This window comes from Agrobacterium larrymoorei (assembly GCF_037722385.1).
GTDB classification, from domain to species: domain Bacteria; phylum Pseudomonadota; class Alphaproteobacteria; order Rhizobiales; family Rhizobiaceae; genus Agrobacterium; species Agrobacterium larrymoorei_C.
In genome coordinates this window covers 1-56,473 of sequence record NZ_JBBKAQ010000020.1, presented here as the reverse complement: position 1 = coordinate 56,473, position 56,473 = coordinate 1, and the positions used below count along the sequence as shown (strand labels likewise).

Genomic DNA, 56,473 nt, shown 5'->3' with positions numbered 1-56,473 from the left:
AAAGCGCGGCCTGAAGATCATCACCGAAGCCAAGGTTTCGAAGGTCGAGAAAGGTTCGAACTCGATTACCGCCCATGTCGAGACGAAAGACGGCAAGGTCCAGCAGATCACCGCGGATCGTCTGATTTCGGCTGTCGGCGTTCAGGGCAATATAGAGAACCTCGGTCTTGAAGCGCTCGGCGTAAAGACGGATCGCGGCTGCGTCGTCATCGATGGCTACGGCAAGACCAACGTTCCAGGTGTTTACGCGATCGGCGATGTCGCCGGTCCTCCAATGCTTGCTCACAAGGCAGAGCACGAAGGCGTTATCTGCATCGAAAAGATTGCCGGCGTTCCGGGCGTACACCCGATGGATAAGGCCAAGATCCCGGGCTGCACCTACTGCAATCCGCAGGTCGCTTCGGTCGGTCTGACGGAAGCCAAGGCGAAAGAGCAGGGACGTGAAATCCGCGTCGGCCGCTATTCTTTCGCTGCCAATGGTAAGGCGATCGCGCTTGGTGAAGACCAGGGCATGGTCAAGACCATCTTCGACAAGAAGACCGGCGAGTTGATCGGGGCGCATATGGTGGGTGCGGAAGTGACCGAGCTCATTCAGGGCTTCGTCGTGGCGATGAACCTTGAGACGACGGAAGAAGAGTTGATGCACACCATCTTCCCGCATCCGACGCTGTCTGAAATGATGAAGGAAAGCGTGCTGGACGCTTACGGGCGTGTTTTGAACGCTTGATAATTGCTCTCGTCGCTCCCACTCTCTGGGGGAGCGATATCAAGGGAGAATGATCATGTCGATTGTTACGGAAGCCTGGGTTGTCTTTCTGCTGATCGGCCTGGTGGCCGGTTTTCTCGCCAGCCTCATTGTTGGCGGTGGCGGGTTGATCGGTTGCCTCTTGAGCGGCGTCATCGGCGCATTTGTCGGCGGCTATCTTTTCAACGCTTTCGGCATTTCGCTTGGTATTGAAAACGCTCTGGTGGTGCAGATCATTCATGCGACGGTGGGTGCAATCATCGTCACGCTCATTGCAAGGCTGATTGCCTAGACAGGCTTTTGCGAAGCGGCGGGTTAAAGAAAGGGATTGCGGATGGAAAGTGTGGGCTGGATTGCTGCCATCATTATCGGCGGCCTCGCGGGCTGGCTTGCGGGCAAGCTCATGGATATGCGTTTTGGCATCTTCATGAACATTGTGCTGGGCATTGTCGGCTCCGTCGTCGCCGTTGCGGTGTTGCGCACATTCGACGTGTTTGTGGAAGACAGCCGCCTCGGCTACTTCGTCACGTCTTTCCTGGGCGCAAGCCTTCTGTTATTCCTCGCCAAGCTCGTCAGGCGTTAAAGCCGCTTTAGAAGCGGCAGAAGCAGGTCTCTCTTATGGTCACTATTCTCGACAGGATGTCCCAGCCGGACGAAAAGCGTATCCGTCATCCGGAAAAGGCGCATAAGCCCGACACGGAAGTGGCGCGCAAGCCGGAATGGATCCGCGTCAAGGCGCCGACGTCCAAGGGCTACCACGAGACGCGCGAACTGGTGCGCAGCCACAAGCTGGTGACGGTGTGCGAGGAGGCCGGCTGTCCAAATATTGGCGAATGCTGGGACAAGAAGCACGCAACCTTCATGATCATGGGCGAGATCTGCACGCGCGCCTGCGCCTTCTGCAATGTCTCGACCGGTAAGCCGAACCCTCTCGATCTCAGTGAGCCGGAAAACGTTGCCAAGGCCGTCAAGCAGATGGGCCTCAGCCACGTCGTCATCACCTCGGTTGACCGCGACGATCTCGCGGACGGTGGCGCCGAGCATTTCGAAAAGGTGATCTGGGCAATCCGTGCGGCTTCCCCCAATACGACGATTGAGATTCTGACCCCTGACTTCCTGAAGAAGCCGGGCGCTCTGGAGCGTGTCGTTGCGGCAAAGCCTGATGTGTTCAACCACAACATGGAAACCGTTCCCGGCAACTACCTGACCGTTCGCCCAGGCGCGCGCTACTTCCATTCCGTGCGCCTGTTGCAGCGCGTCAAGGAACTGGACCCCACAATGTTCACCAAGTCCGGGATCATGGTTGGTCTTGGTGAAGAGCGTAACGAAGTGCTGCAGTTGATGGACGATCTTCGCAGCGCCGATGTCGATTTCCTCACCATCGGCCAGTATCTACAGCCAACGCGCAAGCACCATAAGGTCGAACGTTTCGTCACCCCGGAAGAGTTCAAGTCCTATGAGACCGTTGCCTATACAAAAGGCTTCCTGATGGTCTCTTCCAGCCCGCTGACGCGCTCGTCGCATCACGCCGGCGATGACTTTGAACGTCTGCGTGCCAATCGCGAGAAGAAGCTGCTGGCCGCTGCTGAGTGACTGGGCAGCGCCTCGCAGCGCTGGACTGAGAGCTTTCAGGGGATCTTAGGCGTCTGGGGGTGTCGGAGCTGCACCACCTAAATCCGCATCCCGCGCTTGGATAGCGAGATTATGCCCGATTGAGTATTTGGTCTCGAAACGCCCATTTGGTCTTTGAGACACAAGGCGGCTGGATACCGGCTCAAGGCCGGTATGAAGGATGATTAAGCTCGCGGCTAAAACAAATGTTTGAAACTAACCCGGACAGCATCGTGTCAGGCCCGAGCATGACAAACAAGGGTCATCGGCCCTCTCCCAAGGTTGTCCGTCCATTTCAATTGCGTACCAGGTTGGTCAAACCAATCCGGCAATCCATCAAATATCCAGGTTTTCCGCAAAGGCCGCACGGTCCTGAATGAAGCGGAAGCGGGCGTCTGCCTTGGTTCCCATCAGGTTATCGACCGCCTCGCGCGTGCCTTCGAAATCCACATCGTCGATTTCCACGCGCAGCAGCGTACGCTTGGAAGGATCCATGGTGGTTTCTTTCAGCTGCGCGGGCAGCATTTCGCCCAGGCCTTTGAAGCGGCTGATTTCGATCTTGCCGCGGCCCTTGAACTCGGTCTCCATCAGTTCAGCACGGTGGACGTCGTCGCGCGCATAGGCGGACTTCGATCCTTGCGTGATCTTGTAGAGGGGCGGAACGGCCAGATAGAGGTGGCTGCCGCGGATCAGTTCGGGCATTTCCTGATAGAAGAAGGTGATCAGCAGCGAGGCGATATGCGCGCCGTCCACGTCGGCATCGGTCATGATGATGATGCGCTCGTAGCGCAGATCCTCATCACGATATTTGGTGCGCGTGCCGCAGCCCAGCGCCTGGATCAGATCGGCGATCTGCTGGTTGGCGGAAAGCTTTTCACGGCTGGCGCTGCCGACGTTCAGGATCTTGCCGCGCAGCGGCAGGATGGCTTGGTTGGCGCGGTTGCGCGCCTGCTTGGCGGAGCCACCAGCCGAGTCACCCTCGACGATGAAGAGTTCAGCGCCTTCGGCTGTGTTCTGCGAGCAGTCGGCCAACTTGCCGGGCAAGCGCAGTTTGCGCACTGCAGTCTTGCGGTTGACTTCCTTTTCCTTGCGACGGCGCAGGCGCTCTTCGCAACGCTCGATCACCCAGTCCAGAAGCTTGGCGGCTTCGTTCGGATTGCCGGCAAGATAATGATCGAACGGATCGCGCAGCGCGTTCTCGACGATGCGCTGGGCTTCGACGGTGGCGAGTTTGTCTTTGGTCTGGCCGACGAATTCCGGCTCACGAATGAAGACGGACAGCATGCCGACCGCCGAAATCATCACGTCATCGGTGGTGATTTCACGGGCACGCTTGTTCTGCGTCAGTTCGGCATAATTCTTCAGCCCCTTGGTCAGCGCAATGCGAAGGCCAGCTTCGTGTGTGCCGCCTTCAGGTGTCGGGATGGTGTTGCAATAGGAATGGATCTGGCTGTCGCCGCCATACCAGGTGACTGCCCATTCCAGCGCGCCGTGACCGCCGGTCTTTTCCGTTCTCCCTGAAAAGATTTCGCGGGTGACCGTAAAGTCCTTGCCCAATGTGGCGGAGAGATAATCCTTCAAGCCGCCTGGGAAATGGAAGACGGCCTTTTCCGGAATTTCACCGCCTGCCGGCACGACACCCGGATCGCAGCTCCAGCGGATTTCGACGCCGCCGAAGAGATAGGCCTTGGAGCGTGCCATCCGGAAGATGCGGGCGGCTTCGAACTTGGCGTGTTCGCCGAAGATCTGCGCATCCGGATGGAAGCGCACGCGGGTTCCGCGGCGGTTATGGACATCGCCCAACTCTTCCAGCGGGCCTTGCGGAATGCCGCGTGAAAAACGCTGGCGGTAGAGCTTGCGATTACGTGCGACTTCTACTTCCAACACGTCGGACAGAGCGTTGACGACGGATACGCCGACACCGTGCAGACCGCCGGAGGTCTCGTAGGCCTTGCCATCAAACTTGCCGCCGGCATGCAGCTTGGTCATGATGACTTCGAGCGTGGACTTGCCCGGCACTTGTGGATGGTTTTCGACGGGGATACCGCGACCGTTATCGCTGACCGTCAGGAAGCCTTCGGCATCCAGATGCACCTCGATGAAGTTGGCGTGGCCGGCAACCGCTTCGTCCATCGAGTTATCGATGACTTCGGCAAAAAGGTGGTGCAGCGCCTTCTCGTCGGTCCCACCAATATACATGCCCGGACGCATGCGTACCGGCTCCAGACCCTCCAGAACGCGGATGGACGAGGCGCCGTAATCATCGCCCGATGACGTGACTGGTGCAGGCGCGGCTTTTGGCTGCGCGACCGCCTTTGCAGCCGGTGCTACAGCGGGTGCAGCTTCCCGCGTTTCTGCTTCAGCGCGGCTGGCTGCGGGAAGGCCGGAGAAAAGATCGTTGCTATCGTCCATAGGTCCAGTTCAATCAGATTTTGCCCGGATTTTGTCCATGCGAGCATGCAGGATACAGACACCGGTTGACGTGTCGGGCTACTCTAGCAGGGTACAAAGGGCTGATGCTCTACCGTAAAGGATTGCGTTGCGGCAGCCCGGATGGCAAGACTTGTGGCGCAAATGAAACGGTTCCTCAAGGCATGTCCACAGCTCTTTTCACCTTTTGTACTCTTTTCTGCCTCTCTGTTGCAGCGATACCCACCAGCGCTCAAACCAATGGTGGGCCGCTAAAACCCTTCAAGGACGATCTGTTTTCTGCCCAGACCGTGTTGTCCACGTCGGATAACGGTTCGTCCCAGGTTATCGAGTACCAGGAGATGCGCGATATCAACGGGCGGGACGAAATCCCAGAGCAGCGAGTAAAACGGCAATATGTCGATCTCGCGCCGAAAAGCCTTCAGGAGCTGGAAACGATTTCCGTCGGAGGACGCTCTATCGATGTGGGACGCGTCGGACGGGCGAGCGGCCAGGCGTTTACTGTGATCTTTATACACGGCCGGGGTGGGGATCGTCGGCTTGGCATGAAAGATTATACTTTCGGCGGCAATTTCAATCGACTGAAGAACTTAGCTGTCGAAAATGGCGGCACCTATTATGCGCCGAGCGTCAAGAGCTTCGATCAGAATGGCGTAGCCGACGTTGCGGCTCTGATCAGTGATGCGAAAGCGAAATCAGGCGGGAAGCCCGTCATTCTTGCCTGCGCGTCCATGGGAAGCTTCATCTGCTACGGCATCAGCCGCGACGCGGCCGCGGTTGCCGATCTGAAGGGTATGGCGATTCTCGGCGGCGCGGTCGATCCCGATTTCGCCAAAAGTGCATTCATCAAGGCGAAGAAGCCTGTCTACTTCACCCATGGGAGCCTCGACAAAGTCTATTCGGCCGATCAGCAGGCCGTGACGTTCCGGGCGCTTTTGAAGGCCGGTGTGCCGACACGCTTCACGCTCTTCCAGACAGGAACCCATGGAACGCCGGTTCGGATGACCGACTGGCGCGCCGTGCTCAACTGGATTCTCGTTCATTAGGCCGGATTAACGATTGCTCACGATAGGTCTTGTACGAAATTCACCAAATTTCGAACCGAAACCTTGCTTTTTCATCCAATTTCCTGTCGCTGTTCTCTGAGAAGAACCTGCAAACAATCAAGAGGAATGACTGCTCGATGACCCCAGATATTCGCCCGCTCGTCGCTGGAAATTGGAAGATGAACGGAACGCGCGCCTCGCTCGATCAAATCAAGGCGATGGCCGAAGGGGTAAAGGGTCCTCTTGCGGAAAAAATCGAGTCGCTGATCTGCCCGCCTTCGACGCTGCTCTATGTCGCGACGGCGCTTTGCGAGGACAGTCCACTTAAAATTGGCGCGCAGGATTGCCATCAGAATGCATCAGGCGCGCATACGGGCGATATCTCCGCTGAGATGATTTCGGACTGCTTCGGCACACATGTAATCGTGGGACACTCCGAGCGCCGCACCGACCATGCTGAGACGGACCATCTGGTGCGCGCTAAGGCCAGTTCTGCCTACGCGGCCGACCTCATTGCCATCATCTGCATTGGCGAGACGGCGGAGCAACGCAAATCAGGCCAGACGCTCGACGTGCTTAAGCGCCAGCTTGACGGGTCCTTGCCCGATGAGGCGACCGCCGCCAACACGGTCATCGCCTATGAGCCGGTTTGGGCGATCGGAACAGGCCTGACGCCAACTGTCGATGACGTGCGGGAAGCGCATGCTTTCATGCGCGATGAGCTCGTCAAGCGCTTCGCCGGCGAGGGAAGGGGCATGCGCATTCTCTATGGCGGCTCGGTCAAGCCTTCCAACGCCTTGGAACTGATGGGGATCGACAATGTCGATGGCGCGCTCATCGGTGGCGCGAGCTTGAAAGCCTCCGACTTCCTGTCCATCTATGCAGCTTACGAGCAGTTGACGGCCTGATTTTTTCGGAAAAGCAGCCAGGCTTTCGGTTCCCAGGGGCTTGGAATACGCATTCGCCTCATGTAAAGAGCCGCAAACTTCTTCATTGTGCTCCTGATGGGGCATGGAATGGATTGTCATGCAGAACGTACTGATTGTTATTCACCTCATGATCGTGCTGGCGCTTGTCGGCGTGGTGCTGATCCAGCGTTCCGAAGGCGGTGGCCTCGGTATCGGCGGCGGTTCGGGCTTCATGTCTGCCCGCGGAACCGCTAACGCGCTGACACGCACGACGGCGATCCTCGCCGCTTTGTTCTTCGCGACATCTCTCGGCCTTGGCCTTCTGACCCGCTACGAATCGCGCCCGACCGACATTCTGGACCGTATTCCAGCGCAGCAGGGACAGGGTAACGGCATTCTCGACACGCTCGGACCGTCGACGACGACGCCTTCGGCACCTTCTCAGGCTCCAGCGAATAACGGTGTACCGTCCACCACCAATGGTGCGTCGAACCAGGCACCGGCTCAGCAGACCCCTGCAACGACGACGCCAGCCGCACCAGCTGAAGGTGGCTCTGCGGCTCCGGCTGCACCGGCGCAGCAACAGGCTCCCGCCAACACCAATGGCGTTCCGACCGGCCAATAAGGCTCAGTCGACGATTAACACTCCGGCAGGCTGCAAAGCCTGCCGGTTTTCTTTTGTTTAGATTCCAGCTCAGCTTCCACGCGTCATCAACAGATGATTTCGCGATCAATGAATTTGGGACTGGCGGAATCATCTATTAAAAGGTAAGCGGTGACTCCCATGGCGCGATATGTATTCATCACAGGCGGCGTGGTATCCTCCCTTGGGAAGGGCATTGCGGCCGCGGCACTCGGAGCGTTGTTGCAGTCCCGTGGATATCGGGTGCGGCTTCGCAAACTCGACCCCTACCTCAATGTCGATCCCGGCACCATGAGCCCCACCCAGCACGGTGAGGTTTTCGTGACCGATGACGGCGCGGAGACGGATCTCGATCTTGGCCATTACGAACGCTTTACGGGGCGCTCGGCAACCAAGACCGACAACATCACCACGGGTCGCATTTACAAGAACATCATCGATAAGGAACGCCGCGGCGATTATCTTGGCGCGACGGTTCAGGTCATTCCGCATGTAACCAACGAGATCAAGGATTTCGTCACTGAAGGCAATGACGACTATGATTTCGTCATTTGCGAAATCGGCGGCACGGTCGGCGACATCGAGGCGATGCCTTTCATGGAGGCCATCCGCCAGCTTGGCAACGATCTGCCACGCGGCACGGCGATTTATCTTCACCTGACGTTGATGCCGTACATTCCGGCAGCCGGCGAGTTGAAAACCAAGCCGACGCAGCATTCGGTCAAGGAATTGCAGGCACTTGGTATTCACCCAGACATCCTGCTGGTTCGTGCCGATCGCGAAATTCCGGAAGCAGAGCGTCGCAAGCTTTCACTCTTCTGCAACGTGCGTCAGTCCGCCGTCATTCAGGCGCTTGATGTCGCGAATATCTATGACGTACCGACGGCCTATCATAAGGAAGGCCTCGATAACGAGGTTCTGGCCGCCTTTGGTATCGAACCCGCACCCAAGCCGCGTCTTGAGCTGTGGGAAGAAGTCTGCAATCGCATCCACACCCCTGAAGGCGAAGTGACGATTGCGATCGTTGGCAAGTACACCGGCCTTAAGGACGCCTATAAGTCGCTCATTGAAGCACTGCACCATGGCGGTATCGCCAACCGTGTGAAGGTGAAGCTCGAATGGATCGAGTCGGAAGTCTTCGAAAAGGAAGACCCGGCGCCTTACCTTGAAAAGGTCAATGCCATCCTCGTTCCCGGTGGCTTTGGTGAACGCGGTTCTGAAGGCAAGATCCGTGCAGCTCAGTTTGCTCGCGAACGTCAGGTTCCGTATTTTGGTATCTGCTTCGGCATGCAGATGGCGGTTGTGGAAGCAGCACGTCACCTCGCGGGCATCGAGAAGGCCTCTTCGACCGAATTCGGTCCAACCCAGGAACCTGTCGTTGGTCTTATGACCGAATGGGTCAAGGGCAATGAGCTCGAGAAGCGCAATGCCAAGGGTGATCTTGGCGGCACGATGCGCCTCGGCGCCTACAAAGCGTCGCTGAAGAAGGATACCAAGATCGCCGACATCTATGGCTCGACCGACATTTCCGAGCGCCACCGCCATCGTTACGAGGTCAACGTGGAGTACAAGGATCGTCTCGAAAGCTGCGGTCTTGTGTTCTCCGGTATGTCTCCGGACGGTCTTCTGCCGGAAACTGTCGAGTATCCGGATCATCCTTGGTTCATCGGTGTGCAGTATCATCCGGAACTGAAGAGCCGGCCGCTCGATCCGCATCCGCTTTTTGCAAGCTTCATCGAAGCAGCACTGGTTCGGAGCCGTCTGGTTTGATTGTTAAGACGTGACGAAATTAAAGATCGAAAGGCCGCAGCGATGCGGTCTTTTGCTTTTATGGACAGGAATTGCGCGAATGTTGAAGCTGGATCATCTGGCTATCATTGCTCCGTCACTGGAAGCCGGCGCCGAGTACGTGCGCGAGACGCTTGGCGTCGAGATGCCGAAAGGCGGTAAGCACCCGCAGATGGGCACGCATAATCTTCTATTGCGTCTTGGCGAGGATGTTTTTCTGGAAGTTATCGCGGTCGATCCGGCTGCAGAGCCGCCGAAGCGACGGCGCTGGTTCGGGCTTGATGATAGGGCAGCGGTCCAAGCCGCGTGGGACGAGGGGCGGCGACTTCGCGCATGGGTGGCGAGGACCAGCGACTTGACTGGCGTACTCGCGAGGCACGGTGATCTGCTGGGGCGTCAGGTAAAGGTGTCACGTGGAGATCGTGAGTGGCTGTTTGCGGTGGCCGAGGATGGATATCTTCCCTACGACGGTATAGCGCCTTCGGTCATGGATTGGGGCGCGCGCGGAAATCCCGCATCATCGATGCCGGATCTCGGATTCCGCCTGAAGAGCTTCCAGATCGAGCATCCCGAGGTGAGCCGAGTTCAGAAACTTTACGCGGACCTCAATATCACTGATCTCCCAGTGGTGGTGGAGGGAAAACGATTCCGCTATATGGCCGAGATAGACACGCCAAACGGCGTCAAGCTCTTGAGTTAGGATTGTGTCGGCTTCGCCGCTCCAAAAAGTATTTCCTAATATTAATATCACGTCAGAACAAAAATTCGTGATCCGAGTTTACTGCTGAATTTGAACGCCAGCGCGCGAGATCAGCAGCATGCTCACCAAAATCCTTCCCGTTTACGCGCTTCCAGCACTCTATCTGGGAGGTGTAGCATTGGCATTGCCCGACGTTGCACGAGCGCAGGACGCACCTTCCGTTCCTGTCACGGTTTACAAAGCCAAGGTGGAGGAGATCGACAAGGTCATCAACGGAATCGGTACAGTGGATCCGTTGCAAAGCGTCACCGTCAGACCGCGGATCGACGGGCAGGTGACTGGCATTCGTTTCTCTGAAGGCCAGATAGTGGAGAAGGGCAGCGTCCTGCTGACGCTCGACGATCGCGAGCTTTCATCTGCTCTCACGTCCGCCCAAGCAAAGAAGGCGCAGGACGAAGCGCAGTACAACAGCGCAAAAACCGAAGCACAGCGTTATGCATCACTGGCGGAAAAAGGGGTCGCGTCTGCCTCCACGCTTGAGCAGAAGAATGCGCTGAGCCAGGAATATGCGGCGGCTGTTCAATATGACGACGCCATGATCAAGAGTGCCGAGACCCAGCTTGGCTTTGCAACGGTGATCGCCCCCATTTCCGGACGTACAGGTTTCAAGCAGGTCGATGTGGGAAGCGTCATCAGCGCAAGTTCGACCGATGGAATTGTGACCATCACCCAAATGGATCCGATTGCCGTGTCCTTTGTCGCGCCTGGCGACAGGTTCGGCGAGATCCGTCAAGCGCTGAGCGAAAAGATCGCGTCGGTCACATTGATCACCACCGATGGAAGCCGCGTGTTGGCGAAGGGCCAGTTGACCACGATGGACAATTCTGTCGATGCCTCCAACGGCTCCATCCATCTCAAGGCGATCTTCGACAACGGCAACGGTGCCCTATGGCCGGGGCTTCCCGTCGCGACAACCCTGACAGTCATGCACAAGAGCGGTGTGGTCGTGCCCGACAAAGCTTTGGCAAGAGGACGCGATGGGCTCTACGCCTACGTCGTCTCTAACGGTAACACTGTCGAAAAACGTAACGTGAAGACCGCTTTCGTGACTGGGGCTAGAGCGCTGGTGACAGACGGCATCAAGGAGGGCGAAGATGTCGTCATGGATGGACAGTCGCGGATCGGTAACGGCGCAAGCGTAACCACAACGCCCTGGACCGGATCGCCTACGGGCGAACTCGCCGGGAAGGCGAATTGACGATGAAGAACGATCAGAACCAAAGCCGCACCTCCAGCTTCTTCGATTTTTTTATCCTGCATCCGGTGGCGACCGGTTTGCTGATGACCGGCATCTTTCTCGTCGGCGCGATCTGCTATCCCTTCATGCCGGTATCAGCCCTTCCGCAAATCGATTTTCCGACGATCCAGATTGGTGCCAATCTTCCCGGTGCATCGCCGGAGACGATGGCTTCGAGTGTCGCGCAACCGATCGAACAAGCGCTCTCGCGCGTGAGCGGCATCACCGAGATGACGTCGAACAGTTCGCTTGGTACCACGTCTATTACGGTGCAGTTCGATCTCGATAAGAATATCGAGACGGCAGCAAGCGATGTTCAAACCGCAATCAGCGAAGCGGCGGGCGAGCTTCCGAAGGATATGACCTCGCTTCCAACGGTGCATAAGGCAAACCCCGCCGATGCTCCGATCATGCAGCTTTCCGCGACGTCCGATACGCTGACACTGCCGCAACTCGACGAATACATCGAGCGCAACGTCGCTTCCAAAATCGGGCAGGTTTCAGGAGTGGCTTTCGTCAATATTGGCGGAAAGCAGAAGCCAGCCATTCGCATCGCTGTCGACCCCGGTCGCCTGGCGCAGGCCGATGTGACAATGGAAGATGTGCGCACTGCTATCAGCAATCTCAGTCTCAGCGCACCAAAGGGGAATATCGACGACCCCACACGCACTTTTCCGATCTACACCAACGACCAGATTTCCAGCAGCGCGGAATGGAACGATGCCGTCATCGCTTACCGAAACGGCGGACCAGTGCGCATTCGCGATATCGGGCAAGCGACCGATGGTGCGGAAGACAGCAAGATGGCGCACTGGACCAATGGAGAGCGAGGGATTGCGCTTGACGTTTTTCGTCAGCCCGGCGCCAATGTGATCGCGGTCGTCAATGCTGTAAAGGAGCAACTACCCGCACTTCAGGCCTCGTTGCCGCGCTCGGTGAAGCTCGAGCTCGTCACCGACCGAACAACGACGATCAGAGCATCCGTCACGGACATTCAGTTCACGCTGATGCTGACCATCGGTCTCGTGGTTGTCGTCATCTTCCTTTTCCTGCGAAATCTGCGCGCGACACTCATTCCGGTCTTGACGCTCCCGATTGCGCTCGCCGGATCGCTCGCACCCATGTGGCTCTTGGGCTTCAGTCTGGACAATCTTTCGCTCATGGCACTGGTCGTTGCCGTCGGCTTCGTCGTCGACGATGCCATCGTCATGTTGGAAAACATCACCCGCCACATTGAAGATGGTGTCGAGCCGAAGCGGGCAGCGCTTCAAGGCACGCGGGAGATCGGTTTCACGATCGTTTCCATCAGTCTGTCGCTTATTGCTGTTCTGATCCCAATCCTGTTGATGGGTGGCATTATCGGGCGCCTGTTTCGTGAATTTGCCGTCACGCTGACGGTCGCGATCGTCATTTCCGCCATCGTCTCTTTGACGTTGACGCCGATGCTGGCATCGAAGTTCATCCGGCCTATTGAGAAGGATCAACGCGGCCGTTTTTATCTCGCAGGAGAGGCGTTCTTCGATGGATTGACGGCGCTCTACATCCGCAGCCTGAAGCCGGTCATTCGACATCGCTTTTTGACACTGTTCGTTTTCCTGGCGACCGTCGCAGCCACCGGCTACCTGTTCGTTGTCGCACCCAAAGGCTTCTTCCCGGAGCAGGATACCGGGTTCATTGCCGGTATCTCGCAGGCCTCCCCAGACATATCCTTTACCGAGATGGCGAAGCTTCAAGAGCGCGTCAGCGAGATCATTATGAAAGATCCCGCCGTCTACAGCGTCTTCATGGATATTGGCGGCGGTAACGGAGGCAACGCGCTGAACCAGGGTCACGTCAACATTACGCTGAAGCCTCTGGAGGAACGCGATGTCAGCGCCAAACAGGTGATCGACCGGTTGGGCACTGCACTGAATGGACAGCAGGGTATCAAGCTCTTCATGCAGTCGGCACAGGATATCAATATCGGTGCGCGCCCGGCTAAAACTCAGTATCAGTTCACGCTTCAGGACGCAGATATCGCCGAACTGAGCGACTGGTCGGAAAAGATCACCAGCAAGCTCTCAAGCCTGCCCGAACTGCGCGACGTCGGAAGCGATCAGCAGGCAGAGGCTCCCAATCTGACGATCAAGCTCGACCGCGCGGCGGCAACGCTCTACGGCGTGCTTCCTTCCACCATCGATGAGACACTTTACGATGCGTTCGGTCAGCGTCAGGTTGCTTCCTTCTCCAGTCAGACCGATACGTTCCGTGTCATCCTTGAAGTCTTGCCGGATCTGCAGCGAGACATCGCGACACTGGACCGCCTCTCGGTCAGAGCTAGCAACGGAACGCTTGTCCCGCTGTCCGTGGTGGCGAAGTGGACGACGGATGGTACCTCACCGGTATCGATCGCGCATCAGGGTCAATCGCCGGCCGTGACCATTTCGTTCAACCTGGCACCCGATGTCGCTCTGGGGAACGCGACGTCCGTCATCGAAAATGCCGTGTCCAACATGCATCCTCCAGGATCGCTGCAGACATCGTTCTCCGGTAGCGCAAAGGCCTTCAAGGATTCGCTTGGGACGATCCCTTTGCTCATCCTGGCATCGTTGGTCGTGGTCTACATCATTCTCGGCGTACTCTACGAAAGCCTTATCCATCCGCTGACAATCCTGTCGACCTTACCGTCTGCCGGCCTCGGGGCACTTCTTGCTTTGCAAGGGGCCGGCTTCGACTTTGGGCTCGTTGCAATGATTGGGGTCATTCTGTTGATCGGTATCGTCAAGAAGAATGGTATCATGCTCGTCGATTTCGCTATCCAGGCAGAGCGGGACGAGGGATTGTCGAGCGAGGAGGCAATCGTCAAGGCCGCTCAGATGCGTTTCCGACCGATCCTGATGACCACGATGGCTGCGTTGCTGGGCGGCATACCGCTCGCGCTCGGCCACGGTTCAGGCGCCGAACTGCGCCAGCCGCTCGGCTATGCCATCGTTGGTGGCTTGATGGTTAGCCAGGTGCTGACACTTTACACCACTCCCGTCATCTATCTTTTGCTCGACAAGCTGCGGCGCAGGAAGGATGAGCCTGACGGCAAGCTCGTAGCCGCTTGATGATGGGGGAAGGCGCGGTCGTCACGACTACTCGGTGCGGGGGACACTACCAGTCGGCTATAAAACAAGGGAATCGGGCGGGCCTTGTACTGCTGGTCGACGAATCGGCGATGTTCTGCCAAGGGGCTCGTAAGGCGGTAATTCGTTTCGACCACAAATTAGAACTTCCACCTACGGTCATGGAGGGAGAGGGGGCAAGGCCTAGGCTGTGCGCCGAGTCTCAATAAGGACTTTACAAGTCACTTGATCCGCAAGATTGCAGCGAAGGAGCTGCTGCGAGCGTCCTAAAAACGTGAACGCCAGAGTGACACTGAAAGCTTTCCTGCTTCGTTGTTACTCTGGCGTCAGCTTTATTGCTGATTACCGATCACGCGTAACAGACATCTCACCGAAAATACGCGCCATCTCCTTTTGAACATCCCGCTCAGCAGCGGCGGGCGCTTCCGAGAATTTCGGATCAGGTTGCGGATCTGGTGTGGTCGTATCTGGGTCGAAGGTTGGTTCGACTGTAGGAGACGGTGAGAAAACGGGAGGCGTGATGTTGTTCTTGGCAATTTCGGCCTCAAGGAAACTTTCGAAATCACTGGTCAACTGGTCGCCGAAGACGGGACCATTATCACTCGGGGCAAGCGGTTCTGGTTTTGCAACAGGCGGTGTTAAAGGAGCGGCGGATGCGGCTGCAACAGCGGGTGCGGCCCGATAGGCGGGAAGCACACGATCGCGTGCTGCGTCGAGGAAATCGACCGCATTTTCTTCTGTCAAAGCTGGTCGATTGTGTCCAATTGGCTCGGGCTTTTCGTCCAGCGAGGGTTCTGCTGTCCACATAGGCTCTGCGAAGCTCGTTCCATAACCAGTGGATGCGACTGGGGAGCTGACAGTGGAGATGCTAGGTGCTGGTGAAGCGACGGGCGCTTCCGGGCCGCTGGACGATGCCGAGGCTGTTGCGACGGCTGGCTTCGGGTCGTCGTTTTGCTGCATCACCGCGGCAGCAAGGATGGGTGGAGCTGCGGAAATAGTGGGTGCTATCGGTTCGCGTGCCAGCGCTTTGGGCGCTGGCGGCGCGACCGGCTGGGGCGCCTCGCGGTTAGGCGATGGTGCATAGGGTCCTGCGGTCGAAACCGAAGGGATAACAGGCGCTGGCTCAGGCTTTCGGGGGATGGGTTGCGCCGTCACTGGTGGAGGGGGATTGGTTGATCTGGTCGCCGCCACTGCAGGCGCAGGCGACGGGGAGGGCGCTGGCTTTGCGGGTGGGGCGCTCGCGGCTGGCTTCTTGCGCTCTTCTCGAGCCGGGGTCTTCAATTCGGTTGCCACGTGCGCCTCTGCGGGCCTGAGATCGTCTTGCGGTGCCTGCGCAATGCTGCGCTGACGCTCCGCGTCGCGCCCAATGAGGGCCTCGTCCTGCGGATCGCGCACATCCTTCATGAACGGTATGGCGCCGATACCGCTTTCGATGACGATATCGGTCGGACCGCCAATCATCACCAGATGTTCGACATTGTCGCGGCGAACAAGAACGAGACGCCGGCGGGCATCAACTGCGGTCGCGTCCAACACCTGCAGGCGTGGCTGGCGGTTTCGCCCACCACGAATGAAGGGTGCAGAGCCACTGCGTCTGCGAATAAACCATAGGACGATGGCAAGCAGCAGCAGTGCCGCACCGACGCCAACCACTGCAATAATCAGGCGATTGCCATATGTGCCAATGAAATCTTCCATAATGGAGCCGGTCCCTTCAGCCATTTCGTGCAGCGGAAATGTACCCGCATTACATTTGTTCACAGAACGTGACCGGAAAAGACGATTTTTTTTCGCTCCGCACAAGAATTTATCCTGTTCGTCCACGAATTTGCTGCAAGTTTGACGAAAGCACCCCCCTGTAGAGTTGATGCTCGAGCGCGCAGCGTGCTTTGATCGTTATTGGTTGTGCATGGGCGGTGCTTATAGATCGACGGAGCTTTTTGATATTTATGCAAATTGCTACATAGAAACAGAAGCGATTCCGTCCGAGGCGGCTATTTTTCGTCATGTCGCAACCGCCAGCCGAGCTGCAAGGTAAAACCTCAATGACCAAGGTGCGTCAAACCACTGATAACGACTTCCCCTTGGTAGACAGGCGTGGGCGTTCTGCCACTGTGCTTCGCATTCTGCTGCTGGCTCTCGTGCTTGTCGCCGCTGCCATTGCTTTTGTTTACTTCAAGGACTCGCTTGAAAACGAGATCGTGCTTGGCATTTTGGGCGTTCTCGCCATGCTCGGGATTTTCTTTCTCGTCTCATCGGTCATCGGTTTCATCGAGGTGATGCCGCAATCTCAATCCGACGGCATGGCGCGGCGATTTCTCTCGTCCCATCCCGAAGGCACATTGATCACCGACACCAAGGGGCGGCTGGTCTACGCCAACGCCACTTACTGCCAGATGACCGGGGCGACACGAGCGACGGACATACAGAGCCTCGAACAGCTTCTGTCTCGTGACCGGGAATCCACCGAGGCACTCTATCGCCTGATCAACGGGCTGCGCGAAGGACGGGACGGTTACGAGGAATTTCGTCTTCTCAAGCCACTCAGCCAGTCCGCGGTCAGTCAGCCCGGTCCCCGCTGGTTCCGCCTCAAGGCGCGCTTGCTGAAGGAGGTGAATGGGCAAGACCTACATGTCTTCCAGATCGCCGACATCACCGCGGAACGCGAGGACCAGGAGCGTTTCTTCCGCGAGTTGCAAAACGCCATCGATTATCTGGACCACGCGCCGGCCGGCTTTTTCTCGGCGGGTCGCAAGGGCGAAATCGTCTATCTCAACGCCACGCTCTCCGAATGGCTCGGTCTCGACCTCGCACAATTTTCGCCGGGCTCGCTGAATGTGTCCGATATCGTTGCGGGTGAAGGGATGGCGCTGATCGAATCCGTTCAACCACAAGCAGGCAGCAATCGCACGGAAATGCTCGATCTCGACATGCGCCGCGTCAACGGTCAGAGCATGCCGGCCCGCCTCGTCCATCAGGTCACGGCGGCGCGTGACGGTGCGCCGGGCGAAAGCCGTACGCTGGTACTCATGCGCCCCAAGGGACAGGAGAACGCGGAATCCTCCTCGGCGATGCGGTTCACACGCTTCTTCAACAACACCCCGATGGCGATCGCATCGCTTGATGGAGAGGGACGCATTTTGCGCACCAATGCGCCGTTCCTGAAACTGTTTTCTGGTGTCGTCAGCCGCGATGACATCGACAGCGCCGTTGCGTTTGAAGCCGTACTTCATGATAATGAGAAAGCAAAACTGGCGCAGGCGATAAATGCTGCGAAGGATCGCCAAGGCGATATTGCGCCTTTCGATTCTCGCCATCCCAAGGACGAGGCTCGCCACTTCCGTTTCTACGTCAACGCTGTCATCGATCAGAATGACGAGGCACCTGAAGAGATAGCGATCGTCTATGCAATCGAGGTGACCGAGCAGAAGGCGCTCGAAACACAGATGGCTCAGACACAAAAGATGAATGCCGTCGGTACGCTTGCGGGCGGCATCGCGCATGACTTCAATAATGTATTGACCGCCATTCTGCTGTCCTCAGACCATTTGCTGTTGCAGGCACGACCGGCAGATGCGAGCTTCGCCGACCTGATGGAAATCAAGCGCAATGCGAACCGTGCCGCGGTGCTGGTGCGACAGTTGCTGGCGTTCTCTCGCAAGCAGACGATGCGTCCTGCAGTCCTCAATCTGACCGACGTGATCGGTGATCTTCGAATGCTGGTCGATCGGCTGATCTCCGGTACCAACGTGAAGTTGGAGGTGGATTACGGACGAGATCTGTGGCCGGTCAAAACCGACTTGTCGCAGTTCGAGCAGGTGATGATCAATCTCTGCGTCAACGCGCGCGATGCCATGCCGCAGGGCGGCAAGATCAAGGTAACGACGCGTAACTTGCCAGCTGCAGAGGTCGCAGCATTCGGCAAGACCGAGCTTCCGGCAGAAGACATGGTCATGGTCGAGGTTGCCGATAACGGTACCGGCATTCCGCCCGAGATCATGGATAAGATTTTCGAACCCTTCTTCACTACCAAGGAGGTGGGCAAGGGAACGGGACTTGGGTTGTCCATGGTTTACGGCATCGTCAAGCAATCGGGTGGCTTCATCTACCCGGAATCGGAAGTGGGTAAGGGAACAGCTTTGCGCATTCTATTGCCCCGCCACATCGTCGAGCCGGTGCAGCCTGTACTCGCCGCTGCAGGCGAAGAAGGCAAGGCCGAGGCTGAGGCGGCTGTCGTTGCAAAGCCCGAAGCCAAGGATGAGCCGCTCGATCTGACCGGCAAGTCTGCGGTGGTGCTGCTCGTGGAAGACGAAGAGGCGGTACGCCGCGGCGGCAAGCGAATGCTGGAAACGCGCGGCTACACGGTCCACGAGGCCGGGTCCGGTACCGAGGCACTCGAGGTGATGGAAGAGCTCGAAGGCAAGGTCGACATCGTTGTCTCCGACGTCGTCATGCCTGAAATGGACGGACCGTCGTTGCTGCGGGAATTGCGCAAATCCTATCCCGATCTCAAGTTCATCTTCGTGTCCGGTTATGCCGAAGATGCTTTCGCCAAGAACTTGCCGGCCGATGCAAAATTCGGCTTCCTGCCGAAGCCCTTCTCGCTGAAGCAACTGGCTGTTTCCGTGCGCGAAATGCTGGATAGCGACGGTTGAAAGACCGAAAATCGGGCGTTCAGTCCGTCTGAGAAACGATCTTTTTGCGACCATGTGGTCGCGAAAGGCTGCGCAACTTTCGCACAATTTCCCCGCTGTAGCGTTAATATGGGAGAAAGGCTCAGCTTTGAGCCTGGACCCTCACGCCGTCCTTCTACTTTTCGCCTGACGCAAACAGATTAGTGATTGCAGTGCAGCGCGGGGGGCTTAAAATCGACTAATACAGACCTAAATAAGAAGAGGCGAAATTCTTGCTCGCACCCTTCATCGCTTGCGGGTTTGATTTTGGAGAATGATGAAAAATGATCGCTAAGTCGATCTACATGCAGGGCGACAGCGAAGGGGAGGACGGCGGAACGAACCGCGGCACGTCTGTTATCACCCGCACCAAGCCTAAAACGAAACGGCCGAATTTGTACCGTGTTCTTCTTCTGAACGACGACTACACTCCAATGGAGTTCGTCATTCATATTCTGGAGCGTTTTTTCCAGAAGGACAGGGATGCCGCCACCCGCATCATGCTGCATGTCCATCAGCATGGCGTCGGTGAATGCGGGATCTTTACTTATGAGGTCGCAGAGACAAAAGTAAGCCAGGTCATGGATTTCGCCCGACAGCACCAGCATCCGCTACAGTGCGTCATGGAAAAGAAATGAGGATCGCAACGTGCCAACTTTTTCCCCAAGTCTCGAGAAGGCGCTGCACCAGGCACTGACCTTTGCCAATGAGCGTCACCACGAATATGCGACGCTCGAACATCTGCTTCTTGCGCTGCTCGATGATGTCGACGCAGCCGCCGTCATGGGCGCATGCAATGTCGATCTCGACACGTTGCGCAAGACGGTGATCGACTATGTCGATAACGAACTGTCCAATCTCGTGACGGGATATGACGAGGACTCCAAGCCGACGTCCGGCTTCCAGCGTGTCATTCAGCGTGCCGTCATTCATGTCCAGTCCTCCGGCCGCGAAGAAGTGACCGGCGCCAACGTGCTGGTGGCGATCTTCGCCGAGCGCGAGAGCCATGCTGCCTACTTCCTGCAAGAACAGGAAATGACGCGCTACGATGCGGTAAACTACATCTCTCACGGTATCGGCAAGCGCCCGGGCTCTTCGCAAACCCGCACGCCTCGCGGCGCTGACGAGGGCGAAAACGAGCCTAAGGTCGCTCGTAATGGCGGCGCAGAAGACGATGCGTCCGGCGCCAAGAAGCAGCCTGATGCGCTGAAAGCCTATTGCGTCAACCTCAACGATAAGGCCAGAAATGGCCGGATCGATCCGTTGATCGGTCGTCATGAGGAGGTCAATCGCACGATCCAGGTTCTCTGCCGTCGGTCGAAGAACAACCCGCTTTATGTGGGCGATCCCGGCGTTGGCAAGACGGCGATTGCCGAGGGTTTGGCAAAGCGCATCGTGGAAGGCAAAGTGCCCGAAGCGCTCATCAACGATACGATCTTCTCGCTCGACATGGGTACGCTGCTTGCTGGCACGCGCTATCGCGGTGACTTTGAGGAGCGGTTGAAGCAGGTCGTCAAGGAACTGGAAGAGTTTCCGGGCGCCGTTCTGTTCATCGATGAGATCCATACGGTGATTGGCGCCGGTGCAACGTCTGGCGGCGCGATGGACGCCTCTAACCTTCTGAAGCCTGCTTTGTCGTCCGGGGCGATCCGTTGCATTGGGTCGACAACTTATAAGGAATATCGACAGTTCTTCGAGAAGGACCGCGCGCTGGTGCGTCGCTTCCAGAAGATCGACGTCAATGAGCCATCAATCGATGACGCGATCGAAATCATGAAGGGCCTCAAGCCCTACTTCGAAGAGTATCATCACCTTCGCTATACCAACGACGCCATCAAGGCTGCCGTGGAGCTTTCGGCGCGCTACATCTCCGACCGTAAGCTTCCAGACAAGGCGATCGACGTTATCGATGAAACGGGTGCTGCTCAAATGCTGCTTCCGGCCTCGAAGCGCCGCAAGCTGATTACCGAGAAGGAAATCGAAGTCACGATCGCGACCATGGCACGCATTCCGCCGAAGACGGTTTCGAAGGATGACGAGATGGTTCTCGCCAATCTTGAGCAGGAACTGCGTTCGGTGGTCTATGGCCAGGACACGGCGATCGAAGCGCTTTCCACCGCCATCAAGCTGGCGCGTGCAGGTCTTCGCGAGCCGAACAAGCCGATTGGCTCCTATGTGTTCTCGGGCCCGACCGGCGTCGGCAAGACGGAGGTGGCCAAGCAGCTCGCGTCGTCTCTCGGCGTAGAAATGCTGCGCTTCGACATGTCGGAATATATGGAACGTCACACGGTCTCGCGACTGCTTGGCGCACCTCCAGGCTATGTCGGTTTCGACCAGGGCGGTCTCCTGACAGACGGCGTCGATCAGCATCCTCACTCGGTGGTGCTGCTGGACGAAATCGAAAAGGCGCATCCGGACATTTACAACATTCTGTTGCAGGTCATGGATCATGGCTCGCTGACGGACCATAACGGCAAGAAGATCGACTTCCGCAATGTCATTCTGATCATGACGACGAATGCGGGCGCGTCTGAAATGGCCAAGTCCGCCATCGGCTTTGGTTCCTCCAAGCGCTCGGGCGAAGATGAGGAGGCACTGAACCGCCTGTTCACACCGGAATTCCGCAACCGTCTGGATGCGATCATTCCGTTCTCGCCTCTGCCGACCGCTGTCATCCACAAGGTTGTCCAGAAGTTCGTCATGCAGCTTGAAACACAGCTGTCAGAGCGTAACGTCACCTTCGATCTGCATGATGATGCTGTCGCATGGCTCGCCGAGAAGGGTTATGATGAGAAGATGGGGGCTCGTCCGCTTGGTCGCGTCATTCAGGAGCACATCAAGAAGCCTCTGGCGAACGAAATCCTCTTTGGCAAGCTGAAGAAGGGTGGTGTGGTCAGCGTCAGCCTGGACAAGAAGGACGATGGCAAGGACGGCCTGAAGCTCGACGTGTTGCCGGAGACGGCACCGGTCAAGCCGAAGCCCGAGGCCGAGCTGAAAGCTGCAAAGTCTCCTGGCAAATCGAAGGCAAAGGCTTCCAAGGTCGAAGAGCCGGCTGAGGTCTTAGTGGCAGACTTCGACAAGAAGGACGATGATGTCAAGCCGCGTCGTAAGGGCAACACCGTGCCGAAGGTCCCGAAGAAAAAATAGAACGGCCAGTCTACATGCTGGATAGAGGCGGCGGAGATCACTCTCCGCCGCCTTTGCTTTTGCAAGCCCTGCGCAATTGTGGAGCTGGATCTCGCCGGCGAAAGGTATCGATAGTTCTCGATCACTTTGGTATAGGCTAGGCGGCGCCTAGTCGTCTCACGTCATTTTAGGCGCGCAGATCAGGAAAAGCGTGGTAGACAGGCGTCGGCTCCCGTCGAAGCATTCATCGGAGTGTCTGGGCCACGTTAATTTGTACCGCTTCCGGAATTGCCCATGTCTGCAAATGGTGACACGCATTCTCTTGCTCTTTGGTTTGCCAGGGGAATGAAGGGAATATTTTCGCTGCCCGCCCTCATTCTTATGACCTCGTTTGTCGGGTTCAGCGCCTTTGCGTTAGAGTCGGGGGCATCACGAGGCGAGGCGGTCTTCATGACGCTCACCATTTGGGCTTTGCCAGCCAAGATGATCTTGATCGGCTCCATGGTGAGCGGGGCAGGGATGGCGGCCTGCTTCTTGGCGGTGACATTATCATCGATCCGAATGATGCCGATGGTGGCCTCTATCATTCCGGAAATGCGGACAGCAAAAACCCCCACATGGCTCCTGCTCTTCCTCTCGCATTTCGTAGCGATCACAGCTTGGGTCTACGCGACGCAGAACCTGACTAAAGTGCCTCGCGAAGCACGGGTAGCATGGTTTGCTGGTTTCGGAATGACACTCACGCTGATTAATGCCGCCATCGTTGCCATATGCTACGGCGTCGTCGCTGCATTTCCGCCGCTTGTCGCAGGCGTGCTGTTCTTCCTGACGCCGGTCTATTTCATCTCCTCGATTTGGGCGTCTGCACGGCATTCGGTCGTCAAAGTCGCCTTCATCATCGGCGTGATCGGCGGGCCGTTATTTGCCACGATCGAGCCCGAGTTCGACATTCTTTATGCCGGCCTGGGTGGCGGGACGCTCGCCTATCTGATCGACCGATTCTGGTTTCGTCGCAAAATTGTGCCGTCATCTACGGAGGGCGAGCCATGAGCGACGCCTGGTGGGCACCCTATCTGTTCATCGCGCTTGCCGGCTGGATCGCAACCGATCTTTGGCGTTGGCTGGGCGTTCTGGCAGGAAACAAGCTGAAGGAAGACTCAGAAGCTCTGCACTGGGTACGGGCCGTCGCCACCGCTCTCGTGATGGCGGTGACGGCCAAGCTCATTGTCTTCCCAACAGGGACGTTGTCCCATTCACCGATGGAGCTGAGGATCGGTGCTGCCGTCATTGGCTTCATTGCATTTTTGGTAAGTGGTCAGCGCGTTATTGTTGGCGTGATCGTGCCCATTGCTGTTCTTGCATTGGGCCTTCTTGTCACCGGTCTATAGAGAATCTTTAAGTCCGTTGCCGTACTATCTTGCTGAGTTTCCCAGCAAGGCTTTTTCCATTGCACTTAACCAACGCAGAACGCTTCGTTTTTTGGATCATATGCTTGCTCTTTGCCATCAACGTCATCTTGCTCGTCGTCAAAGGTATAGCGGTCGATGTTGGCGGTTACGGCGTGTCTTTGGCGTTGGGGGGTAGCCTCCTCTTTCTTGGCCAATTCTACCGATCAGGGAGACGGGAGAAAAATATGTCCGCCGCGCTCATCGCGGCGGGTCTCTTCATTCTCTTTTCTATTACTGGCTCCGTTTTCAACTACATGTTCTTGCCGCTTCACTATCCGACGATCGATCGCGCGCTTATGAAGATCGACAACCTCATGGGATATGAATGGCGCAGCGCTGTGGAGTCTGTCGCCCACTTCCCGTTCATAGCGCGAACACTCTTCATCGTGTACACGACATCACTACCTCAGCTTTTGCTGACGATCATCATTCTAGGCTTCAGCGGAGATCATCGCAGGCTTAATCACTTCCTGCTCACCGGTGTTCTAGGGGGTCTAGCCGGAATCATCTTTTGGATTTTCTTTCCAAGCCTTGGTCCGAGTGCCTATCAGGATTTGCCTAGCTGGCTCCTCGAAGCGATCCCTCTGGCTGTCACTCCTAGTTACGGCAAAGAGTTAATTCTCTTGAGCACGGGTGGTCCAAGTTACCTTACTCCAGCGTCCGTTCTCGGGCTGATCGGTTTTCCGTCGTTCCACATATTCATGGCGGCGATGGCTCTATGGTTCGTTCCGCGCTACCGTCCGTTGATCGTGGGCTCGATCACCATAAATATGATCATGATCCCGGCCGTTCTCGTTCAAGGCGGTCACCACCTGTGCGACGTTGTCGGTGGATTGCTGGCGTTTGTGCTGATTTGCCCATTGGCACGTTTCATTCTTGATCGGATAGAATTGTCCGATGAGGTGCTTGCGCTGTCCTCTCGAGGGATCACAACCGGTTCCGAGGTCAATGATCTCATGAAAAAGGGAGCGTTGTAGGCGCTCCCAGCAAACTATTCATTTTTCGATTATAGCCGGTACCGTCACTAGTGAACGGTCAGGACGTGGGCTCTGCTGCTGGCCAATAGAAAGGCTTCTCTGGCCGCTTCCAGGTCGCAGCGGCCCGCCACTGCGTCAAGGCATTGTTTTTTGGCCGTCTCGTACTCAGGACCGTGTTCGTCAGGCCAGCGATATGTGAGCATTTCGAGCGCCACGAGCGGGCTGTATATTTCGACAGCAGGGCACATGGGTAGATGGACTGCGACAGGCTTGCACCACTGCGCATGATGGCAAGGCTCTGATTTATGAATAAGCATCGCATTCTCCTTTCTCACCGCCACCACTAACCACAGCCTCACGATTCGGTTCCTCATCACGAAAAAAGTGAACACATTAGGGGTTTCTTTTTTGTAAGATGAATGGAAAATGAACAAACAGATGAACCGGAGATGAACAAACGATTTGTTCGCGCGTTAATACTGCTCTAAATGAAGGAGGCCCGATTATGTTCAATCTGTCTGGAATTCAGGAAAGCTTTTTTGGCGACCGCATGGCTGGCGTGTGCCAGGCCATTACATCTGCTCTGGCCTTCGAATCGGGCCTTGAAAAATCCAACATCTCAGCAATGGCTGAAAACGATGTGATCTACCTCCAGGGGACCGCAGATTCCGTAGAGGCAATCGAGACAGCCATCAGTTTGGCGTCATCCATTTCGAACTGCCGTATCCTAAGCCATGTAGAGCCAGTGTACTGAGAATCAAGAGCCGGGCCAAAGTGCCCGGCTTGATCGTATCTGTCACAGCTTGTTATCTTTCAGATCCGTTGATCAAAAAAGCTCCCGTGTCGCTACCGCGAAAGCAGTCTAATTTCACGCGGAGTGGGGTCCAGCATTCTGATCTAAGGTTGTATGAGGAAGACTTTCTTCGCTGCCACAAGCTGCTTGGGAGGACCAAGTTGGACCCACCTATTTGATCTGAGCAGCTTTCACGGTATCGCCAACACTTATGTTGAGCTTCTTTGCGGCGCCACCATTCAACTCCAGAACATACCGAATTGGTCCATTCGAACTGATGATGTCCTCAGAATGAGGCACTGCGTTCGGATGAATGTGCGTGATCTTTCCGCCTTTGGAAATGAACAGCATATCGAGCGGGATAAGGGTATTCCTCATCCACATCATCACGTCTCTGTCCTCTTTGAAATCAAACAGCATGCCATGGTCATCGCCCATGGATTTGCGAAACATCAGTCCTTGTTGCCGCTGAGCGTCGCTGCTTGCCACTTCGACAGTAAATGAATGTGTCTTGCCAGCAGTGCTGATGATCTCAAGCTTCTCGCTTGGAAACGTTTCCTGGGCCACTGCACCTGCATGAGGCGCTACAAAAAAGACAAGCGCCATAAAGGCGCTCGCAACGGTCCGGATGTTAAAGCGGTTCATCAGTGCGCCATTCCAATTCGGGCTGGATTGTCAGGATGCACCTCGGCCGCCATCAGACCCTTATCGCCATCGCCATAACGAACCAAGACGACCTGGCCAGGCCGAAGCTCGGCAAGACCGAAGCGGCGTAGTGTTTCCATATGGATGAAGATATCTTCAGTGCCTTCACCGCGCGTGAGAAAGCCGAAACCCTTGGTCCGGTTGAACCACTTGACGATGGCGCGCTCCAGTCCGCTTTGCGGTGTCACCTGAACATGAGTGCGCACCGGCGGCATTTGCGAAGGGTGAACAGCCGTCGACTGATCCATCGAAAGAATACGGAAGGCTTGATAGCCGCGGTCGCGTCTTTGGATCAGGGCAACGATCCGCGTGCCTTCCAGAATGGTCTGGTAGCCGTCACGGCGCAGGCACGATACGTGCAGAAGCACATCCTGCATGCCATTATCCGGCACGATGAAGCCGAAACCTTTTGCGACGTCGAACCATTTAACGACGCCGGTGATCTCAATCAGGTCAACGGCATCGCCAGAAAAATCTTCGAATTCGGCGATGCTTTTCGACGACATCCTATCAGCCATTTTGCCCAGCCCCTCAATACGCACCACTACCGGTCAACTGATTCCCTACTAAGAGATTAACATTGCAGTAACGGTTATACGCAAGTCCTAGTTTTCAGTTTCCAGACCGGTTTTTAATGATCAGGGCTTGCTCAAGGCTGACGGGCACCGTCTAAACCGTTTCCGTCTTCGGGCGAAAAGCTTTAGGGTGACACCCCGAAGCCGAACGTTACACATGAGAGGAATACATAATGCGTTATCTACACACCATGGTTCGCGTCAAAGACCTGAAGGCGTCTCTCGAATTCTATTCCGACATTTTCGGTTTGCAGGAAGTTCGCCGTATCGAAAACGAGAAGGGTCGGTTTACGCTTGTGTTCCTGGCCGCTCGTGACGACGTGAAGGCTGCGACGGAGAACAAGGCACCCGCGCTTGAACTGACCTATAACTGGGACGCGGAAAATTACACCGGCGGGCGCAATTTTGGCCATCTGGCCTATGAGGTGGACGATATCTACGAGATTTGCGCCAAGCTGCAGGCGGCCGGCGTGACCATCAACCGTCCGCCACGCGACGGGCACATGGCCTTTGTCCGTTCGCCCGATGGCATCTCCATCGAGATATTGCAGAAGGGCGCAAGCCTGGCACCAGCCGAGCCGTGGATATCTATGGAGAACACCGGCTCCTGGTGAGGCTTTAAGCTTGGCGCAATCCTCCGCGCTTCGCCTTGATTAACCTGTGAGCCGTCCACGTTTCTGGTTGACGCAAAGCGTTATCCGAACAGTGCTGTTTTCTGGTGCAGTCAAAGCGTATGACGCGGAGGTTTTTCCTTTTGAAGACGGAGACGGGTCAGCCGCGACAACAACTATTGCGGGGCGTATCGGCGATCGCCTCGTCGCTCGCTTTGTCGCTTCTGATACTTTCAGGCTGCGTTTCGGCGAAGTCCGAGAGTAAGGATGTGGCAGCCGTTCTCGACCCGGCAGCACTTGCGGATGAGCAGGCCGTGGACGGAGCGCGGACACCAGGTGTCACACCTTCAGGCGCGCGGACCGCACAACCGGGCTACGTCGATCCTAGAATGGTATCGGCCGCGTCAGTCAAGTCCGGTGGTCAACCGACGCCGCCAGGCGCGCCACAGGCCGCGCAAGTGCCGACAACCGATAATACCGCCAATCAGCCGAATCCCGGTTATGCGATGCAGGCAACCGGCGTTTCTGCCGGGTCTCAAAGCATCTTCTCTGGCGGCGGGACTACCGGTCAGGCGGATATGGAGAGCGTTCCAGCCTACGCCCCGACGAGACGGATCGTTCCAGCTCTGAAGAGCGTCTATTCCTCCCAAGGCCACGCACCTGCCGAGCCAGCGCCGCAGGGCGCTCAAGAACAATCATCTAACACAAGCCCAGCAGCCTCCGGCGCAAGCGCGCTTGCGAGCGGTAAGTCTCTTCCAAACGAGGAGCCATCGCAGGGGCCGCGGAACCTTCCCATGGCTGCAGCCTTGTTTGCAGGCGTTCCTAAAAAGCGCAACGGGGCGGGACAGGACGCTGCAACAGCGCCGGATGGCGTGGCGCAACCCGCTGTCGTCTCCAGCGCAAAGCGATCGCCTACGTTTGACGAAAACCATCTCGACGACGATGACGACAAGCCGACAGGATTGATGAAACTTGCATCCATGTCTGGATTGACGCGCATCGCGCCGAACGGGCTTGTCCTGCAGACAAACCAGGTCAATGTCGGCTGCTTGAAGCCTGAGTTGGTCCGCCGCATCAAGCAGCTCGAATCCCATTATCACAAGCCTGCGATCATCACGTCCGGATACCGCCCGCCCAAGGGCGCAACCCATGGATCGAAACATTTTACCTGCGAGGCCGTGGATATTCAGATCAAGGGTGTGTCCAAATGGGATCTTGCTGAATATTTGAGAGCTCAACCTGGACGAGGCGGCGTCGGCACCTATTGCCATACGGAATCGGTTCACATGGATATTGGTGAACACCGCGACTGGAACTGGCCGTGCCGCAGAACAGGCACCAGCAGCTGATCCTGCTGATGCCCCCGGCAAACGGTAAAGTTCAGTGCGACGACGCTGCTTTATCCGCCAGCATTCCCACCAGCACGTCTGATTGTGAAATAATACCGGCTAGCTTCTGATTGGCGTCTACCACCGGCAGATAGTGCAAACCCTGCTCGGCAAAGATAATAATGGCGTCCTCAATCGCCGTTGTCGGTGCGACTGTCTTCACCGGAGAGGTCATGATGTCTTTGACCGTATCATTGGGTGCAGGTTTGCCAGTGCCGATAAGGCGCAGCCGTTGAAGAAAGCCGATACGCGGACGGCCATTGGTCCAGTTCGCCTTATCAAGAAAATCCGTCTGCGTGACGATCCCGACAACTTCGGCATTATCGTTCGTCACCGGTAGCGCTTTGACGTGATGACTGCGCATCAGGCTGTGAGCGTTTCTGAGCGAGTCATCCGGCGCTACGCCAACGACATCGCGCGACATGATGCTGGCGCAATCGAGATGTGTCGCGCGGCGACGATAGGAGCGAAGTTCGGTGCGGCGTAGGATCGTTTCTAGGTCGTCACGGTCGATGTCGAGAACCTGGTCAAATTCCTTTAGCACGTCATCCAGATCGGCAGATGAGAAGCCGATTCGCTCAACGGGTGCCGGATCTTTCGTCCCGTGGGCTGCCGGCTGTGGGCGGATCGAGTGCGGGTAGGGGCGACCGGTGAAGTTGTTGTAGAGCACCGCGAGCGTTAGAAGCGCGACGGAGTTTCCCAGCACCGGCCAAACCACGAAGCCATAGCTGAGATCGTGGATCGCAGGGCCGCCGAGAACAGCGGTGAGCGCCACTGCGCCGCTCGGTGGATGAAGGCAGCGCAGGCTGATCATCGCGCCGATGGCAATGGAAATGGCGAGAGCCGCTGCAATAAAGGGCTGCGGCACCAGAATAGCAACGGTGACGCCGATCAGTGCCGAGACTGTGTTACCGCCGAGGATCGACCACGGCTGCGCCAGCGGGCTGGAGGGAACCGCGAACAGCAGAACGGCCGAGGCTCCCATCGGCGCGATCAAGGCGGGCAGTGCAAGACCCGCGCCCACCGCAGCGTGGCCGATCAGGCCCGTGATAAGGATGCCGATCCACGCACCGACACTGGCACGTAAACGTTCCTTGTAGCTGACGGCGCTTGCTTCCGGCACGATGAGCCGCAACAGGTTTTTCATGTTCTTTCCAAATGCAGATGGCCTTTGGATGGCGCTTTTATCCAGAAATGAAAGTGCTGTCGCGGTTAGATCGCCTCCAGGATCAGCTGATCATGACAGATTTTACTCCATCCACCACAAACTGGACCGACAGCGCCGCAAGCAGCACGCCGAGGAGGCGGGTAAGGATGGCGCGGCCTGTATTGCCGAGGAAGCGATCCAGTCTGTCGGCAGCAAGCAGTGCTGCAAACACGATGAGCATGCTGAAGGCCAAAAGTAATATGAATAGGGCTTTGTCGAATCCGGTTTCCATGGTGCCGGATATCAGCACCGTTGCGGAAATTGCACCAGGGCCGGCAATCAGTGGCAGTGCGAGAGGGAAGACGGCGATATTCTGAATGTGATCTTGAGTGACTGCAACCTCAGACGTCTTTTCCTTCCGCTCCTGACGCTTCTCGAAAATCATCTCGAAAGCAATCCAGAAGAGCAACAAGCCACCGGAGATCCGGAACGCGCCGAGCGAAATGCCTAACAGTTCGAGGATCGACGCGCCAAAAAGTGCGAACATGGCGAGGATGCCGAAGCCGATCAATGATCCGCGCAGGGCGACTTGTCCGCGCTGGGCGCGTGTCATCCCCATGGTGAGCGCCAGGAAGACAGGCGCCAGGCCAGGCGGATCGAGCGTGACGAGCATCGTCGTCAGAGCGTTGATGAAGAGTTCTGCGCTTGCCATGCCTTCCCCTAATCTTCCGCCAGCTGCCGACTGGTGTTGACAGGTGTCTACGACCTGTTTTGAGATGATGTTAGGCAACAGGCGGCGCTATTGAAACCCCGGGCTCCAGCTTTTACCCTGACGCCTGCAGAAAACTGTGTATCGTCTTGTAAATGACGTAAAAGACTGTTCAAAACCGGCGGAGAAATTGGCGTGCGGACGCCGTTTCCGTTATAAAAATCCATCCGATTCTTAACAGAGAATGTGATCCGTTTTGACTGACCAGAGCCCCCCAGGCGGCGGAAAGCTTCCGCCAGGCATTGAACCAATTTCCATCATGGAGGAAATGCAGCGGTCGTATCTCGATTACGCCATGAGCGTTATCGTTTCGCGCGCGTTGCCGGATGTCCGTGACGGGTTGAAGCCAGTTCATCGCCGTATTCTTTATGGCATGTCCGAACTCGGCATCGACTGGAACAAAAAATACGTAAAATGCGCCCGCGTCACCGGGGATGTGATGGGTAAATACCATCCGCACGGTAACTCCGCGATTTACGATGCGCTGGCCCGTATGGCGCAGGATTGGTCTTTGCGCCTTCCGCTGATCGACGGCCAGGGCAATTTTGGCTCTATCGACGGCGACCCGCCGGCGGCCGAACGCTATACTGAATGCCGACTGCAGAAGGCCGCGCATTCGCTGCTCGACGATCTCGACAAGGAAACCGTCGATTTTCGCGACAACTATGACGGCACCTTGCAGGAGCCTGTCGTGGTGCCTGCGAAGTTCCCGAACCTTTTGGTCAACGGGGCAGGCGGCATTGCCGTCGGAATGGCGACGAACATTCCTCCGCACAACCTCTCTGAGGTGATCGAAGGCTGTGTGGCGCTGATCGATAATCCGGAAATCGAGCTTCCGGAACTCATGCAGATCATTCCGGGTCCCGACTTCCCGACGGGCGCCTTTATCATGGGCCGATCCGGCATTCGCTCGGCTTATGAGACAGGCCGTGGCTCCGTCATCATGCGCGGTCGTGCAACCATCGAGCCGATGCGTGGCGATCGCGAACAGATCATCATCACCGAGGTTCCCTTCCAGGTGAACAAGGCGTCGATGATCGAGAAGATGGCCGAACTCGTCAAGGAAAAGCGCATCGACGGCATTTCCGACCTGCGAGACGAATCCGACCGTCAGGGCTATCGCGTCGTCGTTGAGCTGAAGCGCGACGCCAACGCCGAGGTCATCCTTAACCAGCTTTACCGCTACACGCCGTTGCAGACCTCGTTTGGTTGCAACATGGTGGCGCTGAATGGCGGCAAGCCGGAGCAGATGACGCTGCTCGACATGCTGCGCGCCTTCGTCTCCTTCCGTGAGGATGTGGTCAGCCGTCGTACCAAGTATCTGCTTCGCAAGGCGCGCGATCGTGCGCATGTGTTGGTGGGTCTTGCGATTGCCGTCGCCAACATCGATGAGGTCATTCGCGTGATCCGTCAGGCGCCAGATCCGGCCTCTGCCCGTGAAGAGCTGATGACGCGTCGTTGGCCAGCCTCCGAGGTGGAGAGCCTGATCCTGCTGATCGACGATCCGCGTCACCGCATTAACGAGGACGGCACCTATAACCTCTCGGAAGAGCAGGCCCGTGCGATCCTTGAACTGCGCTTGGCACGTCTGACGGCACTTGGCCGCGATGAAATCGGCGACGAATTGAACAAGATCGGCGCCGAGATCAGCGAATATCTCGAAATCCTGTCTTCGCGTATCCGCATCCAGCAGATCGTTAAGGACGAGCTTGCTGCCATTCGCGAAGAATTCGGCACGCCGCGTCGCTCGGAGATCATCGAAGGCGGCCCGGATATGGACGATGAAGACCTCATCGCCCGCGAAGACATGGTCGTGACCGTGTCGCATCTGGGTTACATCAAGCGCGTGCCGCTGACGACCTACAAGGCGCAACGTCGTGGCGGCAAGGGTCGCTCAGGCATGGCAACGCGTGATGCAGACTTCGTCAACCGTCTCTTCGTTGCCAATACCCACACGCCCGTGCTGTTCTTCTCCTCGCGTGGTATCGTCTACAAGGAAAAGGTCTGGCGTCTGCCGATTGGTACGCCGCAGTCCAAGGGTAAAGCGCTTATCAACATGCTTCCGCTGGAAGCTGGTGAACGCATCACCACCATCATGCCGCTGCCCGAAGACGAGACGATGTGGGAAAAGCTCGACGTGATGTTCTCCACCACGCGTGGAACGGTTCGTCGTAACAAGCTTTCTGATTTCGTTCAGGTCAATCGCAACGGCAAAATCGCCATGAAGCTGGATGAAGAGGGCGACGAAATCCTCTCCGTCGAGACATGCACCGATCGCGACGACGTGTTGCTGACAACGGCGCTTGGTCAGTGCATTCGCTTCCCTGTGGACGATGTGCGCGTCTTTGCCGGTCGTAACTCCGTCGGCGTGCGCGGCATCAATATGGGCGAGGGTGATCGGATCATTTCGATGACCATCGTCAGCAGCAGCGATGCCGAGCCATGGGAACGTGCAGCCTACCTCAAGCGGTCAGCGGCAGAGCGTCGGGCAGCTGGCGTCGATGAAGAAGACATCACGCTTGTCGGTGAAGAGGTTGCAGAAGAGGGTGAACTCTCCGAAGCCCGCTATCAGGAGCTCAAGAGCCGTGAGCAGTTCGTTCTGACTGTTTCCGAAAAGGGCTACGGCAAACGCTCATCGTCTTACGATTTCCGCACCTCCGGTCGTGGTGGCAAGGGTATCCGCGCCACCGATACGTCGAAGACGACCGAAATCGGGGCACTCGTCGCGGCCTTCCCGGTCGAAGATGGCGATCAGATCATGCTGGTCTCCGATGGTGGTCAGTTGATCCGCGTGCCCGTCAACGGCATCCGTATCGCCAGCCGCGCCACCAAGGGGGTCACCATCTTCTCCACCGCCAAGGATGAGAAGGTTGTCTCCGTTGAACGTATCAACGAGCCGGAAGGCGAAGATGAGGTTGAGGCGCTTATCGAAGGCGCTGAGGACCTGACCAGCGGCGACACCGCTGCTGCTCCAGAAACGGACGGTTCTGCTGAGTAACGCGTGAAGAGTGGCGCTAGCCGCCACTCCTTTTCAATATGACGGACTGAAGTCCGAGCCTATCAATTAAAAAACCCTGCGAAACACAAGTTTCGCAGGGTTTCTTTTTTGACCCGTATCGTCTCAGCGAAGACGAAGATGCACGGGTGCCCGGCCGGAGGGGCCATCGATGTGAAGATGAATCTTGGCCTCAGGCTGGTTGCTGCGCCATGCGCGAGCACCATGGCAAAGCAGGAGATTGACCAGATCGCGGGTCTTGTGCCTGGATCTGTTGAGCCCGATATCGGCAATTTTCATTGCCGCTTCGTGGATTGGATGAAGCACGGACGCAGCCTGGCTTCTGCCTTTAGGCGCCATGTCCAAATAGTTTTCGTTGATCGCCATCTGTAAAGCCTCGTTACTCAATACAATTCGAGGAGTGGGCAGACCATGTTTTACACAACGTCATGGCCTGTCCTGGAACAGTCGGTTGGTCTACTGGAGCGAAGCCCAGCAGCTGACACCTTTCTTCTTAAGAGCATTGCATGCATTGACTGCATCATTCTGACCGTCGAAGCCGCCGAAACGGGCGCGGTACATCTGGCCGCCGTCCTTGGTGAAGGCGACCGTAAATGGCTTGGCGGTACGCAATACATTGCCGCCCTTATCCTGCGCATTCTGAAGCAGGTTGCGCGCGGCATTCTCGTCTGGAGATGCACCGATCTGGATCACCCAACCAGCGCCTGCAGATGGTGCTGCGGGGGTAGAAGGGCCTGTCGATGCGGTCACGATGTTATCGACCTTCGTGGAGTTGGTAACCACGGAACGATCAGGTTTCATGCTGACAGGAGGAACAGGCTTTACCGGAGTGCGCGGGCGCGTTGCGACATCCATGGCAGCAACTGCTGCATTGGCTTGCGCTGGCGCGAATGCGGAGACCGGGGCCTCTTCGCCGTAACGCTGCTGCGGGACAGGACCGGCACTTGGAAGACCGGAGGCTGGCGCGGTAGCGGCTACCACAGCAACGGGTTCTTCGATCGGAGCCGAAGGTGTTGCCGCAATCAGGTTGCTGTTGCCGCCGCGCGACGCTTTCGGCAGGTATTCTGCAACGAGCTTGCGCATGGTGGCATCACGGGCGGCACTGGAGCGACCGCCGAGAACAACAGCCACGATAGAGCGGCCGTCGAGCTGGGCCGACGTTGCGAGGTTGCTACCTGCCGCGCGTGTGTAACCCGTCTTGATCCCGTCAACGCCGCGAACCGTACCGACCAGACGATTGTGGTTGCCGATCACCTGCTTGCCGAAGGTGAAGGTGCGGGTGTTGAAGTAGCCGTAATATTGCGGGAAGTGCTGGCGCAGCGCGATGCCAAGACGAGCCTGATCGCGCGCTGTCGTCATCTGCGCGGTATTGGGAAGGCCGTTGGCGTTGCGATAGGTGGTGCGCGTCATGCCAAGCGCACGCGCTTTTGCCGTCATCATCCGTGCAAAACGTTCTTCCGAGCCGCCTAGATGCTCACCGAGCGCCGTTGCCATATCGTTGGCGGAACGTGTGACAAGAGCGAGAATGGCCTGTTCGACGGTGACCGAGCCACCAGCGCGTACGCCAAGCTTGGACGGAGGTTCCTTAGCGGCGTTTGCCGAAACTGGAACTTTGGAATCGAGGGTTATGCGCCCAGCGCTCAACGCTTCGAACGTGAGGTAAAGCGTCATCATCTTCGTCAATGAAGCGGGATAGCGCAAACCATCAGGATCTTCACCGTAGAGAACCTTACCCGTCTTGGCATCAATGACGATGCCAGCATATTTCGGGTCCGCCTTCGCTACCTGAGTAGCGGAAACGGTCGTTGTCGCCACAGCCGCTGCGAACAGCAAAGCCTTCACAAAAGAGGTCGCGCCTACCGCGCGACCAAGCGCCTCAGATAGTTTTTTCAACACAGTTGAACTCTTTAATCGCATGCCACAGATCCGTCCGACACGCCCCGCCAGACAATTTCACGACTGGAAATTTAGGGGAATGACGTTACCAAGTGGTTTATGAATCGTATTCGTGAACCATAAAATGCGGCATTTCCGGCATCTCCTGTTTTCAGACAGAGTGAATCTTTTCAGAATCTTAGCATCGCATCCGCGGTCCCAGCTACGCGGAGAAGACGGTTGGGCGGCGCGTCACTATTGAACCGGCTGCATGCCACTGCTACGTGATGCTGAAATCAAAGGACTAAGAATGGCTTCTCGCGATCGATACTCCCGGAAACTTGAATGTTCGCGCTGTGGACACACCGGATTTGCCGAGGCGTCTGAGATCGATGAAAAAGGCTCTGCTCATGTGGATTTTCGCATCGACGAAATGCCACGCGGTTTTAGAGCGGAACGTCCTTCGACGAACCCGGCCGAGTACATGATCCGGTGTGCCCAGTGCGGCAATATTTTTCGCTTTCAGCAGAAGACAGCTTATGCCCCTGGTGGGGAGCCTCGCAACAGACGTGCGTGACGCCCGTTCGTCCAGACCTGGCATTGTGCGCAAGGAGTTCAATATGAGTCTCGACGCGCATACGGAGAAGCGAGAGCCGCCGCGCAAGCCACTCTGGCCGTGGCTTCTGTTGCTCGTGCTGACGCTGCTCACCATCTACTCGTATCATTGGTTCACGCAGATGGTCGACAACTTGATCGACGACATGCCCGCGGCAATTGTCGAACTTCTTGACCAGCTTTTCGGCGAGGAGGCACGGCGCGTGCGTCCTGCACCGGACCAGAATTGGCGGGTTGTAGAGCCCGCACGCTGAAGACAGCACAAAAAAGCCCCGCGAAATTGGCGGGGCAGGTTGTTCGCTCGGGGAAAGTTGGGCAATGCCCGGGAGCGATGGGTAAAACGCTACGGCTAAAAGTAGATTGATGCGAGGCCATCTTGCGTCAAACCGGTACGCTCGCCAAAAAAACGTCAGTGAATGCGACCTATTTGCAAAAAAGAACCCGCGCGGAGCGGGTTGTCAGTCGAGAGGGGAACTGAGACTGGGAGTCTCAGGGAAATAACGGCCGATGGCTAAAGAAGTTGCGAGAGGGAAACGATTTTCCTCAAATTATTTGACTGTCCTTCAACGCGCGCTGTCCCCGGACAATACGCCACGAAGTAAGCCTTCCAAGAAAAAAGCCCCACCTTCAAGGCGGGGCGAGGTGTTACCTGATTGGCTCTCAGGACTTGGGAGCTCCCCTGAAATGAGGGGAACAATGCTGGATTAACCCAGCGGTCGTTGCATCGAAAGGTCAATGCATCGAGGATCGGTACGGTCGTTTAAAAGAATTATCTCGAAGGCCTTTGGGCTACGCCAGTCCGATTTTACGACTGGCTCAAGCATTCATCGGGTGTTCAGAGCTCCTGTGGCAGATTGACCGTGCGTTGAGTGGCAAGCTTATGTGCCAGCTCATCTGGAGATTTCGCCATGAAGAAAGTTTTGCTTTCCGTTCTTGCCGCGGCGCTGACCACGGGGACGTTGTTTGCCAGCGTCCAGACGGCGTCCGCGCAATATTATGATGGACCCTATCGCTACGAGCGCCGCGGTCCTCCGCCTCCACCCTATCGCGACCCGCCGCGCAGGCACCGTCATAACGACACCGGTGCTGTGATCGCTGGCGGTATTGCTGCCGGTCTCTTGGGTGGCATCATCAGCGGCGCCATCGCCAATGATAGCGGCCCGCGCTATGTGGAACCCCCACCACCACCGCCCCCGCGCTGCTGGCTGGAAGATCGCCGGGTGCCGAATTCCTACGATGGTGGTTGGCACATGGAGAGTTTCCGGGTCTGCCAGTGATCCAAGATCATGAATGCAAAAGCCGGCGAAGACGCCGGCTTTTTTGTGACCTGTGAGGAGAACGGCAGCAGTTACGCGCTCGCGCGAACCTCTTCGGATCCCTTGGTATCGGCGCGGTCTGACAGCTTTTCCAATTCATTCAACAGCTTTCCTGGCAGGCATGGCTTTTGACAGAACGCCGAAGTCGCATAGCGCTGTGCAAGCTGCCGCCCATCGGCATGGCCGGAATGAAATACGAAAGGAACGCCGCGTTCAGACAGAGTGTCGGCAATAGGGAAGACTTCGCCATCGATCAAGCGTACATCGAGAACGGCGCAGCTTGGCGTGTGGTCTTTGAGATATAGCGATGACTGCTCGATACTGGCAAAGGGTCCTGCGACATCCCAGCCGGCCTCTTCGAAGGTCATCTGGAGGTCGAGGGCTACGAAGATTTCGTCTTCAACGATGAGTACCGATTTGCGTGTCATTTAAAACCGAACGTGGCAGAGTAAGAATATGATGGAGTTCGGAGCCTTCGAGCTTGGTGTCAATCGCGCCTCCCAATTGCCGTGCGGCGCTTGACAGTAGAAGAGTCCCAAATCCTTTTTCCCCGAATGCTACAACGGGCTTTCCTATCGTTTCGTTCCATAGCAGATAAATATTTTCGTTATCTTCCTTCCAACTCACATTCAGCTTTCCATCGCTTTGGCCAAGCGCACCGTATTTCAGCGCATTGGTTGACCATTCGTGGAGGATAAGGGTCAGCGGCGTGATGCATTTTGCAGGAATCGGAAGCGACGCGTGCGAGATTTCGATGCCGCCCTTTTGCTCATAAGGCGCAAGAATGGTCTTCACCAGTTCGGAGATCTCGACGGGGCCGGTGCGCTTCTGGTTTGACGCCAGAGAATGCGCGTTGCCGAGCGCCAGAATACGACCTTCTACGTCTGCGACCAGACTTTGCACCGTGTCATGCTTGCGGCCGGCCATGCGCAAGATGCCGCCTATCATGGCGAAGAGGTTCTTCACCCGGTGGTTCATCTCGTTCAGCATCAGTTCGCGTGTTTCCGCAAGCCGGTACTCCGCTGTCACATCGACAGTCACGCCGATGATCCTCGGGGACTCGGCGTCGCCAACGTAGCGTCCAAACACCTTGATCCAGCGAGGACAATGCGTGGAGTTTAGCTCCGTCGTCAGGTCGAAGCCGCCATGGTCTATCTCCGCCTGCTGGATTGCTTCGAGGACTTGGCTTCGGTCGTCGTCGCGAATTTTCGCGAGGAACTCTTGCGTGCTGAGGTGATTGCTCTGCGCCTGTAGCAACTCTCTTGTCGAGCCTCCAAGCAGAAACTCCTGGCGGTCCGGCAGATATTCCCACACGCCGATGCCCGCGGCTTCGACGGCGAGTTCATGCCGGTTCTGTTCGCGCTGCAACTGTGTTTCGACGCTTACCGCATGCGAGATGTCGGTCATGACGATCGTTGCGCCGGTGATTGTACCGTCAGAGGTTTTGTAAGGCAGGATCCGCAGCGTAAAGGTCTTGCGCGTTTCTTCGTGCCAGACAGTATCCTGGTGATCGACACCATCGTCCATGACATGACGGACATGATCGAGATAGTCCGGGGTCAAGAGGCGCGTGGTGACATCCGAAATCGGGCGGCCACGATCAGATGCCTGCAGCGGGAAGATCTCGGTTGCCGCGCGGGTGAAGGACCGCACACGCAGGTTTCGGTCCAAAACGATGATGGCGAGGTTGGTGGAATCGAAGAAGTTGCGAAGATCGGTATTGGCGATCGTCAACTGCTCGATCTTGTTTTTCAGCTCGTCATTGACCGTGGTGAGCTCTTCGTTCGTCGACTGAAGCTCTTCGTTCATCGACATCATTTCTTCGTTGGAGCTCTTCAGCTCCTCATTTGCCGTCTCAAGCTCTTCGGTTGCGGAGCGAAGGCGATGCTTGGCCGAGCGCAATTCGCGCTCGAGGGCTTCGACATGCCCGTTGCTGGGTTCAAGACTGATGAGGTCGCTTTCCTCGAGCGGCGTGAACTGCCCGGCATCCTGAAACACCAGGAGGAACCTGTCATCATCCACCGGATCGCAGATGATGTCTGTCGTCAGCGAGCCAAATTCGGTGATGACCTCAACCTTGCTGGATATGACACGCTTCTTCGCTGAATGGGCTTGACGCAGCAGAGGTCCGATCTGCTCCTTAACGCCGGGGCGGGCAAGCGAGGCAGCGCTGGTCTCGTTGGAGCGGGACACCGGAAAATCGAAAAAGCGGCTCAGCTTGCCGAAGGCTGCCATGATCTGACCTTCCTGGTCCAGAAGCATGCTGGCAGGCACGTATCGCTCAAGCAGACGCGACACGACGGTTTCGTCGTCGCTTCTGGCTGCGTCATGCTGAACATCGGAGCCGCCCGGTCGGCGACCCTGATCCTGGCGTCCTCCAGGAAGCGGAATGGGATAAGTCGGAAGACCCGGCAGTCTTTCGAAAAGCCGCGCCTTCTGGTCGATGCTGGCGAAAACCGTCTCGAACCGACCAACGCTTTCGGAGGGACCAAGGAAGAGAAACCCGCCCGGTCGCAACGCATAGTGGAAGAGCGGCATGATCGTCTTCTGCAGCTTGTCATCGAAATAAATGAGCAGGTTGCGGCAGGAGATCAGGTCGATCTTCGAAAAGGGCGGATCCTTCACAAGGCTGTGGCCGGAGAAACGGATCATGTCCCGGATCTGGCCGACGAAGTTGAAGCGGTCCTTGTGCGGAATAATATAGCGCTCGTGCAACGCGGCCGGAATGTCGGCCAGTGCGGCATTCGGATAAGAGCCCGACCGGGCGATCTGCAGCATGCTCTCATCGATATCGGTCGCGAAGATCTGAACATCGCATAGAATCTGTAACTCGCGGGCTGCTTCGGCAAACAGCATGGCGATGGAATAGGCTTCTTCGCCACTCGAACAGCCGGGCACCCAAACGCGCACGCCTCCGTCGCGTGCTTCCTGGCTCTGGAGGAGAGGCCGGATCGCCCGGTCGCGCAGAACGTCGAAAAACTCCCGGTCGCGGAAAAATCGCGTGACGTTGATCAGCAGATCGCGAAACAGCGCTTCGCACTCGTCGTGATCGCGCTGCAGCCGATGCAGATAGTCCTTGGCACGCTCTATGCCTAGAACGTGCATTCTGCGTTCGATACGACGAATGAAGGTGGTCTTCTTGTAGCCGGAAAAGTCGTGACCGACGGAGTTGCGCAAGGTTCTGCACAGATCGTCGATATGATCCTCGACCAGAGAGGGCTGCTGATCGGCGTGGCCCTTCGTGCGTCTGAAGAAAAAGCCGTTGATGCAAGCGAGAATCTTATCGGGCGGCTGGATGAAATCGACAAGACCCGTCCCGGCAGCTGCAAGCGGCATGCCGTCATATTTCGCCGTAGCCGGCTCCTGGGCGACGCACAAGCCGCCATTCTCCTTCACCGCACGAAGGCCGGTGGAGCCATCTGCGCCGGTACCAGACAGGATAACGCAGGCGGCATTGCCGTTTTGGTCATTCGCGAGCGAAATGAAAAAATCGTCGATCGGGCGACGCAACCCACGTGGCTGGGCGAAATTCGTCAGCTCGAGCGTACCGTTGGAAATGGACAGACCATGTCCCGGCGGAATGATAAAGACGGTGTCCGGCTGGATACGCTCTCCGCCCTGACATTGTTTCACGGAAAGTGCCGTATGCCTGCCGATCAGTTCTGCCAGCATGCTTTCATGGTGCGGATCGAGATGCTGCACGACGACGAAGGCGAGGCCGGTCGGGACTTCAGCAGAGCTGAACATCTCGCGAAGAGCCTCCAGTCCTCCTGCAGATGATCCGATGCCGACGACGGGCACATCCTGGGCTTCTGCACGTTGGTCCAAACTCAATCCCTCAGGGTCCGACCAGACTGGCTCTGGTCGCTCTTATCAAGCTCGGCCAAGGTCACTTTTGCCTGCGCAATCGTGGTGGCGGAGCTTGCGATCGTTGCCAGGCTGCCTTCAATGATGACATTATGGCCCTCAAGCATGGGCTGAATACGCGTGATGGTCGTGCCCAGATCAGTGTTGTATTTGTCGAGCAGGTCGGGTCTCGTCCGGCTGATATCGAATTGCGATGCGAATATGTATTGGACGTCGCCGGATGAGGAACTCAGCTTCGACATGAACAGCAAGTTGACGAACGGGCGGCCATCCTTGCGGAAATTGACGATTGGTGTGCGTATCACCGACGAGGTTGGCCGAGACAGGAAGGAGTGAATCTTCGCTCGCGCCTCTTCGTTCGAAGCGCGCTCACCGCCTGCGCCTTGCTGTAGCATCCGGCAATTCTTGCCCAGAACATCGGCGTCGTCATAGCCGGTCAGGGTTTTGAATTGCTGGTTGACGAGGACGAGTGCGTTGTCTCCTTTCGCTTCGGCAAGCGCCAGGGCAACTGTTGCGTTATCGAAAAACTCCCGAAGGGGAGGTAGAACAAGTGACTTCGGCATTATCTCATCAACTCAATGTATTGCTTATCTAATTAAGGTAGATTTCTTGTTTTGATAAGGGCAAGGCGCGAGAAAGATCACTCGCATAACGAAAACTTGCCCTCAATCATGACTTTGATGTCGATGACGATCGACGCAATTCAGACGGTTTAGAGAAGACGTTCCGCGTGCCACTTCAGGTGATCGTCCATGAAGGTGGAGATGAAATAGTAAGAGTGATCGTAACGGTCGTGAAGGCGTAGCGTGAGGCTGATATCTGTTCCTTTGATGGCCTCTTCGAACAGCCATGGGCGCAGGCCGTTTTCTAGAAAACTGTCTGCTTCTCCCTGGTCGATCAGAAACTCTGGAAAGCGCGCACCATCTTCCACCAGTGCGCAGGCATCGTAGGCACGCCAAGAGGCTTGATCTTCGCCGAGATATTTTTCGAGAGCCGGGCGCGACCAGTCCGCAGACGAGGGCGCGACGATCGGGGCAAAGGCCGAGCAGCTCTTGAAGCGGTCCGGGTTTTTCAGCGCAATCGTCATGGCGCCATGACCGCCCATCGAGTGGCCGAAAATGCCCTGTCGGCTCATATCGGCGCGGAAATGCTCACCGATCAGCGCGGGAAGTTCTTCCGTTATGTAGCTGTACATTTGGTAATGCTCAGCCCAGGGCGCCTGGGTGGCATCGAGGTAGAAGCCCGCACCTTTGCCCATCTGCCAGTTCGTCAACTCGTCCGCCACATCGTTGCCGCGCGGCGAGGTGTCCGGGCAGACAATGATGAGGCCAAGTTCGGCCGCAAGCCGGCGATACTCGCCCTTTTCCATCACATTGGCATGGGTACAGGTGAGGCCCGAAAGATACCACAGAACAGGGCAGGGCTCGTTAATCGCTTTTGGCGGAACGAAGACGGCGAAGGTCATCTCGCATTTGCATTTTTCGGAGTCATGCGCGTAAACGCCCTGCATGCCGCCGAAAGCCGTGTTCTGGGAAATAACCTTCATGTTTTGCATCCTTTATGAAAGCGATATTAGCCTGCGAGCGATACGGCGGCGTTGACCGCCGCTGCCACCAGCACCGTGTTAAAGAAGAACGACACTATCGAGTGCACGAGCGTGACCTTGCGCATTGCCGTGGTGGTCACGGCGACGTCGGAGGTTTGCGCCGTCATGCCGATGACGACGGAGAAATAAAGAAACTCGTAAATGCCAGGCGCCTTGGTGTCGGGAAAGTCCATCCCGCCCTTCGGCTCTCTCTTGCCGCCGTCAGCAGATGGCCGCCAGAACAGATGGGCGTAATGGACCGCAGCCATGGTGTGGATCGTCAACCAACCGAGAATGACCGACAAGAAAGATAGGGTCAGCGAAAGCGCCGTTTCGCCGGAATGATTGAGCGCCATGAACAGCGACACCACAGCCACGACGACTGCAAATAGCGTGATGAAGATGATAGCGATCGCGGGAAGATCGTCACGATCGGCATGTGCTTTCAGGTGCGCGGCGGTCAGATAGGGCAGCCTGAGAGCCAGTAAAAACAGATAGGTCAGGAAAAACGCGACGGCAGCGGATTCGATGGCAAGCTTGGGGATGAGCATCAGCGTTGCTGCCAGTACCGTGCCTCCCAGGATCGCAGCGATCAAGAATGGGCGGTGGCGCGTGTAGAGGCTGATCCTTGCCTCAGCTTTCTTCTGGGGTGCGGTTGCCATGCTCGATCACTTATTTATCCGGCGACACAGCCGGTCGAGTGTTTCCAGGAATTGTGAACGGTCGCGCGGTGAGAAGGCGGCGTTATAGCCCTTGCTTTCGCCGGTTTCACGCAGGTGTGCACCGAGATCGCGCATGGCAGTTGCCATTCCGATATTGGCTTGATCGAAAACGCGGCCCGTTGGTCCTGTGACCATTGCGCCATTGGCCACACAGCGACCGGCCAGCGGAACATCCGCGGTGATGACAAGGTCTCCTTCGCCCGCGCGTTCTGCAATCCAATCGTCAGCCGCATCGAAACCGTTGGAGACGATGACATTCTTCACCTTTGGATCACGAGAAGGCCGCAGGCCTGAATTGGCAACGAAGGTAACGTCGAGATCATGCCGTTCTGCGACTTTCAATATCTCCGGCTTCACCGGGCAGGCATCGGCATCGACATAAATCTGCGGCATTGAAAAGGTTCGTCCTTTGCGGTTTTTCCATTGCGCAATCGCTCGGGTGCCCATTTGAGCTTTTTTCCGCCCACGCGCAACATGTTTGCGCTCGCCGGCGTTTCACGGTGCTATCGCCTTGGATACATTTCAAATCATTCATAAATGAAAGAGATTGCCCCTCATGACAGACGTCGAGCAGTCCCCAAAGATCAATCGCCTCGTTTTGCAGCAAGTCATCGCAGGATTGAGCGACGGGCTCATTTTGGTGGAGCCGGATGGCACGATTTCCTGGGCCAACAAAGCCGCGCTTGAGATGCACAGAGTGGAGACGCTTGAGGAGCTCGGCGCCGACATTGCTGCCTATCGGAAGAACTTTACGCTGCGCTATCGCAACAACCATCTGCTCGACGAGGGACAATATCCATTGGAGCGGTTAGTTGCCGGCGAAGAGGTGGACGACGTCACTGTCGAAATCTCGCCGGCCTCCGATCTTGATCTGACATGGGTGCACACGGTACGGGGTCTGGCGATCGAGGATGCGGGATCAAAGCCCGATGTAACGGTGCTGATCATACGTGACGAGACGCCGCTTTATGAAGCCGAGGAGCGTTTCGAAAGAGCCTTCAACGCCAACCCGGCGCCAGGTCTGATCTGCCGCATGGAAGACAAGCGCTTCATCCGCGTCAACCAGGGTTTTATGGAAATGACAGGGTTTACGCGCGAGGAGGTCGTCGGCCGGAGTGTCGAGGAGCTCGGTCTCTTTTCCAATTGCGAGACGGGCCAAGACGCGCTTGATCGGCTTGAAGATGGACGCATCATTCGTCACCGGGAGGCGCTGATCCCGATTCCCGAGGGCGATCGCCTTGTCATCGTCGCGGGAGAAGTGATCGCCGTTGGCGAAGAGCCCTGCATGCTCTTCACCTTTGCCGACCTCGATGGGCGCCGGAAAGCGCAAAATGCGCTTCGCCAGAGCGAGGAGCGCTTCTTCAAGTCCTTCCGCCTCTCGCCGGCACCGACCGCGATTTCTCGACTTGAGGATTTCGTTTTTACCGAAGTCAATGACGCGTTTCTGGAGCTGTGTGGCCGCAAGGAGCAGGAGGTCATCGGCAAGACGGCGAGCGAATTGAAGCTGTGGGACGATGTGAATGCGCGCAGAGAGGTCGAGCGCCGCTTGAAAAGCAATGTGCCGATCCGCGAAGAGGCGCTCAGGATGAACCTGAAGGATGGTGGGATTGCGGAATGCGTCGTTTCCGCCGAACGCGTCGAGATCAACGACCAGCAGTGCGTCATCTGGGCGCTTCAGGATGTGACGGAACGTCGCCGGTCCGAAGACGAATTGATCGAGGCGATCGAAACCGTCATGGCCGACACATCATGGTTCAGCCGAACCGTCGTCGAGAGACTGGCGGGCCTGCGTCAGACATCGAGGGGAACCGCACCCACGGCGTCGCTCAGTGACCTGACGGAACGCGAGGAAGATATTTTGACGCTGATCTGCGAAGGCTGCAGCGACAAGGAGATGAGCGACAAGCTCAATCTGTCCAAGCATACGATCCGCAACCACATCGCATCCCTCTATGGCAAGATTGGCGTCAACCGCCGCGCAGCCGCTGTCATCTGGGCACGCGAGCGCGGTTTCAGCGGGCGCAAATTGCGCAAGACCTAAAGTCTTTCGCTGATTTCGTTGAAAATAGGCCAGTATGTACCAGTAGGATTAGTAGTTTTCTCTCTGATGTGCAGGCTGTCCTCGCTCTATCTTTTCATCATGGCGCCAATGACGGCGACATAACGTTGAAAAGGAAGGAGTTCTAAAATGGATAACAACCGCATCGAAGGCGCAGTTCGCCAGGTGAAGGGCTCGATCAAGGAAGCCGTCGGCAAGGTGGCCGGCAACGTGCGTATGCAGGCCGAAGGCCGCGCCGAAAAGGTGGCAGGCGAAGTGCAAAGCAAGTACGGCGAGTGCAAGGACACCTTGCGCAAGTCCTTCAAGTAAAGCCTGCTGTACGGAGCTGATCGAGATGATGATTTCTTCCGACGAGGCACTGACGCCAGCCGCAAACCCACAGGACTGCAGCCTCTGCGCAGCACTTCAAGCCATCATTGCTTATGCCGATGGTCAAGAAGGAAGCCGTATCACGGTGTCTATGGAGAACGGCCGGGTTGTGCTGACGGGTGAGGTGGAAACGCTCGCCTCGCTCGAATGCGCAGTCTTCATCGCGGAGTGCTTTGCTTCGCGTCCGATTATTTCCGATCTCTCGATCAGACCGACCATCCAATCCATTGCGCCTCGGCGCATGACCAGACCAAAGCTATACCTCAACGATAATAGGAGTTCACTATGAAGAAGCTCGTTCTTGCCACCGCAATTGCTGCCCTTGCCGTTGCACCTGTCGCCCATGCAGAAGCAAAGCGCTCGCACAAGCATATGGAAACGGCGCAGAAGGAGCGTGTCGGCACGCTGTCCTGTGAAATCGACGGCGGCATCGGCCTGGTGATCGGCTCCAGCAAGGCGGTATCCTGCGAGTTCCGTCAGCGCTCAGGTGAAGTCGAACGCTACACTGGCAAGATCGGGAAGATCGGTCTGGACGTCGGCGTCACCGGCAAGCAGTATCTGAGCTGGATTGTCTTCAACACCGCTGAATCCCGCGTCGGTGATGGCGCACTGACCGGTACATATGTTGGTGCCTCGGCGTCTGCCGCAGTCGGTGTCGGTCTCGGCGCAAACGCCCTGATCGGCGGTAACGCCAAGAACTTCGCGCTTCAGCCCTTGAGCGCCCAGGCGGGCACAGGTGTTAATCTAGCAGCTGGTATTGCGAGCTTGCAGCTGAAATCTGCCGGCTGATCCTCCTCGCCGAAACGCCAAAAATGGCGTTAGCATTGGGCCGAATGCGGGCGGTGGATTTCCACCGCCCGTTTCTTTTGATTGATCGTCTTCAAGTCTTACAGTTTCTGCAAGCCAGCGCATGCAAGAAAAGGTCATCACAGTGGGATGGCGACTGCGCCCAGGTCGCAGGCAACAAGCGCACTTTCATTCAACCCGTTCTTTTGAACGCGGTAAGGATGCTCTATCTTCTCTAAATCGATGGATCGTGCTTCTCGATGCTGTGAGAGCGGCTGTAACGCACCCAGATAATACGTTCCGCCACGGCATGAAGTGCTGCACCGACCGCGCTTCCCAGCAGCACCTCAGTGCCCCGATACATCCCGACTTCCCATAAAGGTGTCTGTGCGGTGGTTGTCAGGAAGACGATGGGACAGGTCCACATGCACACTTTCAATGACGGATAGCGCCGAGCAATGATGGCTGCTAGTCCAACGGCGATCGCAATTTCTCCGGCCGCTCCCACGCCGAACTGTTGCGACGCTGTGCCGATGACGACCGCTATAATAACGCCAAGCAGTGTGCCGACAAACCGCCCGATGGTGGCCTGGCGCGTATCGCCAAGCTTTTCCTGACCGACGATGATGCCAGACATTGCCGCCCACACGGGATGAGGAAGCCCGGCCATCTCCGCCATGACGAAAGACAGCGTCGCGGCTCCGGAGCAGCGCAAAACAAAAGCCAGGTCGCGGACGCGTGTCTCGTTCACCTTCGTCTTCCTTTACCGCAGGAGATTGGTGCGCGCGAGTTCGACCACCTCATCGCCGCGGCCACTGATGATGGCCTTGAGCATGTAGAGGCTAAAGCCCTTGGCCTGTTCAGCTTTTATCTTCGGCGGCATGACGAGTTCCTGTTTTGCCGTCACGACATCCACCAGCACCGGTCCCGGATGCGCAAAGGCCGAACTCAAGGCCCAATCGACATCGACTGACTCTTCGACCCGGATGCCCTTGATGCCCATCGCATTGGCCATCGCGGCAAAATTGGGATTTTCGAGATCAGTCCCGGTATCCACATAGCCCGCCGCTTTCATTTCCATCGCCACGAAGCCGAGCGAACCATTGTTGAAGACGACAATTTTCACCGGCAGATTGAGTTGCGCAAGCGAGATGAAATCACCCATCATCATGGTAAACCCGCCGTCACCCGAGAGTGACACGACCTGCCGATCAGGGGCTGCTGCTTGCGCACCGATGGCCTGCAGCATGGCATTTGCCATCGAGCCGTGGTTGAACGAGCCGAGTAGGCGCCGTTTGCCGTTCATCGCCAGATAGCGCGCCGCCCAGACCGTCGGCGTCCCGACATCTGCCGTGAAGATCGCATCCTCTGCCGCAAGTTCGCTAACGCGTTGCGCCAGATATTGCGGATGGATCGGCTTGCCGGCGGCGGAAGGTTTTGCCAGATCGTCGAGCCCCTCGCGCGCCTTGACGTAGTTGGCGCGAGCAGCATCGAGAAAATGCGTGTCGGTGCGAGGTTTCAAGCGCGGCAACAGGGCGGCTATCGTTTCACCGACATCTCCAACAATACCCTGCGTCAATGTCGCGCGCTTGCCAAGCGCGCCTGCATCCTGGTCGATCTGGACGATCCGCGCCTTGGTTGGGTAGAAGGCGCGATAGGGAAAATCCGTGCCCAGCATCACCAGCGTGTCGGCATTTTCCATCGCATGATAACCGGATGAGAATCCGATCAGGCCCGTCATCCCAACATCGAAGGGGTTGTCCCATTCAACGTGTTCCTTGCCGCGTAACGCATGCACGACCGGGGCTTTCAGGGCATCTGCCAGCGTAACGACGGCATCGTGATGGCCAGCGCAGCCGCTCCCGGCGAGAATGGTGATGGCCTTGCCCTCATTCAGCAGTTCGGCAAGGCGACCAAGCTCATCTTCGCGCGGAATGATGCGGGGCAGGGCAGGAACGGCTTGAGGGGAAACTGAGGTGACAGGTGAATCGGCGAGAGCCACGTCGCCCGGAATGACCAGCACGGCAACGCCGTTCTGGCCGATTGCCGTGTTCAGCGCGCGGTTGAGGACGCCTGGCATCTGTGCGGGACTGGAAACGAGCTCAACAAAATCCGCGCACTCGCGAAACAGCTCCTGCGGATGGGTTTCCTGAAAATAGCCGAGACCGATTTCGGAGGAGGGGATGTGTGCTGCGATTGCCAGCACCGGAACATGGTTGCGCTTGCAATCAAACAGGCCGTTGATCAGGTGCAGGTTGCCCGGGCCGCAGCTGCCGGCGCAGACTGCAAGTCTACCCGTTACCGCCGCTTCGGCGCCCGCTGCAAAGGCAGCAGTCTCTTCGTGGCGTACGTGCATCCAGTCGATCTTTCCGAGCCGCCTCAAGCTGTCATTCAGCCCGTTCAGGCTATCGCCCGTAACACCCCAGATGCGCTCTACGCCGATGTCGGCGAGGCTTTGTGCCAGTAGATCAGCGACGGTCATGGTCATGGATATCTCCTCTATTACGTCGGTGTTCTCCCTTGAAACCTAGATACGGTTCGATCTAATTTCCAATATATGGATCGAGGCTTTTTCATATATGATATTGGATGACATCGATATCCGGCGACTACGCTACTTTCTCGTGGTTGCCGAGGAAAAGCACTTTACCCGCGCGCCGGACAGGATTGGCATTCGCCAGCCACCGCTCAGCATGCAGATCCGTCAGCTTGAAGAAACGATCGGTGCGCGGCTTTTAACCCGTCACGCCAGGGGTGTGGAACTGACGGCCGCGGGACGGGTGTTTCAGGAAACCGCGCTCGATATCGTCGCTCGTTTCGAAGATGCGGTCACTCAGGTTCGGCGTCATGCGGCAGGTCAAATTGGTCGCCTTCGGTTGGGTTTTGCTGGCGCGACCTATTTTCATCCTTGCATCCCGCACATTATCCGCGCTTACCGCTCAGCCTATCCGGATGTGGTGCTATCACCGGAGCAGAGCAATACGCCCGCACTTCTTGCCGGTCTGCGCGAGGGAAAGCTGGATGTGGCCTTCATCCGCCCGCCGGTTTTGGAGGATGGATCGCTCTCCGTTCGCGCCTGCCTGGATGAGGACATGGTGATTGCGCTGCCTGCCGATCATGCATTGCGAGACCATATCGCTGTGCCGCTTGCCGCTATTGCTGGCGAGAACCTTATTCTCTTCCCGCGGGACATTGGACCCGGCCTCTATGACAGCATCGTCTCCGCGTGCAACGACGCGGGCGTCAGCCCAAAACTCGGCCAGGAAGCGTCGCAGATCGTTTCGATCATTCCGCTGGTTGCTGCAGGCTTTGGCGTTTCGATCGTGCCGCGCTCTGTCGCTTCGATCCGCAATGAAGGCGCCGTCTACCGCTCGATCGCCGGTAAATCGCCTCGTGCGCCGATCGCAATTGCGACAAGGACTGACGATCACGCCAAGTTGGTCACGTCTTTCGTGGTGAGTGCCGTTCAGACCGCCAGATCCAAAGCTTCTGCCGATTCGGCGCCGGAGCAAGCATAAAGCAACGTCATCGAATTGGCTTGCGAAGGTTGTTTAGCAAAGGTTGTTCAACTATTGATGCCGCGCTTGTGATCAAAGAATGCGTAAAGGCCATCATGACAATCCCTGACATAAAGCTTCCCCCGCGCCCTTTGAAATTAAAGCGCGGCGTGCTGTCCGTCCCTTTCGCCTACTACTTTTCTCCTGTGATCCTGCTGGCAATTGCTATCTTCATGCTTGTTTCGGAAGGCCCTGGGATTATCCGGGACTACAAGATCAGCCAGAACCCGGTGGAGATCGAGAATGGTGATCTCAACGGCAGCTGCAAAACCCGCAAAGCCGTCTTCACGACATGCAACGCCAAACTGACCTATGACTATCAAGGCAAGCGTTACAACAGTGACGTCGAGGTGATGTTCGTCGATATCCACTCCGGCGATTACGAGGCGGGCGTTTTCATCTCTGGCTCCGATCCGCAGCTTGCAACGATCTCGCTTGGTCTCGACATGCTGTGGAACCGGATCATCACGCTGGCGATCTTCGCCTTTCTACTTGGCTTCGGCGGTATTGCATTGCTTCTGGCACTCGTCCGATATTTCCGGGCAAAGGCGAAGCTTGCTGAAGCGCAGTCGATCACACTGCTGCCAGTTGCCCTGACCGGCGTTACCAAAAAGCGCGGCGGGGTTTTCCTCACCTATTCGGACACGATTCGCGAAGACAAGACAAAGCGCCAGTCTTTCTCGCTGATGGGCAAGGATGAGACGCCCCTCATTATTGGACAGTCCGAAAAGCACGACATCGCTCTTGCCGCCTGGCAAAAGGACAGTCCTCTGCCGGTGATTCTGGATAATCGTTTGGAGCGCATCGAAATGACCGAGGCGGAGAGGACGCAGGCGCTGTCAGCCATCGCTCCTGATCCAGGCTTGTCGGAAGCCGCACAGACGACACGAACGCAGCCACAAAAATCCGCGGGCGCGTCTGCTATTCAAGGTATGAAAGCATTCGGTATCATCATCCTGCTGATGATCGTCGGCCTCGGAGGTTACTGGCTTTGGTACGTGACCACCGCTCCGTCGCAATTCACGTCACCAGCTATGGACATCAACAACATGATGCCTGAACCAATCAACAAATGGGGCTGCGCCCAGTTGCAGAAGCGGTTCGGCGACCAGAACGCACCGTTTGGATGTGCGGCTGAGGATTATAAGAGCTGGAAGTAGTTCGCACGACGAGCCAAGACTCTATTGTCCTGGCTCATTTCGTGACCCTGCAGGTGCAAGTCATCTGAAAGGCATCTTCGCGCCTACAGCGAAGATCGCCTGGCGCAAAGATGCTACCTGCGTCTGGCATGCGGCTCGTTAATCGAGCTTCTGACGCTATCGGATTCGTGCAGGCTATCTGATAATCACACCATATTCTTGAGCGCCGCTATAGACGTGCGGCCGGTAGCGGTAGTCGCGTCGTGGGCCTCTGTAATCACGCCAATCGCGGCGGTTGTAGTTGCGATAGTAGCGATCTCTCTCGTAGGAGCGGTAGTAGACGCCCGTCGAGTAGTAGCCGCTGCTTCGATAACCACGATCATCAACGCATCCACTTAAGATTCCGACGGACACCAAGCAAATTGCTGCAGTCAAAAGTTTCATGATCTCTCTCCAAATGACGCATATTAACAGACGCTGATGCGCAAGGTTCCAATTCGCTAGCGCTGCTCATGGACAGCAAGCAGCTGAGGTATTCCGCAGGCTTTCTTTTCGTGGAGGAAGAAGCGTGTTTGTATACTTAAGGCGGCAATTGGAAAGGGTCGCATAGGTGCACGAGTGACTATCACCATGTCACACCCCCGTATGTGCGGCCGTGAAGGCATTGGGTAAGGCTTGAACGTAGGGAGGATCGCACGGTGCAAATGCTCTGCGCCGAAACACGTTGTCATGTTCTGAAAGATGACGCCAAAAACAACGACCGCTCGGGACGGTCGTAAAGTGGCGGATGGGGTGTCTGTCACAATGAGAAGGAAAAGGCCTTGTTTTCCGGGGTAGTCTTGGCCTTCTCTCCGTTCCGATACCCGCAATCGTACCCGCAAAAATGTTGTGATTTTCAGCCGGTTTTTTTGAGGGTGGGTTCGCTCTCGCGGGCGTCCTGCCAGACTTTGACGTCGGATACCCGCCACCTGGAGCAGTTCTCGCCCAGCTTTACGGGCCTCGGAAAATTTCCTTCGTTCATCCAGCGATAGAGAGTGGACGTCGCAACCTTCATGATGGACGTGACCTCTTTAAGGGTGAGATAGCTGTCGAGCCATACGAGATTTGTGGGATTGTCGGACATTGGCAACTCCAAACAGGATGAGGGAAGCCGGCTCTTGGCCGGTTTTTGTCCGCAAGGGAAAGTATGCTACGATATGGGAAGGAATGTCAATGTATGCGAAGAGGTGCGCGGCTTAAGATCACTGCAGAGCACCGTTCTTTAATTGGGCGAGGTCATGTCGGCATATAAGCCGACATGTTCTTCTGTTTTCTGGAAGTAGATATGCTTCAGCCGATCGTTTGGCGTAAACTCCGGGATCAAGTCTGCACGACCGCCGCAAGCCTTGAACTCGGCAAACGGAAAAGGAACCCAGCTTAAGGGGTCTTTTTCAGAGTGCCAATCTGGATACCCGAAGGCGTACTCCTTGCCGCACTCAACACAGTTGTTCATGCCAAAAGTTACGGTCTTATTCAACCCTCCGCACCACGGGCAGCAGACCCCGTTGGAGAAACATGAGACCGGGACCGGCAAACGACGCAATGCCTTACTAAACTCGTCGTCGGCGCTCACTCTGCATCCCCTTTTTTTGCTTTAGTAGTTCGACCGGCCATCTCGTCGAGCCGATCGAGCTTGCCGCGCATTTCGTCCGTGAACCGCGCGACGTTCGCTGGATCGGCTGCGCGAGCATGACGCTCGGGAAGGGTAAGGATGTCTCCGGCCCACGCCGCCGCGCTCTTCGCGATGTAGGAGCAGAGCATGGAGAAGTGTGCTTCGGTCAGCTTAGACATGAAGGGAGGCCTCCAACAGATAGAGGGCGTGGAATGGCATTTCCTGCCCAGAAGTAAACTCTTCGCAGCCGCCGTCGTCGAAATAGCGGTCTGCGTCGTGGCGGCACGCTTCATGCCAAGGGAAATTCCGATGGTGCCCGTCATATATCGAGTTTTCACGGACATACTAAGAGCCTGGTAGCACCTCGTTGCAGTACCAAATGCAGGCGTGGGACTTCCGCGCCTTGACGGCTGCGCGTCTCAGGAGGACGTAGCTCATCCAGCACCTCCCGGTTGGTGTGGCTCTCGGGGGATGAGGGCACGGACCGCATTTGCCGCGCATGATTCGCAGTCTTCCCCGTCGAATTTTTTATGGGCGCAAAGGTCGTGTTTGCTTGCGATGCCTCGGTCGAAACTTTCTTCGATTGTCTTTGCCGCGTCCTCCAGCGCTTCCCGGTTGGCGTCCTTCACCCGCTCATCTGCTTCCAATACCGCAGCAGCGGCACGCTTGAGAAGATCCGGCATTTCCTCGAGGCCCTTCGGCCATTTCTTCTTGGCGGCGTAGAAGCCGAGTTCGTGCATCAGGTCGGTCATTCGGCGTTCCCCTGTTTTGATACAGGCGACATGACCCGCAATACGTCAAGGGCTTCTTCGACCATTCGTTCATGTCCGTGATGAGGGGTTTCTCCATCCCGAATGAAATCTGAAACGGCATCCAAATCGCCCGGTCCAAGCATGCGAGACGCTTCCCAGCCGTCCGCCGTCCGGATGAAATCGCCAGGCCTCACATCGAAAAAAAAGGAGCGCGACTTGATAGCAATCGGATCAAAAAGCGGGGGGACTGTTCCAATTCTCTTCCCCCTTGGAAAACCGGAACCCTCTCGGTTGGAACGTTTACCCCGTGGGATCTCATCAAGTACTCGAGGCCTTACTCCCGAACATCGCGGACGGATAAGGACAGGTATTTTCCGTTAGCTAATTCGTTTGTGACCATGCCGTTCATGCTGTCTTCAATTCTCTCGATCTTCCTCATTCCGCGTTTCCTTGCTTAGACGCGATGCCGGCGTCAGCCAGCGCTATGTTGAATGCATCAATCGCGCTGGTGTCGCTCTCGCCTTCGCCGAGGTCGTTCCCTCGCACGTCGGTAATGATGACACCATAGAGCGGTTCGCCCGCGGTGATTTTACCCTTGGCTATGTGCCAGTGGATCTCGGGATGTTCGCGGTCGAAAGCCTCAACGGTCGCCGCCAAGTCCTGCGTTGGTGTGGACCGGTAGGCTGCGGCGAGGGTCCTCAGGGCGCGATACAGTTCGCCGTTGGTGTCGGCTGGTGCTCGAAGCGTGTGGTATGGGCGCGGGTTGTCTGCGAAATCGAGAGCAATGGGGAGTGACATTCTCACGCCCAGCTCTTTTGCATCCTGCTCCTTTGCGGAGAGATAGGAACGAACGACACGGGCGATGTCACCCGCGCGGACGTTGCCAATGATCCGGGTAGCAGGCACCCAAGCTTCTGCGCACTCTAGAAGGGCGGCCAGGACTTCTGTCGCGGTTCCGTTGTCTGGCGCGGTGATGGTCGCGAGCTTATTCTCCCCGATTTCCTCGATCTCGAAGAATTTGCCTCCACCGCGACGGATGGTGCTGGAGGAGTGGCATAAACGGGAAACGCAGCGTGCCAATCGTGCTCCTCCTGTTGGTTCGGAGCTGCGAGCCAGAGCCGTTTAGTGTCTCTTTTATGCTGCGCCATGCAAACGGCTCGGCGTCCGTCGACAGGGCGGCGTAAATTATTTTAACGCACTCTCGATCACTAGCGACAAGAGCCATGTGGTGATGGACCTCGTCAGCTTTCCGCCAGAGTGCGTCATCAAAGCCAGCAGGCATTGGGGTTCTGTCCTCATCGGCCATGATCACCGGCGCTGCATCCGTCGATAGTGCAGCTTCAAGCTCTGCGAACTTCTGCGAAAACTCCATCGGGTCGACGTCGTCCAGAGAAATGCCGCGATCCCCACAGTCTACGATGAACAGGAACATGAAGTCGCGCGCTGCATTTGCTAGTCCACTCTGGCCGATCGTCGCATCCTGTGATGACCGGACGGCAAAGAAGCAATACTGCGGCGGGATATTCAAACGAGGGCTTACTGCAGACGAAGTTCTCATTCTGCACGATGCCATCCGAACATATCTCGAAGCCGTTCGAGCTGGCGAAGTCCGGATGTTCCGCATTGGTCAGGGTAGTGCCGTTGTTTAGCACCAGCATGTAGTGCTCAGCACCACATCTTCCGCTATTGCCTAAGCCATTGAGGCCAAGCGCCGAGGTGAAGATGTGGCTATCCTGGCTGATAGAAGGGAGCAAGCAATTACCGTTTTCGGCGGCATGTCTGCGAACGGTCTTAGTGTGATCGACAGTTACAAACCAAACGCCTGGGGCGGGCTAGCACGCCATATTATGCAGAGCGCTATGGCGCGAGTTGGGCAACTAATAGCGTCCTGCCGAACAATTTCAACAGAGAGGTGCGGCGTCGCCTAGAGGAATTGGATATCCCTGTCTATCATAGCGAGGGTTTGGATAAGGTCAATGTAGCTAACAAACGCATTGTGTCTGTGAGGACAAAGGAAGGCAGGATGATCAACGCCGACTATTGGCATGACGGATCATACTCAATCTTGCTCGCTGTTCGCGCTGGCTGTTCTTACATCATGGGCCGGGAAGCAGCTGGAACGGGCAAGGAGGCTAACAATGGTTGGCAGGGCTTGTCTGGAGCTTACAGTGACGCTCGATTCCAGCCGAGCCAGCCATAGATCCATTCAACATGCCCGGAGAACCGTCAAGTGGTCTGATCTTCGGGGTGTCACCGACGCCCGTTGGCAAGGTTGTTGGCGCGGCGGATTTCGATACCGTGCAGGCTGTCTGCTTTCGCTGGACGCTTACTACGGGCTCGACCAGCTCCTACCCCATTCCGAACGTAGCCCCGCGCAACTTTGACCCAGCGCGATATGAACTGCTGGCGCGTGGTTTTGCATCCGGTCAATACACACTGATTGAGCATGTCTTCAACAATTACCCGGCGTCTAACGTATACGATTTCAACAGTAGGGCGGTCGGGTCGCTGGATTATTACGACGCGGCCGGCACAGGCTTGAAGTACTATCAGGCGCTGTATGCTGGTGACTACGCGTCCGCTGAGATGCATCGTCAGACGATCCTGGACCACACGTACGGTCTATTTTACTGGCTTGCCTACTATCCTGATGCTCGTATCCCAGCGGCGGTTCGAA

Annotated in this window: 55 protein-coding genes (1 of these 55 cut by a window edge); 32 read left to right on the top strand and 23 right to left on the bottom strand. The window is 56.8% G+C overall.

The window, feature by feature from the left end; translation table 11 throughout:
- The 4 genes in view from lpdA to lipA are tightly spaced (at most 55 nt apart) and all read left to right on the top strand, a layout consistent with a single transcriptional unit that may run on beyond the window.
- Positions 1 to 727 carry the 3' portion of a dihydrolipoyl dehydrogenase gene (gene lpdA, locus WKI41_RS19235; protein ID WP_340195084.1) on the top strand. 719 nt of this gene lie to the left of the window's left edge, so only the last 727 of its 1,446 coding nucleotides appear in the window; its start codon lies off the left edge, out of view; its stop codon occupies positions 725 to 727.
- A gap of 55 nt (positions 728 to 782) precedes the next feature.
- On the top strand, positions 783 to 1,037 hold the full coding sequence (locus WKI41_RS19230; protein WP_296014248.1) for a GlsB/YeaQ/YmgE family stress response membrane protein: 255 nt from the start codon (positions 783 to 785) through the stop codon (positions 1,035 to 1,037).
- A gap of 42 nt (positions 1,038 to 1,079) precedes the next feature.
- Complete coding sequence (locus WKI41_RS19225; protein WP_062427373.1) at positions 1,080 to 1,328, top strand: GlsB/YeaQ/YmgE family stress response membrane protein; 249 nt, start codon at positions 1,080 to 1,082, stop codon at positions 1,326 to 1,328.
- 35 nt (positions 1,329 to 1,363) lie between these two features.
- On the top strand, positions 1,364 to 2,338 hold the full coding sequence (lipA, locus tag WKI41_RS19220; RefSeq protein ID WP_340195083.1) for a lipoyl synthase: 975 nt from the start codon (positions 1,364 to 1,366) through the stop codon (positions 2,336 to 2,338).
- A 354-nt stretch (positions 2,339 to 2,692) separates the two neighbouring features.
- Here lipA and parE read toward each other — a convergent pair whose 3' ends face one another.
- Complete coding sequence (parE, locus tag WKI41_RS19215) at positions 2,693 to 4,768, bottom strand: DNA topoisomerase IV subunit B (RefSeq protein WP_340195082.1); 2,076 nt, start codon at positions 4,766 to 4,768, stop codon at positions 2,693 to 2,695.
- A gap of 182 nt (positions 4,769 to 4,950) precedes the next feature.
- On the opposite strand from parE, the gene WKI41_RS19210 reads away from it, so the two are divergent.
- From WKI41_RS19210 to WKI41_RS19180, 7 genes are all read left to right on the top strand, one after another.
- Positions 4,951 to 5,832, top strand: coding sequence for an alpha/beta hydrolase (locus tag WKI41_RS19210; RefSeq protein ID WP_340195081.1), 882 nt, complete (start codon positions 4,951 to 4,953; stop codon positions 5,830 to 5,832).
- 137 nt (positions 5,833 to 5,969) lie between these two features.
- Positions 5,970 to 6,740 (top strand): triose-phosphate isomerase, encoded by a 771-nt coding sequence (gene tpiA, locus WKI41_RS19205; RefSeq protein WP_340195080.1) that lies wholly within the window; start codon positions 5,970 to 5,972, stop codon positions 6,738 to 6,740.
- 118 nt (positions 6,741 to 6,858) lie between these two features.
- Entirely contained in the window at positions 6,859 to 7,365 is a 507-nt protein-coding gene (gene secG, locus WKI41_RS19200; RefSeq protein WP_340195079.1) for a preprotein translocase subunit SecG, read from the top strand.
- Between the two features lie 159 nt (positions 7,366 to 7,524).
- Positions 7,525 to 9,153, top strand: a complete 1,629-nt coding sequence (locus WKI41_RS19195; protein WP_340195078.1) for a CTP synthase — start codon at positions 7,525 to 7,527, stop codon at positions 9,151 to 9,153.
- Between the two features lie 79 nt (positions 9,154 to 9,232).
- Positions 9,233 to 9,871: a VOC family protein gene (locus WKI41_RS19190; protein WP_340195077.1), complete on the top strand. Its 639-nt coding sequence runs from the start codon at positions 9,233 to 9,235 to the stop codon at positions 9,869 to 9,871.
- A gap of 118 nt (positions 9,872 to 9,989) precedes the next feature.
- Complete coding sequence (locus WKI41_RS19185; RefSeq protein ID WP_340195076.1) at positions 9,990 to 11,129, top strand: efflux RND transporter periplasmic adaptor subunit; 1,140 nt, start codon at positions 9,990 to 9,992, stop codon at positions 11,127 to 11,129.
- Positions 11,130 to 11,131: 2 nt separating this feature from the next.
- Positions 11,132 to 14,257, top strand: a complete 3,126-nt coding sequence (locus tag WKI41_RS19180) for an efflux RND transporter permease subunit (RefSeq protein WP_340195075.1) — start codon at positions 11,132 to 11,134, stop codon at positions 14,255 to 14,257.
- A gap of 360 nt (positions 14,258 to 14,617) precedes the next feature.
- Here the strand turns inward: WKI41_RS19180 and WKI41_RS19175 are convergent, their stop codons facing one another.
- On the bottom strand, positions 14,618 to 15,997 hold the full coding sequence (locus WKI41_RS19175; protein WP_340195074.1) for a flagellar biosynthetic protein FliO: 1,380 nt from the start codon (positions 15,995 to 15,997) through the stop codon (positions 14,618 to 14,620).
- 323 nt (positions 15,998 to 16,320) lie between these two features.
- Between WKI41_RS19175 and cckA the strand changes: the two genes are divergently transcribed.
- The 6 genes from cckA to WKI41_RS19145 all read left to right on the top strand — a co-directional run bounded on the left by cckA (position 16,321) and on the right by WKI41_RS19145 (position 24,499).
- The gene (cckA, locus tag WKI41_RS19170) at positions 16,321 to 18,930 is read left to right on the top strand and encodes a cell cycle histidine kinase CckA (RefSeq protein ID WP_340195073.1); all 2,610 of its coding nucleotides are present in this window, start codon (positions 16,321 to 16,323) and stop codon (positions 18,928 to 18,930) included.
- A gap of 302 nt (positions 18,931 to 19,232) precedes the next feature.
- Positions 19,233 to 19,586, top strand: a complete 354-nt coding sequence (clpS, locus tag WKI41_RS19165) for an ATP-dependent Clp protease adapter ClpS (RefSeq protein WP_340195072.1) — start codon at positions 19,233 to 19,235, stop codon at positions 19,584 to 19,586.
- A gap of 10 nt (positions 19,587 to 19,596) precedes the next feature.
- Positions 19,597 to 22,095: an ATP-dependent Clp protease ATP-binding subunit ClpA gene (gene clpA / locus WKI41_RS19160; RefSeq protein WP_340195071.1), complete on the top strand. Its 2,499-nt coding sequence runs from the start codon at positions 19,597 to 19,599 to the stop codon at positions 22,093 to 22,095.
- A 273-nt stretch (positions 22,096 to 22,368) separates the two neighbouring features.
- On the top strand, positions 22,369 to 23,124 hold the full coding sequence (locus WKI41_RS19155; protein ID WP_340195070.1) for an AzlC family ABC transporter permease: 756 nt from the start codon (positions 22,369 to 22,371) through the stop codon (positions 23,122 to 23,124).
- Entirely contained in the window at positions 23,121 to 23,462 is a 342-nt protein-coding gene (locus WKI41_RS19150; protein ID WP_340195069.1) for an AzlD domain-containing protein, read from the top strand. Before WKI41_RS19155 ends, WKI41_RS19150 begins: the two co-directional genes overlap by 4 nt.
- A 104-nt stretch (positions 23,463 to 23,566) precedes the next feature.
- Positions 23,567 to 24,499 (top strand): phosphatase PAP2 family protein, encoded by a 933-nt coding sequence (locus WKI41_RS19145; RefSeq protein ID WP_340195068.1) that lies wholly within the window; start codon positions 23,567 to 23,569, stop codon positions 24,497 to 24,499.
- 47 nt (positions 24,500 to 24,546) lie between these two features.
- Here the strand turns inward: WKI41_RS19145 and WKI41_RS19140 are convergent, their stop codons facing one another.
- Positions 24,547 to 24,816, bottom strand: coding sequence for a DUF982 domain-containing protein (locus WKI41_RS19140; RefSeq protein ID WP_340195067.1), 270 nt, complete (start codon positions 24,814 to 24,816; stop codon positions 24,547 to 24,549).
- A gap of 188 nt (positions 24,817 to 25,004) precedes the next feature.
- Here WKI41_RS19140 and WKI41_RS19135 point away from each other — a divergent pair, with 188 nt between their 5' ends.
- Positions 25,005 to 25,253, top strand: a complete 249-nt coding sequence (locus WKI41_RS19135; RefSeq protein WP_340195066.1) for a BON domain-containing protein — start codon at positions 25,005 to 25,007, stop codon at positions 25,251 to 25,253.
- Positions 25,254 to 25,463: 210 nt separating this feature from the next.
- Here the strand turns inward: WKI41_RS19135 and WKI41_RS19130 are convergent, their stop codons facing one another.
- The gene (locus WKI41_RS19130; RefSeq protein ID WP_340195065.1) at positions 25,464 to 25,937 is read right to left on the bottom strand and encodes a DUF192 domain-containing protein; all 474 of its coding nucleotides are present in this window, start codon (positions 25,935 to 25,937) and stop codon (positions 25,464 to 25,466) included.
- A complete protein-coding gene (locus tag WKI41_RS19125; protein WP_340195064.1) occupies positions 25,937 to 26,515 on the bottom strand; it encodes a cold-shock protein in 579 nt (192 codons plus the stop codon). The genes WKI41_RS19130 and WKI41_RS19125 overlap by 1 nt, the downstream gene beginning before the upstream one ends.
- Positions 26,516 to 26,745: 230 nt before the next feature.
- On the opposite strand from WKI41_RS19125, the gene gloA reads away from it, so the two are divergent.
- Positions 26,746 to 27,186 (top strand): lactoylglutathione lyase, encoded by a 441-nt coding sequence (gene gloA, locus WKI41_RS19120; RefSeq protein WP_340195063.1) that lies wholly within the window; start codon positions 26,746 to 26,748, stop codon positions 27,184 to 27,186.
- Positions 27,187 to 27,326: 140 nt separating this feature from the next.
- Positions 27,327 to 28,532, top strand: a complete 1,206-nt coding sequence (locus tag WKI41_RS19115) for a YcbK family protein (RefSeq protein ID WP_340195062.1) — start codon at positions 27,327 to 27,329, stop codon at positions 28,530 to 28,532.
- 31 nt (positions 28,533 to 28,563) lie between these two features.
- Here the strand turns inward: WKI41_RS19115 and WKI41_RS19110 are convergent, their stop codons facing one another.
- The gene (locus WKI41_RS19110; protein WP_340195061.1) at positions 28,564 to 29,718 is read right to left on the bottom strand and encodes an HPP family protein; all 1,155 of its coding nucleotides are present in this window, start codon (positions 29,716 to 29,718) and stop codon (positions 28,564 to 28,566) included.
- Positions 29,719 to 29,800: 82 nt separating this feature from the next.
- Complete coding sequence (locus WKI41_RS19105) at positions 29,801 to 30,430, bottom strand: MarC family protein (RefSeq protein WP_340195060.1); 630 nt, start codon at positions 30,428 to 30,430, stop codon at positions 29,801 to 29,803.
- A 253-nt stretch (positions 30,431 to 30,683) separates the two neighbouring features.
- Between WKI41_RS19105 and gyrA the strand changes: the two genes are divergently transcribed.
- The gene (gyrA, locus tag WKI41_RS19100) at positions 30,684 to 33,485 is read left to right on the top strand and encodes a DNA gyrase subunit A (protein ID WP_340195059.1); all 2,802 of its coding nucleotides are present in this window, start codon (positions 30,684 to 30,686) and stop codon (positions 33,483 to 33,485) included.
- A 123-nt stretch (positions 33,486 to 33,608) separates the two neighbouring features.
- On the opposite strand, the gene WKI41_RS19095 is transcribed toward gyrA, so the two are convergent.
- Both WKI41_RS19095 and WKI41_RS19090 read right to left on the bottom strand, forming a co-directional pair.
- Complete coding sequence (locus tag WKI41_RS19095) at positions 33,609 to 33,869, bottom strand: hypothetical protein (protein ID WP_340195058.1); 261 nt, start codon at positions 33,867 to 33,869, stop codon at positions 33,609 to 33,611.
- 90 nt (positions 33,870 to 33,959) lie between these two features.
- Positions 33,960 to 35,420, bottom strand: coding sequence for an SPOR domain-containing protein (locus WKI41_RS19090; RefSeq protein ID WP_340195057.1), 1,461 nt, complete (start codon positions 35,418 to 35,420; stop codon positions 33,960 to 33,962).
- A 268-nt stretch (positions 35,421 to 35,688) separates the two neighbouring features.
- Here WKI41_RS19090 and WKI41_RS19085 point away from each other — a divergent pair, with 268 nt between their 5' ends.
- From WKI41_RS19085 to WKI41_RS19075, 3 genes are all read left to right on the top strand, one after another.
- Complete coding sequence (locus WKI41_RS19085) at positions 35,689 to 35,955, top strand: hypothetical protein (protein ID WP_340195056.1); 267 nt, start codon at positions 35,689 to 35,691, stop codon at positions 35,953 to 35,955.
- A 43-nt stretch (positions 35,956 to 35,998) separates the two neighbouring features.
- On the top strand, positions 35,999 to 36,247 hold the full coding sequence (locus tag WKI41_RS19080; protein WP_340195055.1) for a hypothetical protein: 249 nt from the start codon (positions 35,999 to 36,001) through the stop codon (positions 36,245 to 36,247).
- A 654-nt stretch (positions 36,248 to 36,901) separates the two neighbouring features.
- Positions 36,902 to 37,270: a hypothetical protein gene (locus WKI41_RS19075; RefSeq protein ID WP_340195054.1), complete on the top strand. Its 369-nt coding sequence runs from the start codon at positions 36,902 to 36,904 to the stop codon at positions 37,268 to 37,270.
- Between the two features lie 71 nt (positions 37,271 to 37,341).
- Here WKI41_RS19075 and WKI41_RS19070 read toward each other — a convergent pair whose 3' ends face one another.
- From WKI41_RS19070 to WKI41_RS19045, 6 genes are all read right to left on the bottom strand, one after another.
- Positions 37,342 to 37,737 (bottom strand): response regulator, encoded by a 396-nt coding sequence (locus WKI41_RS19070; RefSeq protein WP_340195053.1) that lies wholly within the window; start codon positions 37,735 to 37,737, stop codon positions 37,342 to 37,344.
- Positions 37,709 to 41,137 (bottom strand): CheR family methyltransferase, encoded by a 3,429-nt coding sequence (locus WKI41_RS19065; protein WP_340195052.1) that lies wholly within the window; start codon positions 41,135 to 41,137, stop codon positions 37,709 to 37,711. Before WKI41_RS19065 ends, WKI41_RS19070 begins: the two co-directional genes overlap by 29 nt.
- 2 nt (positions 41,138 to 41,139) lie before the next feature.
- A complete protein-coding gene (locus WKI41_RS19060; protein WP_340195051.1) occupies positions 41,140 to 41,739 on the bottom strand; it encodes a PAS domain-containing protein in 600 nt (199 codons plus the stop codon).
- Positions 41,740 to 41,888: 149 nt separating this feature from the next.
- Entirely contained in the window at positions 41,889 to 42,722 is an 834-nt protein-coding gene (gene fghA, locus WKI41_RS19055) for an S-formylglutathione hydrolase (protein WP_340195050.1), read from the bottom strand.
- A 26-nt stretch (positions 42,723 to 42,748) separates the two neighbouring features.
- Positions 42,749 to 43,423, bottom strand: a complete 675-nt coding sequence (locus WKI41_RS19050; RefSeq protein WP_340195049.1) for a DUF1345 domain-containing protein — start codon at positions 43,421 to 43,423, stop codon at positions 42,749 to 42,751.
- 6 nt (positions 43,424 to 43,429) lie between these two features.
- Positions 43,430 to 43,876, bottom strand: a complete 447-nt coding sequence (locus tag WKI41_RS19045) for a YaiI/YqxD family protein (RefSeq protein WP_340195048.1) — start codon at positions 43,874 to 43,876, stop codon at positions 43,430 to 43,432.
- A 163-nt stretch (positions 43,877 to 44,039) separates the two neighbouring features.
- Here WKI41_RS19045 and WKI41_RS19040 point away from each other — a divergent pair, with 163 nt between their 5' ends.
- The 4 genes from WKI41_RS19040 to WKI41_RS19025 all read left to right on the top strand — a co-directional run bounded on the left by WKI41_RS19040 (position 44,040) and on the right by WKI41_RS19025 (position 46,700).
- On the top strand, positions 44,040 to 45,524 hold the full coding sequence (locus tag WKI41_RS19040; RefSeq protein WP_340195047.1) for a PAS domain S-box protein: 1,485 nt from the start codon (positions 44,040 to 44,042) through the stop codon (positions 45,522 to 45,524).
- Between the two features lie 147 nt (positions 45,525 to 45,671).
- Positions 45,672 to 45,851 (top strand): CsbD family protein, encoded by a 180-nt coding sequence (locus WKI41_RS19035; protein WP_340195046.1) that lies wholly within the window; start codon positions 45,672 to 45,674, stop codon positions 45,849 to 45,851.
- 25 nt (positions 45,852 to 45,876) lie between these two features.
- The gene (locus tag WKI41_RS19030; RefSeq protein WP_340195045.1) at positions 45,877 to 46,200 is read left to right on the top strand and encodes a BON domain-containing protein; all 324 of its coding nucleotides are present in this window, start codon (positions 45,877 to 45,879) and stop codon (positions 46,198 to 46,200) included.
- A complete protein-coding gene (locus WKI41_RS19025; protein WP_340195044.1) occupies positions 46,197 to 46,700 on the top strand; it encodes a DUF992 domain-containing protein in 504 nt (167 codons plus the stop codon). Before WKI41_RS19030 ends, WKI41_RS19025 begins: the two co-directional genes overlap by 4 nt.
- Before the next feature lie 232 nt (positions 46,701 to 46,932).
- On the opposite strand, the gene WKI41_RS19020 is transcribed toward WKI41_RS19025, so the two are convergent.
- Positions 46,933 to 47,448 carry an FUSC family protein gene (locus WKI41_RS19020; protein ID WP_340195043.1) on the bottom strand — a complete coding sequence of 172 codons (516 nt, stop codon included), beginning with the start codon at positions 47,446 to 47,448 and terminating at the stop codon, positions 46,933 to 46,935.
- A 12-nt stretch (positions 47,449 to 47,460) separates the two neighbouring features.
- A complete protein-coding gene (poxB, locus tag WKI41_RS19015; RefSeq protein ID WP_340195042.1) occupies positions 47,461 to 49,185 on the bottom strand; it encodes a ubiquinone-dependent pyruvate dehydrogenase in 1,725 nt (574 codons plus the stop codon).
- Between the two features lie 91 nt (positions 49,186 to 49,276).
- Between poxB and WKI41_RS19010 the strand changes: the two genes are divergently transcribed.
- On the top strand, positions 49,277 to 50,215 hold the full coding sequence (locus WKI41_RS19010) for a LysR family transcriptional regulator (protein WP_340195041.1): 939 nt from the start codon (positions 49,277 to 49,279) through the stop codon (positions 50,213 to 50,215).
- A 95-nt stretch (positions 50,216 to 50,310) separates the two neighbouring features.
- Complete coding sequence (locus WKI41_RS19005; RefSeq protein ID WP_340195040.1) at positions 50,311 to 51,414, top strand: hypothetical protein; 1,104 nt, start codon at positions 50,311 to 50,313, stop codon at positions 51,412 to 51,414.
- A 174-nt stretch (positions 51,415 to 51,588) separates the two neighbouring features.
- Here WKI41_RS19005 and WKI41_RS19000 read toward each other — a convergent pair whose 3' ends face one another.
- The 6 genes from WKI41_RS19000 to WKI41_RS18975 all read right to left on the bottom strand — a co-directional run bounded on the left by WKI41_RS19000 (position 51,589) and on the right by WKI41_RS18975 (position 54,876).
- A complete protein-coding gene (locus WKI41_RS19000) occupies positions 51,589 to 51,837 on the bottom strand; it encodes a hypothetical protein (RefSeq protein ID WP_340195039.1) in 249 nt (82 codons plus the stop codon).
- Between the two features lie 451 nt (positions 51,838 to 52,288).
- Entirely contained in the window at positions 52,289 to 52,516 is a 228-nt protein-coding gene (locus tag WKI41_RS18995; protein WP_340195038.1) for a helix-turn-helix transcriptional regulator, read from the bottom strand.
- 138 nt (positions 52,517 to 52,654) lie between these two features.
- On the bottom strand, positions 52,655 to 53,005 hold the full coding sequence (locus WKI41_RS18990) for a hypothetical protein (protein ID WP_340195037.1): 351 nt from the start codon (positions 53,003 to 53,005) through the stop codon (positions 52,655 to 52,657).
- The gene (locus tag WKI41_RS18985) at positions 53,002 to 53,223 is read right to left on the bottom strand and encodes a hypothetical protein (protein WP_340195036.1); all 222 of its coding nucleotides are present in this window, start codon (positions 53,221 to 53,223) and stop codon (positions 53,002 to 53,004) included. The genes WKI41_RS18990 and WKI41_RS18985 overlap by 4 nt, the downstream gene beginning before the upstream one ends.
- Before the next feature lie 255 nt (positions 53,224 to 53,478).
- Positions 53,479 to 53,796: a hypothetical protein gene (locus WKI41_RS18980; RefSeq protein WP_340195035.1), complete on the bottom strand. Its 318-nt coding sequence runs from the start codon at positions 53,794 to 53,796 to the stop codon at positions 53,479 to 53,481.
- Positions 53,797 to 54,231: 435 nt separating this feature from the next.
- Positions 54,232 to 54,876: a hypothetical protein gene (locus WKI41_RS18975; RefSeq protein WP_340195034.1), complete on the bottom strand. Its 645-nt coding sequence runs from the start codon at positions 54,874 to 54,876 to the stop codon at positions 54,232 to 54,234.
- Positions 54,877 to 55,618: 742 nt separating this feature from the next.
- Between WKI41_RS18975 and WKI41_RS21765 the strand changes: the two genes are divergently transcribed.
- A complete protein-coding gene (locus WKI41_RS21765; RefSeq protein ID WP_425341080.1) occupies positions 55,619 to 55,996 on the top strand; it encodes a hypothetical protein in 378 nt (125 codons plus the stop codon).
- An 11-nt stretch (positions 55,997 to 56,007) separates the two neighbouring features.
- Positions 56,008 to 56,473, top strand: a 466-nt coding sequence (locus WKI41_RS18970) for a hypothetical protein (protein WP_340195033.1), incomplete at its 3' end; no start/stop codon positions are given.

What these genes read in the sequence shown, in the direction of transcription:
- WKI41_RS19175 (WP_340195074.1), bottom strand. Translation starts at nt 15,997, where the DNA reads ATGGCTGAAGGGACCGGCTCCATTATGGAAGATTTCATTGGCACATAT.
- WKI41_RS19025 (WP_340195044.1), top strand. Translation starts at nt 46,197, where the DNA reads ATGAAGAAGCTCGTTCTTGCCACCGCAATTGCTGCCCTTGCCGTTGCA.
- WKI41_RS19095 (WP_340195058.1), bottom strand. Translation starts at nt 33,869, where the DNA reads ATGGCGATCAACGAAAACTATTTGGACATGGCGCCTAAAGGCAGAAGC.
- tpiA (WP_340195080.1), top strand. Translation starts at nt 5,970, where the DNA reads ATGACCCCAGATATTCGCCCGCTCGTCGCTGGAAATTGGAAGATGAAC.
- WKI41_RS19010 (WP_340195041.1), top strand. Translation starts at nt 49,277, where the DNA reads ATGATATTGGATGACATCGATATCCGGCGACTACGCTACTTTCTCGTG.
- WKI41_RS19150 (WP_340195069.1), top strand. Translation starts at nt 23,121, where the DNA reads ATGAGCGACGCCTGGTGGGCACCCTATCTGTTCATCGCGCTTGCCGGC.
- WKI41_RS19005 (WP_340195040.1), top strand. Translation starts at nt 50,311, where the DNA reads ATGACAATCCCTGACATAAAGCTTCCCCCGCGCCCTTTGAAATTAAAG.
- poxB (WP_340195042.1), bottom strand. Translation starts at nt 49,185, where the DNA reads ATGACCATGACCGTCGCTGATCTACTGGCACAAAGCCTCGCCGACATC.
- WKI41_RS19045 (WP_340195048.1), bottom strand. Translation starts at nt 43,876, where the DNA reads ATGCCGCAGATTTATGTCGATGCCGATGCCTGCCCGGTGAAGCCGGAG.
- WKI41_RS19030 (WP_340195045.1), top strand. Translation starts at nt 45,877, where the DNA reads ATGATGATTTCTTCCGACGAGGCACTGACGCCAGCCGCAAACCCACAG.
- WKI41_RS19000 (WP_340195039.1), bottom strand. Translation starts at nt 51,837, where the DNA reads ATGAAACTTTTGACTGCAGCAATTTGCTTGGTGTCCGTCGGAATCTTA.
- WKI41_RS19050 (WP_340195049.1), bottom strand. Translation starts at nt 43,423, where the DNA reads ATGGCAACCGCACCCCAGAAGAAAGCTGAGGCAAGGATCAGCCTCTAC.
- fghA (WP_340195050.1), bottom strand. Translation starts at nt 42,722, where the DNA reads ATGAAGGTTATTTCCCAGAACACGGCTTTCGGCGGCATGCAGGGCGTT.
- WKI41_RS19230 (WP_296014248.1), top strand. Translation starts at nt 783, where the DNA reads ATGTCGATTGTTACGGAAGCCTGGGTTGTCTTTCTGCTGATCGGCCTG.
- WKI41_RS19090 (WP_340195057.1), bottom strand. Translation starts at nt 35,420, where the DNA reads ATGCGATTAAAGAGTTCAACTGTGTTGAAAAAACTATCTGAGGCGCTT.
- WKI41_RS19075 (WP_340195054.1), top strand. Translation starts at nt 36,902, where the DNA reads ATGAAGAAAGTTTTGCTTTCCGTTCTTGCCGCGGCGCTGACCACGGGG.
- WKI41_RS19180 (WP_340195075.1), top strand. Translation starts at nt 11,132, where the DNA reads ATGAAGAACGATCAGAACCAAAGCCGCACCTCCAGCTTCTTCGATTTT.
- WKI41_RS19190 (WP_340195077.1), top strand. Translation starts at nt 9,233, where the DNA reads ATGTTGAAGCTGGATCATCTGGCTATCATTGCTCCGTCACTGGAAGCC.
- WKI41_RS18995 (WP_340195038.1), bottom strand. Translation starts at nt 52,516, where the DNA reads ATGTCCGACAATCCCACAAATCTCGTATGGCTCGACAGCTATCTCACC.
- WKI41_RS19080 (WP_340195055.1), top strand. Translation starts at nt 35,999, where the DNA reads ATGAGTCTCGACGCGCATACGGAGAAGCGAGAGCCGCCGCGCAAGCCA.
- WKI41_RS19040 (WP_340195047.1), top strand. Translation starts at nt 44,040, where the DNA reads ATGACAGACGTCGAGCAGTCCCCAAAGATCAATCGCCTCGTTTTGCAG.
- WKI41_RS19155 (WP_340195070.1), top strand. Translation starts at nt 22,369, where the DNA reads ATGTCTGCAAATGGTGACACGCATTCTCTTGCTCTTTGGTTTGCCAGG.
- WKI41_RS19225 (WP_062427373.1), top strand. Translation starts at nt 1,080, where the DNA reads ATGGAAAGTGTGGGCTGGATTGCTGCCATCATTATCGGCGGCCTCGCG.
- WKI41_RS19195 (WP_340195078.1), top strand. Translation starts at nt 7,525, where the DNA reads ATGGCGCGATATGTATTCATCACAGGCGGCGTGGTATCCTCCCTTGGG.
- WKI41_RS19125 (WP_340195064.1), bottom strand. Translation starts at nt 26,515, where the DNA reads ATGGCTGATAGGATGTCGTCGAAAAGCATCGCCGAATTCGAAGATTTT.
- WKI41_RS18980 (WP_340195035.1), bottom strand. Translation starts at nt 53,796, where the DNA reads ATGACCGACCTGATGCACGAACTCGGCTTCTACGCCGCCAAGAAGAAA.
- WKI41_RS19110 (WP_340195061.1), bottom strand. Translation starts at nt 29,718, where the DNA reads ATGAAAAACCTGTTGCGGCTCATCGTGCCGGAAGCAAGCGCCGTCAGC.
- WKI41_RS19185 (WP_340195076.1), top strand. Translation starts at nt 9,990, where the DNA reads ATGCTCACCAAAATCCTTCCCGTTTACGCGCTTCCAGCACTCTATCTG.
- WKI41_RS18985 (WP_340195036.1), bottom strand. Translation starts at nt 53,223, where the DNA reads ATGTCTAAGCTGACCGAAGCACACTTCTCCATGCTCTGCTCCTACATC.
- WKI41_RS19135 (WP_340195066.1), top strand. Translation starts at nt 25,005, where the DNA reads ATGTTCAATCTGTCTGGAATTCAGGAAAGCTTTTTTGGCGACCGCATG.
- clpS (WP_340195072.1), top strand. Translation starts at nt 19,233, where the DNA reads ATGATCGCTAAGTCGATCTACATGCAGGGCGACAGCGAAGGGGAGGAC.
- parE (WP_340195082.1), bottom strand. Translation starts at nt 4,768, where the DNA reads ATGGACGATAGCAACGATCTTTTCTCCGGCCTTCCCGCAGCCAGCCGC.
- WKI41_RS19105 (WP_340195060.1), bottom strand. Translation starts at nt 30,430, where the DNA reads ATGGCAAGCGCAGAACTCTTCATCAACGCTCTGACGACGATGCTCGTC.
- WKI41_RS19130 (WP_340195065.1), bottom strand. Translation starts at nt 25,937, where the DNA reads ATGAACCGCTTTAACATCCGGACCGTTGCGAGCGCCTTTATGGCGCTT.
- WKI41_RS19085 (WP_340195056.1), top strand. Translation starts at nt 35,689, where the DNA reads ATGGCTTCTCGCGATCGATACTCCCGGAAACTTGAATGTTCGCGCTGT.
- cckA (WP_340195073.1), top strand. Translation starts at nt 16,321, where the DNA reads ATGACCAAGGTGCGTCAAACCACTGATAACGACTTCCCCTTGGTAGAC.
- lipA (WP_340195083.1), top strand. Translation starts at nt 1,364, where the DNA reads ATGGTCACTATTCTCGACAGGATGTCCCAGCCGGACGAAAAGCGTATC.
- WKI41_RS19140 (WP_340195067.1), bottom strand. Translation starts at nt 24,816, where the DNA reads ATGCTTATTCATAAATCAGAGCCTTGCCATCATGCGCAGTGGTGCAAG.
- secG (WP_340195079.1), top strand. Translation starts at nt 6,859, where the DNA reads ATGCAGAACGTACTGATTGTTATTCACCTCATGATCGTGCTGGCGCTT.
- gloA (WP_340195063.1), top strand. Translation starts at nt 26,746, where the DNA reads ATGCGTTATCTACACACCATGGTTCGCGTCAAAGACCTGAAGGCGTCT.
- WKI41_RS19210 (WP_340195081.1), top strand. Translation starts at nt 4,951, where the DNA reads ATGTCCACAGCTCTTTTCACCTTTTGTACTCTTTTCTGCCTCTCTGTT.
- WKI41_RS19070 (WP_340195053.1), bottom strand. Translation starts at nt 37,737, where the DNA reads ATGACACGCAAATCGGTACTCATCGTTGAAGACGAAATCTTCGTAGCC.
- WKI41_RS19035 (WP_340195046.1), top strand. Translation starts at nt 45,672, where the DNA reads ATGGATAACAACCGCATCGAAGGCGCAGTTCGCCAGGTGAAGGGCTCG.
- WKI41_RS19060 (WP_340195051.1), bottom strand. Translation starts at nt 41,739, where the DNA reads ATGCCGAAGTCACTTGTTCTACCTCCCCTTCGGGAGTTTTTCGATAAC.